Here is a 53,818-nt window from a genome sequence, read left to right as displayed (position 1 = left end):
TGCGACCCTGGGCGAAGTCTCGAACTCCGAGCACAGCCTGCGTTCGCTGGGTAAAGCTGGTGCCAAACGCTGGCGTGGCGTTCGCCCAACCGTTCGTGGTGTTGCCATGAACCCGGTTGACCACCCGCATGGTGGTGGTGAAGGTCGTACCTCCGGTGGTCGTCATCCGGTATCGCCATGGGGCTTCCCGACTAAGGGTGCTAAGACTCGTGGTAATAAGCGTACCGACAAAATGATCGTCCGTCGTCGCAAGTAAATAGAGGGATACGACAGTGCCACGTTCTCTGAAAAAAGGTCCTTTTATTGATCTTCACCTACTGAAGAAGATCGAAGTGGCGGCGGAAAAGAACGATCGCAAACCAGTTAAGACCTGGTCGCGTCGTTCGATGATCCTGCCACAAATGGTCGGTCTGACCATCGCAGTACACAACGGTCGTCAGCACGTCCCAGTTCTCGTGAACGAAGACATGGTCGGCCACAAACTGGGCGAGTTCGCCGGTACCCGCACCTATCGCGGGCACGTGGCTGACAAGAAAGCCAAGCGTTAAGGGGTAAGGAAATGGAAGTAGCCGCTAAGTTGTCGGGCGCTCGAATCTCCGCCCAGAAAGCCCGCTTGGTCGCCGACCAGATCCGCGGGAAGAAGGTGGGCGAAGCGCTCAACCTGCTGGCTTTTAGCAGTAAAAAAGCCGCGGAAATCATGAAGAAAGTGCTGGAGTCGGCCGTAGCCAACGCCGAGCACAACGAAGGCGCAGACGTTGATGACCTGAAGGTCTCCACCGTTTTCGTTAACGAAGGGCGTTCGCTGAAGCGCATCATGCCTCGTGCCAAAGGCCGGGCTGATCGCATCGTCAAGCGGTCTTGCCATATCACTGTCAAGGTTGCTGACAAGTAACGGAGTCGATCAGATGGGTCAGAAAGTACATCCCATTGGCATTCGCCTGGGAATCGTCAAGGAGCACACCTCCGTCTGGTACGCAGACGGTCGGACTTATGCGGACTACTTGTTCGCAGATCTGAAGGTGCGTGAGTATCTCCAAGACAAACTAAAAAGCGCGTCCGTAAGCCGTATCGATATCCATCGTCCGGCTCAAACTGCACGCATCACCATCCACACCGCTCGTCCTGGTATCGTTATCGGGAAGAAAGGTGAAGATGTTGAGAAACTGCGTCAGGACCTGACCAAGCAGATGGGTGTGCCTGTGCACATCAATATCGAAGAAATCCGCAAGCCGGAACTCGACGGTATGCTGGTTGCCCAGAGCGTAGCTCAGCAGCTGGAGCGTCGCGTAATGTTCCGTCGCGCTATGAAGCGCGCCGTACAGAACGCCATGCGCATTGGTGCCAAAGGCATCAAAATCCAAGTGAGCGGTCGTCTCGGCGGTGCTGAAATCGCACGTACTGAATGGTATCGCGAAGGTCGTGTGCCACTGCACACCCTGCGTGCCGATATCGACTATGCCACCTACGAAGCTCACACCACTTACGGTGTGATCGGTGTGAAGGTTTGGATCTTCAAAGGCGAAGTAATTGGTGGTCGCCAAGAAGAACTGAAACCACAAGCACCAGCGCCTCGTAAAAAAGCTGCTAAGTAAGGGGTACGCCAAATGTTGCAACCTAAGCGTACGAAGTTCCGCAAGCAGATGACTGGCCACAACCGTGGTCTGGCACTGCGCGGTAGCAAAGTCAGCTTCGGCGAGTTCGCCTTGAAAGCTGTTGCCCGCGGTCGTCTCACCGCCCGTCAGATCGAGTCGGCACGTCGTGCCCTGACCCGTCACGTAAAACGTGGCGGCAAGATCTGGATCCGTGTATTCCCGGACAAGCCGATCTCCAAGAAGCCTCTCGAAGTGCGGATGGGTAAAGGTAAAGGTTCCGTCGAGTACTGGGTTGCCCAGATTCAGCCAGGCAAAGTCCTGTATGAAATCGAGGGTGTTTCTGAAGAGCTGGCGCGTGAGGCATTCGCCTTGGCAGCTGCAAAGCTGCCTCTCGCCACCTCCTTTGTTAAGCGGACGGTGATGTGATGAAAGCGAATGAACTTCGTGAGAAATCAGCACAGCAACTGAACGAGCAACTGCTCGGCTTGCTGCGCGACCAGTTCAATCTGCGCATGCAGAAAGCAACTGGCCAGTTGGGGCAGTCTCACCTGCTCTCGCAAGTGAAGCGTGACATCGCTCGCGTGAAAACTGTGCTCAACCAGCAGGCAGGTAAGTAATCATGGCTGAAGCCGAAAAAACCGTCCGTACGCTGACTGGCCGTGTCGTCAGCGACAAGATGGACAAGACCATCACCGTATTGATCGAGCGTCGCGTAAAGCACCCGATCTACGGTAAATACGTTAAGCGTTCGACTAAGCTGCACGCGCACGACGAAACCAACCAATGCCACATCGGCGACAAAGTTTCGATTCGTGAAACTCGTCCGCTGGCCAAGACTAAGTCCTGGGCACTGGTTGAAGTTCTCGAACGCGCTGTGGAAGTCTAAGGGCTAGGGGTCGGAGAAATTATATGATTCAGACTCAATCCATGCTCGATGTGGCCGATAACAGCGGCGCTCGTCGCGTTATGTGCATCAAGGTGCTGGGTGGCTCGCATCGTCGTTACGCTGGTATCGGTGACATCATCAAAGTTACCGTCAAGGAAGCAATTCCTCGCGGTAAGGTGAAGAAAGGCCAAGTGATGACTGCTGTCGTAGTCCGCACTCGCCACGGTGTTCGTCGCGCTGACGGCTCCATTATCCGCTTTGATGGCAACGCTGCTGTTCTGCTGAACAACAAGCAAGAGCCGATCGGCACCCGTATCTTTGGGCCAGTGACCCGTGAGCTTCGTTCCGAGAAGTTCATGAAGATCGTCTCGCTCGCCCCAGAAGTGCTGTAAGGAGATCCGACATGCAAAAGATTCGTCGTGACGACGAGATCATCGTGATCGCCGGCAAAGACAAAGGCAAGCGCGGTAAGGTGCTGAAGGTTCTCGCTGACGACCGTCTGGTCGTTGGTGGGATCAACCTGGTGAAGCGTCATACCAAGCCTAACCCGATGTCGGGCGTACAGGGCGGTATCGTCGAGAAAGAAGCGCCTCTGCACGCTTCCAACGTCGCCATCTTCAACGGCGAAACCAACAAGGCTGACCGCGTTGGTTTCAAAGTAGAAGAAGGCAAAAAAATTCGTGTCTTCAAGTCGACCCAAAAAGCGGTTGATGCTTGAACACTGCTAGGTAGAAGACCATGGCACGACTGAAAGAGATTTACCGGAAGGAAATCGCTCCGAAGCTTAAAGAAGAACTTAAGCTGTCGAACGTGATGGAAGTTCCGCGCGTTACCAAAATCACCCTGAACATGGGTCTGGGCGAAGCGATCGGCGACAAGAAAGTCATCGAGCACGCTGTTGCCGACATGGAAAAAATCACCGGCCAGAAGGCTGTCGTCACTTACGCTCGTAAGTCGATTGCAGGCTTCAAGGTCCGTGAGGGCTGGCCGATTGGCGTCAAGGTTACCCTGCGTCGCGATCGTATGTACGAATTCCTGGACCGCCTGCTGGCGATCTCCCTGCCTCGGGTACGCGACTTCCGCGGCCTGAATGCCAAGTCCTTCGACGGTCGTGGCAACTACAGCATGGGCGTGAAAGAGCAGATCATTTTCCCGGAAATCGATTACGACAAGATCGATGCTCTGCGCGGTCTGGACATTACCCTGACCACCACTGCTCGTTCGGATGAAGAAGGCCGCGCTCTGCTGCGTGCTTTCAACTTCCCGTTCCGCAACTGATTGGAGTAGGAAAATGGCCAAGAAGAGCATGAAGAACCGTGAGCTGAAGCGTCAGCTGACGGTAGCAAAATACGCCAAGAAGCGTGCTGAGCTGAAAGCTATCATCGTGAATCTGAACGCAAGTGACGAAGAGCGTTGGAATGCTTCCGTAGCTCTGCAGAAGCAGCCACGTGACGCAAGCGCCTCGCGCATGCGTAACCGCTGCCGCATCACTGGTCGTCCACACGGCGTTTACCGCAAGTTCGGCCTGGGCCGTAACAAGCTGCGTGAAGCAGCAATGCGCGGTGACGTACCAGGTCTGGTTAAAGCCTCCTGGTAAGCCGTACTCCCAAAGTCCTGGCGCGAGGCTGAGCAATCAGCCGACCGCCGGTGACCTTGAGATCGAATCAAGCCCCTCACGGGGCTTGATTCATTTCTGGGGTATGTCTAGAATGACCGGCTCGCCTGAGCCTGGGTTTTCGAACCGCAGTCTGCTCGGCGACGTAGTAGCCGCAAGGCTAAAATTTTTTGTAACAGGAGCGTCTAGCCCATGAGTATGCAGGACCCGTTAGCGGACATGCTAACTCGAATCCGTAATGCCCAGATGGCTGAAAAGTCCGTCGTAAGCATGCCGTCTTCTTCGTTGAAGGTAGCTGTAGCCAAAGTTCTGAAGGACGAAGGTTATATCGCGGGTTATCAGGTAAGCAGCGAAGCAAAACCGTCGCTTTCCATCGAGCTGAAGTACTTCGAAGGCCGTCCAGTCATCGAAGAAGTCAAACGCGTAAGTCGTCCAGGTCTGCGTCAGTACAAGTCCGTCGATGAGCTGCCAAAAGTTCGTGGCGGTCTCGGCGTGTCCATCGTCTCCACCAACAAAGGTGTGATGACGGATCGTGCTGCGCGCGCTGCCGGTGTCGGCGGCGAAGTTCTTTGCACAGTGTTCTAAGGGGGGATAAGCATGTCTCGCGTCGCTAAGAACCCCGTAAAGCTGCCGGCTGGTGTCGAAGTCAAATTCGTCGGCCAACAGCTTTCGGTGAAGGGTGCCAAGGGCACTCTGGAACTGAATGTTCACTCGTCCGTTGAAGTCGTTGAAGAAGCTGGTGAGCTGCGTTTCGCTGCTCGCAACGGCGACCAACAGACTCGTGCAATGGCCGGTACCACTCGTGCTCTGGTAAACAACATGGTCCAAGGCGTAAGCCAAGGCTTCGAGCGCAAGCTCCAGCTGGTCGGTGTTGGTTACAAGGCACAAGCTAAAGGCACAGTGCTGAACCTGGCTCTCGGCTTCTCGCACCCAGTGGACTACGAACTGCCGGAAGGCATCACCGCTGAGACTCCTAGCCAGACCGATATCCTGATCAAGGGCATCGACAAGCAGCTGGTGGGTCAAGTGGCCGCTGAAATCCGCGATTTCCGTCCACCAGAGCCTTACAAAGGTAAGGGTGTGCGTTACGCGGACGAAGTCGTCCGTCGTAAAGAAGCCAAGAAGAAGTAGGGCATAGCAAATGACCGACAAAAAAGTTACTCGACTGCGTCGCGCTCGCAAAGCACGCCTGAAAATGCACGAACTCGAAGTCGTGCGTCTCTGCGTGTTCCGCTCTTCGCAGCACATCTATGCCCAGGTCATCTCGGCCGACGGCAGCAAAGTCCTGGCAAGCGCCTCGACTTTGGACAAAGAACTGCGTGATGGCGCCACTGGCAACATCGACGCGGCCACTAAGGTTGGCCAGCTGGTCGCTTCGCGTGCGAAAGCCGCAGGCGTCTCGCAGGTGGCTTTCGACCGCTCTGGCTTCAAGTACCATGGCCGCGTGAAAGCGCTGGCTGATGCTGCTCGTGAAGCTGGGCTGGAGTTCTAAGTTATGTCAAATAACGACCAAAAGCGCGACGAAGGCTACATTGAGAAGCTGGTTCAAGTTAACCGCGTAGCCAAAACCGTTAAAGGCGGCCGTATCTTCACCTTCACCGCGTTGACCGTGGTTGGTGATGGCAAGGGCCGTGTAGGCTTCGGCCGTGGCAAGTCGCGTGAAGTGCCTGCTGCGATCCAGAAGGCTATGGAAGCTGCTCGTCGCAACATGATTCAAGTGGACCTGAACGGCACCACTCTGCAGTACGCCCTGAAATCCGCCCACGGCGCTTCGAAGGTCTACATGCAGCCTGCTTCGGAAGGTACCGGTATCATCGCCGGCGGCGCCATGCGTGCCGTGCTGGAAGTTGCTGGTGTTCAGAACGTCCTGGCCAAGTGCTACGGTTCGACCAACCCAGTGAACGTGGTACACGCCACCTTCAAGGGTCTGAAAACCATGCAATCCCCGTCGTCCATTGCTGCCAAGCGCGGCAAGAGCGTTGAGGAGATCGTCTGATCATGGCTACCGTTAAAGTTACGCTGATCAAAAGCATGACCGGCCGCATCCCTAACCACAAACTGTGCGTTAAGGGTCTGGGTCTGCGTCGCATCGGTCACACTGTAGAAGTCCAGGATACTCCCGAGAACCGCGGGATGATCAACAAGGCTTACTACATGCTGCGCGTTGAGGGCTAATCGATGAAACTCAATGATCTGAGTCCAGCGCCGGGTTCCCGTCGCGAGAAGCATCGTCCGGGCCGTGGTATCGGTAGCGGTTTGGGTAAGACTGGTGGCCGTGGTCACAAAGGTCAGACCTCGCGCTCCGGTGGCACCATTGCTCCAGGCTTTGAAGGCGGTCAACAGCCGCTGCACCGTCGTCTGCCGAAATTCGGCTTCGTTTCCCTGAAAGCCATGGACCGCGCAGAAGTGCGTCTGTCCGAGCTGGCCAAAGTGGAAGGCGACGTGGTAACCGTTCAGTCCCTGAAGGATGCCAACGTGATTAACCAGAACGTTCAGCGTGTGAAAATCATGCTGTCGGGCGAAGTTACTCGCGCAGTCACCATCAAGGGCATCGCAGCCACCAAAGGTGCGCGTGCGGCTATCGAAGCAGCTGGCGGCAAGTTCGAGGAATAAATGGCTAAGCAAGGTGCTCTCTCAGCGCTAGGCAAAGGCGGGTTGTCCGAACTCTGGGCTCGTCTGCGTTTCCTGTTCCTGGCGATTATCGTCTACCGAATCGGCGCGCACATCCCAGTTCCAGGTATCAACCCGGACCGTCTGGCGGACCTGTTTCGACAGAATGAGGGGACCATTCTTAGCTTGTTCAACATGTTTTCCGGCGGCGCGCTGGAGCGTATGAGCATCTTTGCACTGGGGATCATGCCGTACATCTCGGCATCGATCATCATGCAACTGATGACCGTCGTCAGCCCGCAGCTGGAGCAGTTGAAGAAGGAAGGTGAAGCTGGCCGTCGCAAGATCAGCCAGTACACCCGCTACGGCACCGTCATCCTGGCTTTGGTTCAAGCAACTGGCATGGCCATTGGCTTGGCCAACCAGGGTGTTTCGTTCTCTGCAGGCATTAGCTTCTATTTCGTCGCAGTCGCCACCTTCGTGGCAGGTGCGATGTTCATGATGTGGCTGGGCGAGCAGATTACCGAGCGCGGTGTTGGCAACGGTATCTCGATGTTGATTTTTTCGGGTATCGTCGCCGGTCTTCCGAGAGCAGTCGGGCAGTCTTTCGAGTCTGCGCGTCAGGGTGATATCAACATTTTCGCCTTGGTAGCTGTCGGTGTGCTGGCAGTAGCGATTATCGGTTTCGTGGTGTTCATCGAGCGTGGTCAGCGTCGTATTGCTGTTCACTACGCCAAGCGTCAGCAGGGCCGCAAGGTCTTCGCTGCGCAGACGAGCCACTTGCCGCTGAAAGTGAACATGGCGGGTGTGATTCCTGCTATTTTCGCGAGCAGCATTTTGCTGTTCCCGGCTTCGCTGGGTGCCTGGTTCGGTCAGTCTGCTGGTATGGGCTGGCTGCAGGATCTCTCGCAGTCGATCGCTCCTGGTCAGCCGTTGAATATTCTGCTGTTTAGTGCAGGGATTATTTTCTTCTGCTTCTTCTATACGGCGTTGATGTTCAATCCGAAAGACGTAGCGGAAAACCTGAAGAAGTCCGGTGCCTTTATTCCGGGCATCCGTCCTGGCGAGCAGTCGGCGCGCTACATTGATGGCGTTCTGACCCGTTTGACCATGTTCGGTGCTCTCTACATGACGGCCGTCTGTCTGCTTCCCCAGTTCCTGGTGGTCGCGGCAAACGTACCGTTCTACCTTGGCGGGACCTCGTTGCTGATCGTGGTAGTGGTTGTGATGGACTTCATGTCCCAAGTACAATCGCACCTCGTTTCACACCAGTACGAATCCCTGATGAAGAAAGCCAACCTGAAGGGCTACGGCGGCAGCGGTTTGCTGCGCTGAAGACCCATAAGGTTCGAGGAGTTGGTGATGAAAGTTCGTGCATCGGTGAAAAAGCTGTGCCGCAACTGCAAAATTATTCGCCGCGAAGGTGTCGTTCGAGTAATTTGCAGCGCGGAACCACGTCACAAACAGCGCCAAGGCTGAGTGTGATCTGTGCTACAAGCCCAGCAGCTAGTGCGCTGCTGGGTTGATTATTTGTTATTACAGCGATATTATCTCGCGCCCTATTTCTTGGCTTCCGGGGCGTAGGTAGCTGTCAATTGGAGTCCCACTGAATGGCCCGTATTGCAGGCGTCAACATTCCAGATAACAAGCACACTGTTATCTCGCTGACCTACATCTATGGTGTTGGTCGCACAACTGCACAGAAGATCTGTGCAGACACTGGGGTCAACCCAGCCGCAAAGATCAAGGATCTGAGCGACGAGCAGATTGAACAGCTGCGTGGCGAAGTGGCGAAGTTCACCACTGAAGGTGATCTGCGCCGCGAAATCAACATGAAAATCAAGCGCTTGATGGATCTGGGCTGCTACCGTGGCCTGCGTCATCGTCGTGGTCTTCCAGTACGCGGTCAGCGTACCAAGACCAACGCGCGTACCCGTAAAGGTCCGCGTAAGCCGATCCGCAAGTAATCGCACCAGCGAATCGACAGGAATTTAGTCATGGCAAAACCTGCTGCTCGTCCTCGTAAAAAAGTAAAAAAGACAGTGGTTGATGGCATCGCCCACATCCACGCGTCTTTCAACAACACCATCGTGACCATTACCGATCGTCAAGGTAACGCCCTGTCCTGGGCTACCTCCGGCGGTTCGGGTTTCCGCGGTTCCCGCAAGTCCACCCCGTTCGCTGCTCAAGTAGCTGCTGAGCGTGCTGGTCAAGCTGCGCTGGAATATGGCCTGAAAAACCTCGACGTAAACGTCAAAGGTCCAGGTCCAGGTCGTGAATCCGCTGTCCGTGCTTTGAACGGCTGCGGCTACAAGATCGCCAGCATCACCGACGTGACGCCAATCCCGCATAACGGGTGCCGTCCGCCGAAGAAGCGCCGCGTGTAATTCAGGAGACGATAGATAATGGCTCGTTACATTGGTCCAAAATGCAAACTGGCTCGTCGTGAAGGCACTGACCTGTTCCTGAAAAGTGGCGTTCGCGCTCTGGAATCGAAGTGCAATATCGAAGCAGCCCCAGGTATCCACGGCCAGCGCCGCGGTCGCCAGTCCGACTACGGCACCCAACTGCGTGAAAAGCAGAAGGTCCGTCGTATTTACGGCGTTCTCGAGCGTCAGTTCAGCGGTTACTACAAAGAAGCAGCCGGCAAGAAAGGCGCTACTGGTGAGAACCTGCTGCAACTGCTCGAATGCCGTCTGGACAACGTCGTTTACCGTATGGGCTTCGGTGCTACCCGTGCCGAGTCCCGCCAGCTGGTTTCGCACAAAGCGATCAGCGTTAATGGCAAGACTGTAAACGTCCCGTCCTACCAGGTTCGTCAGGGTGACGTGGTCGCGGTTCGCGAGAAATCGAAGAACCAGCTGCGCATCGTTCAGGCCCTTGAGCTGTGCGCCCAGCGTGGCCGCGTTGAGTGGGTAGACGTTGACACTGAGAAGAAATCGGGCGTTTTCAAGAACGTTCCTGCTCGCAGTGATCTGTCCGCCGACATCAACGAAAGCCTGATTGTCGAGCTCTACTCCAAGTAAGGGCTAGAAAATAGGTGCATCCATGCAGATTTCGGTAAATGAGTTCCTGACGCCCCGCCACATTGATGTGCAGGTCGTCAGTCCAACCCGCGCTAAAATTACGCTCGAGCCTCTCGAGCGTGGTTTCGGCCATACCCTGGGCAACGCGCTGCGCCGCATCCTGTTGTCCTCAATGCCCGGCTGTGCAGTAGTCGAGGCCGAGATTGACGGTGTGCTCCACGAGTACAGCGCCATCGAAGGTGTACAGGAAGACGTAATCGAAATCCTGTTGAACCTGAAAGGTCTGGCTATCAAGCTGCACGGTCGTGACGAAGTTACGCTGACCTTGTCGAAGAAGGGTTCGGGGGTGGTTACCGCTGCCGATATTCAGCTGGATCATGATGTCGAGATCGTTAACCCCGATCACGTAATCGCCAACCTGGCGTCTAACGGCGCCTTGAACATGAAGCTCGTTGTAGCTCGTGGTCGTGGTTATGAACCGGCCGATTCGCGTCAGAGCGATGAAGACGAAAGCCGCAGCATTGGTCGCTTGCAGCTGGACTCCTCGTTCAGCCCGGTTCGCCGTATCGCATACGTGGTGGAAAACGCCCGTGTCGAACAGCGTACCAACCTGGACAAGCTGGTAATTGATCTGGAAACCAACGGTACCCTGGATCCTGAAGAGGCTATCCGTCGCGCCGCAACCATCCTGCAACAGCAGCTGGCTGCGTTCGTGGACCTCAAAGGTGACAGCGAACCTGTTGTAATCGAGCAAGAAGATGAGATCGACCCGATCCTGCTTCGCCCGGTTGACGATCTGGAACTGACTGTACGTTCGGCTAACTGCCTTAAGGCGGAAAACATTTACTACATCGGCGACCTGATTCAGCGTACCGAAGTAGAACTGTTGAAGACTCCGAACCTGGGCAAGAAATCCTTGACTGAAATCAAGGACGTTCTGGCCTCCCGCGGTCTGTCCCTCGGCATGCGCCTCGACAACTGGCCGCCTGCAAGTCTTAAGAAGGACGACAAGGCGACTGCCTGATCGTCGTAATCACCGAACGTAAGTTTGGTAAGGAATGAACCATGCGTCATCGTAAAAGTGGACGTCACCTGAGCCGTACCAGCTCTCACCGCAAGGCTATGTTCCAGAACATGGCGGTGTCGCTGTTCGAGCACGAGCTGATCAAGACTACCCTGCCGAAAGCCAAGGAACTGCGCCGCGTTGCCGAGCCGCTGATCACCCTGGCCAAGGTAGACAGCGTTGCTAACCGCCGTCTGGCTTTCGACCGTACTCGTTCGAAAGAAATGGTTGGCAAACTGTTCAACGACCTGGGCAAGCGCTACGCCACCCGTGAAGGCGGCTACCTGCGCATCCTGAAGTGCGGTTTCCGCGCTGGCGACAACGCTCCTATGGCGTACGTCGAGCTGGTCGATCGTCCTGTCGGCGGCGCTGTAGAAGCTGCTGAGTAAGACGAAAAAGCTGTTCAAGAAAACCGGGCCTAGTGCCCGGTTTTTTTGTGCCCGTCTATTACTCGTTCGCGAGACATTGCGAAAATCTATCGAGCACAAAAGATCTATAAATTAGATGTTGTAACCCCTCTAAATGATACTGACCACCGAAGCCGATTAGCCCGGTCATATCAGGTCTGACAGAGGAAGACACAGCATGAGCCAGAGCAAGATTCTCACCACCGCCAGCGGCGCCCCCGTAGCCGACAACCAGAATTCGCGTTCCGCCGGTCCCCGTGGGCCTTTGCTGCTGGACGACTTCCACCTGATCGAAAAGCTCGCGCACTTCAACCGCGAGAACATCCCTGAGCGCCGAGTGCACGCCAAGGGCTCGGGCGCCTACGGCACCTTCACCGTGACCCGCGACATCACTGACCTGACCTGCGCCAAGCTGTTCTCGGACGTGGGCAAGCAGACTCCGACCTTCCTGCGCTTCTCCACCGTGGGTGGCGAGCGTGGTTCGGCCGACACCGAGCGCGACCCACGCGGCTTCGCCCTCAAGTTCTACACCGAGGAAGGCAACTGGGACATCGTCGGCAACAACACGCCGGTGTTCTTCATCCGTGATCCGCTGAAGTTTCCCGACTTTATCCACACCCAGAAGCGCCTGCCGCAAAGCAACCTGAAAAGCGCCCAGGCCATGTGGGATTTCTGGTCGCACTCGCCGGAAGCGCTGCACCAGGTCACCATTCTGTTCTCCGACCGCGGCATCCCGGACGGCTACCGCTTCATGCACGGCTTCGGCAGCCACACCTACAGCCTGATCAACGCCAAAGGTGAGCGCCACTGGGTCAAGTGGCACTACAAGAGCGTACAGGGCATCAAGAACCTGGCCCCGGCCGACGCTGCGCGCATCGCCGGCACCGACCCGGACTACGCCCAGCGTGACCTGTTCGAAGCCATCGAGCGCGGTGAGTACCCGCAATGGCGCGTGTGCATCCAGGTCATGACCGAGGCCCAGGCCAACGCGCATCGGGAAAACCCCTTCGACGTGACCAAGACCTGGTCGCAGAAGGAGTTCCCGCTGATCGAGGTGGGCCTGCTGGAGCTCAACCGCAACCCGCAGAACTACTTCGCCGAAGTCGAGCAGGCGGCGTTCGGGCCGAGCAACATGGTGCCGGGCGTGGGGTTGTCGCCGGACCGCATGCTGCAAGGCCGCGTTTTTGCCTACGCCGATGCGCACCGCTACCGCGTAGGCACCAACCACCAGCAGTTGCCGGTGAACGCGCCACGCAGCCCGGTGAACTCGTACCAGCGTGATGGCTCCATGGCGTTTGGCAGCAACGGTGGCGCGGCGCCGAACTACGAGCCCAACAGCTACAGCAATGCGCCCAAACAGGCGTCACAATACGCCGAACCGTCGCTGGCCTTGAGCGGCGCAGCAGACCGCTACGATCACCGCACTGACGGCGACTACATCAGCCAGGCCGGCGCGCTGTTCCGTTTGATGAACGAAGCGCAGCAAGCCTTGCTGATCGACAACATCGCTAACGCAATGAGTGGCGTTTCCGGCGACGTGATCGAGCGTCAGTTGCCGTACTTCTACCAGGCTGACCCGGCCTACGGCGAGGGTGTTGCCCGCGCGTTGGAAGCAAAACGCGGCTAAGTCGAAATGCTAAGGAGAACCGCCCTCATTTGGGCGGTTTTTCGCTGCCAATCATCTGGTTTTCTCTGCTTTTTTGCGATTTTTCAGCTTTCTCTCCGTGACGTTCGCTCGGCCTTGGTTCAAACTATCCACTTTCAAGCAAGGAGATGTAGGGCGATGCAAGGGCACCCGGACGTAATCGATTATCTGAACACGCTGCTGACCGGCGAGCTGGCTGCGCGTGATCAGTATTTCATCCACTCGCGGATGTACGAGGACTGGGGTTTCAGCAAGCTTTACGAGCGCATCAACCACGAGATGGAAGAAGAGGCAGGTCATGCCGACGCCTTGATGCGCCGCATCCTGATGCTCGAGGGCACGCCACGCATGCGCCCCGACGACCTGGACATCGGCACCGACGTACCGAGCATGTTCGAAGCTGACCTGCGCCTGGAGTACAAGGTGCGCGCTGCGCTGTGCAAGGGCATCGCCCTGTGCGAGCAGCACAAGGACTACGTCACCCGCGACATCCTGCGGCTGCAGCTGTCCGACACCGAGGAAGATCACACCTACTGGCTGGAGAAGCAGTTGGGCCTGATCAAGTCGATCGGCTTGCAGAACTACCTGCAGTCGCAGTTCTAAGCGACGCAGCATGAAAAAAGCCCCGCCATCTCACGATGGCGGGGCTTTTTCATTCTGTGGCGGGCTTTGACGCGGCCTGCGGCCGCTGCTACGGGATTGTCTTTATGGGAGCTGGGCCGGCCATTCGGTTTCATCCGCGAAAAGGGCACCGCGTGGAATCAATACTACGCGGTGGTCCTTTCGCGATGTAGCAGCGGCCGCAGGCCGCGTCAGCAGGTTTACGCGCGGTCACGCTCAAGCAATGGCTTGAGGTAGTGCCCAGTGTAGGACTGCTTCATCTCCGCCACCTGCTCCGGGGTGCCACAGCCGATGATCATGCCGCCCTTGGAGCCGCCTTCCGGCCCCAGGTCGACGATCCAGTCGGCGGTCTTGATCACGTCCAGGTTGTGCTCGATCACCACCACGGTGTTGCCGTGGTCGCGCAGGCGGTGCAGCACGTCCAGCAGCTGCTGGATGTCGGCGAAGTGCAGGCCCGTGGTGGGTTCGTCGAGGATGTACAGGGTCTTGCCGGTGTCGCGCTTGGATAGCTCGCGGGACAGCTTGACCCGTTGCGCCTCGCCGCCCGACAAGGTCGTCGCCGACTGGCCCAGCTTGATGTAGGAAAGCCCCACGTCCATCAGCGTCTGCAGTTTGCGCGCCAGGGCCGGCACGGCATCGAAGAACTCGCGGGCTTCCTCGATGGTCATTTCCAGCACCTCGTGGATGCTCTTGCCCTTGTACTTGATCTCCAGGGTCTCGCGGTTGTAGCGCTTGCTCTTGCACACGTCGCACGGCACGTAGATGTCGGGCAGGAAGTGCATCTCCACCTTGATCAGGCCGTCGCCCTGGCACGCCTCGCAGCGGCCGCCCTTGACGTTGAACGAGAAGCGCCCCGGGCCGTAGCCGCGCGAGCGCGATTCCGGCACGCCGGCGAACAGCTCGCGGATCGGCGTGAACAGTCCGGTGTAGGTCGCCGGGTTGGAGCGTGGCGTGCGGCCGATGGGGCTCTGGTCGATGTCCACCACCTTGTCCAGGTGCTGCAGGCCGTCGCAGCTGTCATGGGCCGCGGCTTCCAGGGTGGTGGCGCCGTTCAGGGCGGTGGCGCTGAGCGGGAACAGGGTGTTGTTGATCAGCGTCGACTTGCCCGAGCCGGACACACCGGTGACGCAGGTCAGCAAGCCGATGGGGATTTCCAGGTCGACGTTGCGCAGGTTGTTGCCGCGGGCGCCCTTGAGGGTCAGTTGCAGCTTCTTGTTGCGCGGCGTGCGCTCGGCCGGCACCGCGATCTTCACGCGGCCCGACAGGTATTTGCCGGTCAGCGAGTCGGGGTGGTCCATGACCTCCTGGGCGGTGCCCTCGGCGACGATGTTACCGCCGTGCACGCCGGCGCCCGGGCCGATGTCCACCACGTAGTCGGCCAGGCGAATGGCGTCTTCGTCGTGCTCGACCACGATCACCGTGTTGCCGATGTCGCGCAGGTGCTTGAGGGTGCCCAGCAGGCGGTCGTTGTCGCGTTGGTGCAGGCCGATGGACGGCTCGTCGAGGATGTACATCACGCCCACCAGGCCGGCGCCGATCTGGCTGGCCAGGCGGATGCGCTGGGCCTCGCCGCCGGACAGGGTGTCGGCGCTGCGGTCCAGGGTCAGATAGTCCAGCCCCACGTTGACCAGGAACTGCAGGCGCTCGCGGATCTCCTTGAGGATCTTGTCGGCGATCTCGCCACGGCGGCCGGTCAGGCTAAGGCCTTCGAAGTAGTCGGTGGCGTCGCCGATCGGCAGGCCGGTGACGGCCGGCAGGGTCTTCTCGCCCACCCACACGTGCCGCGCTTCACGGCGCAGGCGCGTGCCGCGGCAGTCCGGGCAGGGCTGGGTGCTGAGGAACTTGGCCAGCTCTTCGCGCACGGTGGCCGACTCGGTCTCGCGGTAGCGGCGTTCCAGGTTCGGCACGATGCCTTCGAACGGGTGCGAGCGCTTGACGATGTCGCCGCGGTCGTTGAGGTATTTGAAGTCGACGTTCTGGGTGCCGCTGCCGTGCAGCAGGATCTTCTGTTTGTCGGCGGGCAGGTCGTTGAACGGCTTCTCCAGGCTGAACTTGTAGTGCGAGGCCAGCGAGCCCAGCATCTGGAAGTAGTAGACGTTGCGCCGGTCCCAGCCGCGTATGGCGCCCTCGGCCAGAGTCAACTCGCCGTTCACCAGGCGCTTGGCGTCGAAGAACTGCTTCACGCCCAGGCCGTCGCAGGTCGGGCAGGCGCCGGCCGGGTTGTTGAAGGAGAACAGCTTGGGTTCAAGCTCGCTGATGGCGTGGCCGCAGATGGGGCAGGCGAAGCGCGCCGAGAAGATCATCTCCTCAAACGGCTCCTCGTCCATGGATGCCACCAGGGCGATGCCGTCGGCCAGCTTCAGCGCGGTCTCGAACGACTCGGCCAGGCGCTGTTGCAGGTCTTCGCGGACCTTGAAGCGGTCCACCACCACCTCGATGGTGTGCTTCTTCTGCTTGTCCAGCTTGGGCAGTTCGTCCAGTTCGTGCAGGCGGCCGTTGATGCGCGCGCGGACGAAGCCCTGGGCGCGCAGCTCCTCGAAGATGGCCAGGTGCTCGCCCTTGCGCTCGCGAATCACCGGCGCCAGCAGCATCAGCTTGCTGCCTTCGGGCTGGGCCAGTACCAGGTCGACCATCTGGCTGACGGTCTGGGCTTCCAGGGGGATGTCGTGGTCCGGGCAACGCGGCGTGCCTACGCGTGCATACAGCAGGCGCAGGTAGTCGTAGATCTCGGTGATGGTGCCGACCGTGGAGCGCGGGTTGTGGGAGGTCGACTTCTGCTCGATGGAGATGGCCGGCGACAGGCCTTCGATGGTGTCGACGTCGGGCTTTTCCATCATCGACAGGAACTGCCGCGCGTAGGCCGACAGCGACTCCACGTAGCGGCGCTGGCCTTCGGCGTACAGCGTGTCGAACGCCAGCGATGACTTGCCGGAGCCGGACAGCCCGGTGATGACGATCAGCTTGTCCCGTGGCAGGGTCAGGTCGATGTTCTTCAGGTTGTGGGTTCGAGCCCCACGAATCAGGATCTTGTCCAAGAGTGGCCTCGCACGGCGGGCGTAAACACAGGAGTATAAAGCCAAATACTGGATGGATGCACACTATCGGATGACATCCCTGATGCCATACATGACAACTGCGCGGCAAAGCGTCGCCATATACCCCCTCTATCGTTGGGACTGGTAGAATCGCCGCCGGTTCACACGAGGTTTTTCCATGCACGATCTCCACAGCGAACGCATGAGCGGCAGCGAGACCCGCGCGGCTGGCGGCCTGGCCCTGGTGTTCGCATTCCGCATGCTGGGCATGTTCATGGTGTTGCCAGTACTGGCCACCTACGGCATGGACCTGGCCGGCGCCACCCCGGCCCTGATCGGCTTCGCCATCGGCGCCTACGGCCTGACCCAGGCTTTCCTGCAAATTCCATTTGGCATCATTTCCGACCGCATCGGCCGTCGCCCGGTGATCTACATCGGCCTGGTGATCTTTGCCCTGGGCAGCCTGCTGGCGGCCCATGCCGACTCCATCTGGGGCGTCATCGCCGGTCGGGTGCTGCAAGGCGCCGGGGCGATTTCCGCGGCGGTCATGGCCCTGCTGTCGGACCTGACCCGCGAGCAGCACCGCACCAAGGCCATGGCCACCATCGGCATGAGCATCGGCGTGTCGTTCGCAGTGGCCATGGTGGTGGGCCCGCTGGTGACGCGCGCGTTCGGCTTGTCCGGGCTGTTCATCGTCACCGCGGTGATGGCCCTGGTGGGTATCGCCCTGATCGCCTTCGTGGTGCCCAGCGCCTCCAGCCACTTCACCCACCGTGAGTCGGGCGTGGCCCGGCAGGCGCTGCTGCCGACCCTCAAGCACCCGGACCTGCTGCGCCTGGACGTGGGGATCTTCGTGCTGCACGCCATCCTGATGGCGAGCTTCGTGGCCTTGCCGCTGGCCTTGGTGGAGCGCGCCGGGCTGCCGAAAGAGCAGCACTGGTGGGTTTACCTGACTGCCTTGCTGGTATCTTTTTTCGGGATGATTCCGTTCATCATCTACGGCGAAAAAAAGCGCAAGATGAAGCGCGTGCTGATTGGTGCGGTCGCCACCCTGATGCTCACCGAGCTGTTTTTCTGGGCCTTCGGCAACACGCTGACGGAACTGGTGGTTGGCACCGTGGTGTTCTTCACCGCCTTCAACCTGCTGGAAGCTTCGCTGCCGTCGCTGATCAGCAAGGTGTCGCCGGCCGGTGGCAAGGGCACGGCCATGGGCGTGTACTCCACCAGCCAGTTCCTGGGCGCGGCCCTGGGTGGCATCCTCGGTGGCTGGCTGTTCCAGCACGGCGGCTTGAATGTGGTATTCATCGGCTGCGCCGGGCTGTTGGCGATTTGGTTGGCCATAGCTGTTACTATGCGTGAACCACCGTACGTGACGAGCCTGCGCTTGCCCCTGTCGCCAGAGGCGATACGCGAAGCGGGCCTCACCGAGCGCCTCAAGGCAGTACCGGGTGTAACAGATGCAGTGGTGGTGGCAGAAGAAGCCGCCATCTATATCAAACTGGATACAGAAATTTTGGATCGTGCTTCCCTGGAGCGCCTGGTCAACCCAGGCCCAGAGACGTGCCAAGCCTAGGAGAATGTTATGGCCCGTGGGGTTAACAAAGTCATTTTGGTCGGTACTTGCGGTCAGGATCCTGAAGTCCGCTACCTGCCCAACGGCAACGCTGTCACCAACCTGAGCCTGGCTACCAGCGAGCAGTGGACCGACAAGCAGAGCGGCCAGAAGGTCGAGCGCACCGAATGGCACCGCGTGTCGATGTTCGGCAAGGTTGCCGAGATCGCCGGCGAATACCTGCGCAAGGGTTCGCAGGTTTACATCGAAGGCAAGCTGCAGACCCGCGAGTGGGAAAAAGACGGCATCAAGCGCTACACCACTGAAATCATCGTCGACATGCAGGGCACCATGCAGCTGCTGGGCGGCCGTCCACAACAGGGCGACCAGGGCCAGGGCGGCAACAACTACCAGCAGTCGGCCCCGCGCCAGCAGGCTCCACGTCCTCAGCAGGCCGCGCCACAACAGTCGCGCCCAGCGCCGCAACAGGCTGCCCCGCAACCTGCTGCTGACTTCGACAGCTTCGACGACGATATTCCGTTCTGATTGCTGCCATCAAAAAAGCCCCCGCCTAGCGGGGGTTTTTTTTGACCCAAAAGCCCGTAGCAGCTGCCGCAGGCTGCGTCCCGCAACGCCGAGCTGAGCCTGCAAGCCGGCGGCGCCGATGACGCGGCCTGGCGGCGGATGGCCGCCCCGCCGCTGCTACAACGTCAATGCCCGTACAGGCCAACCACGTTACGCCCCGCCAACGCATGGCCCGCCAGGCGCGCCATCAGCTCTTCGCGGGTCAGCCCTTCAGGCAGCGCGCCAGGCTTGAGGTCGGTGGCAATCACCGTCAGCACATAATGATGCGGCTGATCCCCCGGGGCTGGGCAGAAGCCACGGAAATCGGCGGTCCCGGCAATATTCTTGCCCACGGTGATGCCCGGCACGCTGACCAGCGCTTCACCCTCCTTGATCCCGCCACGCTGGGCTGGAATGTTATAGGTCACCCAGTGGCTGACGCCCAGGCCGTTATGCCCGTCCACGTCGAGAATCAGCACAGCCATCGACTGGGTGCCAGCGGGCAGCTCACTCCATGACACCTGCGGGTTGTGGCGCTTGCCCGAACCGCACTCGGCCGGGGTATCGGCGGCGCTGACATTGACCTTGCCGCCTTCGGCAAAGGCGTCGGTGCTGACCTTCATGGTGGTGGCGCTGGCCAGTTGGGTGCCGGCCAGCAGCAGGGCGGCGGTGCAGGTGGTAAGCAGGTGGCGCAGTTTCATTTTTCAGTTCCATCCGGTTCGCAGTCTCTGCTTCAGACAGGCGAGCAAAGACCACGTCGGATGATAAGGGCAATCAAGTCTCCGAAGATGAAACCGCGGTCATTGAAGGTGCTTCGCGTTCAACCAGCGGCTGCTCAGCTCCTGACATTGTGGCCCCGCCAAACAGGAGTTTTCCCGCCATCGCCAGGCATACGGTGATCAGCAAAGGCCTTACGAGCCCCGGGCCAAACCGCATGGCACAGCGTGCTCCCAACTGGGCGCCGAGGAATGCGCCGACGGCCATGGCAAGCGCAAGTGGCCACAAAATCTTGCCCGTCATGGAGAACACCAGCAGCGCGCCAACATTGCATGAAGCGTTCATCAGCTTGCTGCTTGATAAGGCATGCATCAGTCCTTGGCCCATCAGCGCAACGAAAGCTACCAGGAAAAAAGAACCGGTGCCTGGGCCGAATACTCCGTCGTAGAAACCGATGGCGGGCACCGCCACCGCGCCGAATACCAGTGCAGAGCATCTGGGTGCAGTCCCGGCATTGCCTGGTGTGCGAACGAAGGCAAAGTAGCAGGCCACCATAATCAACAGGGGAGGGATGACCTTTTCCAACAGGTCACCTGGAAGGAGGCCGGCGATGAGCGCGCCTGTGCCACCTGCGATAAATGAAGCGCCGGCCATAGGCAGCGCGCTCCGCCATGCCAAAAGCCCCTTTCGCGCGAAACTTACAGTCGCCGACACGCTGGCGCAAGACGCTTGCAGTTTATTGGTTGCAATGGCGGCGACAGGCTCAATGCCGGCCACCAAAAGGGCGGGGAGGGTGATAAGCCCGCCGCCCCCGGCGATGGCGTCGAGGAACCCGGCAGCCAAGGCCACTGCTGACATGATCAGGATAAGATTGAGATCGGCTTCCAGCATCTTGTTTTCTTGCCCCAGTTCATTGAGCTGGCATTTGCCGGCGTCTTATTGGAATTATTCGTTTGTGACACCGCCACGAACCTATGGCATTAGATCTGCCTGGGCAACTTAGCGCTTACGGGGATTGTGTAAGGCTATATTGCGGTGTGTTCAGGTAGCCGATCTGGAGGTTTGACCCCCAGCCAATTGCCGATTGATCCCCGCAGCACAAATCCGCAAAATGCAATAACATAAGCCTCTTGACCGATCGCCGCGTGGCTCTGGCCCCCGGCAATCCCTGGCTCACAGACTTAACGGACCGGACCTGCTGACTCTATGCGAATGCGCCTTATGCTGTTGGGCGGCGGTAATGCCCTTGGGCAAGCGCTGATTCGTCTCGGGGCGGAGGAAGACATCGGCTTCCTTGCTCCGCGCCCACCTGAAAACGGTTGGGATGCGGCGAGCCTGACCCAGCTGCTCGATGACACCCGCCCCGATGCGCTGATCAACCTTGCCTACTATTTCGACTGGTTCCAGGCCGAGAGCGTCAGCGAAGCCCGGCTGGCCCAGCAGGAGCGCTCGGTAGAGCGCCTGGCGCAGTTGTGCCAGCACCACCAGATCATCCTTGTGCAGCCTTCCAGCTACCGGGTGTTCGACGGCTCGCGCGCCACGGCGTACAGCGAGAAGGACGAGCCCGTGCCCCTGGGGCTGCGCGGCCAGGCCCTGTGGCGCATCGAGCAGAGCGTGCGGGCTACCTGCCCGCAGCATGTGCTGCTGCGTTTCGGCTGGTTGCTGGATGACAGCGTCGACGGCGTGCTGGGGCGTTTCCTCGCCCGTGCCGAACAGCCCCAGGAAATTCACCTGGCCGATGACCGCCGTGGCAACCCGACGCCGGTGGACGACGCCGCGCGGGTGATTATCTCGGTGCTCAAGCAACTCGATTGCGCGGCGCCGCTGTGGGGCACGTATCACTACGCCGGCAACGAGGCCACCACGCCGCTGGCGCTGGGGCAGGCGATCATCAGCGAAGCGGCGAGCCTGCACCCGCTGGCCATCGAGGCGCCCACGGCCCAGGCGCACGCCGCCCGCCCTGACGCCGCCGATGAGCCGCAGCATGCGGTGCTGGCCTGCAAGAAAATCCTTCACACCTTCGGGATCAAGCCGCGCGCCTGGCGCTCGGGCCTCCCAAGCCTATTGGATAGATATTACCGACATGGTTGATGCACCTGTACTGATCACCGGGGGCGCCGGCTTCATCGGCTCGAACCTTGTTGACGCGCTGTTGGAGAAAGGCCATGCGGTGCGGATTCTCGACGACCTCTCCATGGGCAAGCGCAGCAACCTGCCACTGGACAACCCAAGGGTAGAGCTCATCGAAGGCGACGTCGCCGATGCCGCCCTGGTGGCCCGCGCCGCCCAGGGTTGCCAGGCGGTGGTGCACCTGGCCGCTGTGGCTTCGGTGCAGGCCTCGGTGGACGACCCGGTGCGCACGCACCAGGCCAACTTCATCGGCACCTTGAACGTCTGCGAGGCCATGCGCGTCGCGGGTATCAAGCGCGTGGTATTCGCCTCCAGCGCGGCCGTGTATGGCAACAACGGTGAAGGCGAGGCCATCGGCGAGGACACGCCCAAGGCGCCGTTGACCCCCTACGCCTCGGACAAGCTGGCCAGCGAGCACTACCTGGACTTCTACCGCCGCCAGCACGGCCTGGAGCCGGTGATCTTCCGCTTCTTCAACGTCTTCGGGCCGCGCCAGGATCCATCCTCGCCGTACTCCGGGGTCATCAGCATCTTCTGCGAGCGCGCCCAGCAAAAACTGCCCATCAACCTGTATGGCGATGGCGAGCAGACGCGCGACTTCATCTACGTGGGGGACCTGGTAGCGGTGCTGCTGCAGGCGCTGGAAGCGCCGAGCGTCGAGGAAGGGGCGATCAACGTGGGCCTGAACCAGGCCATGAGCCTCAACCAGTTGCTGGCTGAGTTGAAGACCGTGCTGGGCAGCTTGCCCGCGGTCAGCTACGGCGATGCACGCCCTGGCGATATCAAGCACTCCCGGGCGAACAACTCGCGCCTGCTGCAGCGCTTCACCCTGCCGGCAATCACCCCGATGGCCACCGGCCTGCGCAACCTGCTGGGCCTGTGAACCCGTAGCCGCTGCCGCAGGCTGCGCTGGCCCTGGCAGGCGCTGGAGGTCTCCAGCGAGGCAAAGGGCCAGCGCAGCCTGCGGCAGCGGCTACGCGATCGTGGTGTAGCCGTTCACATCAGAACTTGTAACCCACGCCCACCATGTAGACCCACGGGTCCACGTCCACGTTGACCTTGGTGCGGCCCACGCCCAGCGCGGTCGGGCCGTCGACGCTGGCCTGGGTATCGATGTCCACGTACCACACCGCGGCGTTGAGCATGATGTGGTCGGTCAGCATGTAGTCCGCGCCCACCTGGGCTGCCCAGCCCCACGAGTTCTTCAGGTTCAGGTTGCTGAAACCCTCGGCCTTGCGGTCGCTGGTCAGGTCTTCACCGTAGAACCAGGTGTAGTTCAGGCCCACGCCCGCATAAGGCTGGAATTTGGAGCTGGGCTCCATGGGGTAGTACTGCAGCGACAGGGTGGGTGGCAGCTGCTTGATGTCAGCCAGCTTGCCGTCCAGGCCCGCCACGCCGGTGGCGGCGCTCACGCCCTTGACCCCGACCTTGTGCTGGAACGGCGTGGCCGCCAGCAGTTCCACGCCCACGTGGTCGGTGAGCATGTAGGCGAAGGTCAGGCCCAGTTGGGTGTCGTTGCCCAGGGTAGCCTTGGTGCCGGAGACCTTGGCGCCGTCGAGCTTGAGGTTGCCGCTGTCCTCGTTGGGCGCGGTCTCGATCGCGCCCGCGCGGACGATGAAGTCCCCGGCCTGGTGAGCGTGGGCAAGCGGGGTGAACAGGGCGGCGCTGATCAGCGAGGCCCCTAGCAGTTTGGTGTTCATCGGGTCTCCATCGGACAAGGGGAAAAAGCCTTGGCCGATGGTAGGAAAGCTCTGGATCGAGGGTTTTGACCCAGCTCAATAAAACCGTAACTTTTACCTGGCGCGTTATTCCGGCAGCTCGTAGATGTAAATCTTGTCGGCTTCCATCTGGTAGCCGGCGTCGGCCAGCTCGCTGTCCGAACGCTTCACGCGCATCGTGCCCTCCACCCAGAATGCCTGGTACAGGTCGTCGAGCTTGACCCCGACCTGGCTGGTCACGTGGACGATCTGGTTCGAAGGCGGCGGCGGCACGTGGATGCAGGCGCCGTAGTACGGCACCAGCAGGAAGTCGGTGGTGCGCCCGTCATCGCTGACCTCCAGCGGCACGATGAACCCCGGCATCTTCACGTTCTGGCCGTCCAGTGCCTTCACCACCGGGGCGTCGGGCTGTTGCTGCTTGACCGCTGGCGCCGACTCCATGTCCGAGCCCATCTTCGACAGGTCGTGCAGGGGCGTCATCTGCGGGGCGATTTTCGGCGCGTCGGGCGGAATCATCTCCGCCCAGGTCAGCTCGCGCGGCGCCGTGGCCGCCCATAGGCCAGGGGCGGCGATCATCAATACAAACAGCAAGGCAGCTTTCATCGGGCACGGCTCACAGGTGGATGGACAGGCCGTCGGCCAGTGACTGCCGGTAGGCACGCCAGGCCGGTACGGCGCCCATGACCAGGGCTGCGGCGAGGATAATGCCCAGCAGCGACCATTCATAGGCCGTGGGGGCCGACAACGGCAAGTACAGCCCATAATTGGCCTGCACGTAGCCCTGCGCCGCAGCGATGCCGGCATACAGCAGCGCCACCCCGGCGACGATGCCGCACAGCGCCAGGGAGAAGGCTTCCAGTATCAGCAGGCTGGCGATATGCCAGGGGCGCGCGCCCACCGAGCGCAGGATGGCCATCTCGCGCCGGCGCTCGTTGAGGCTGGTGAGGATGGCCGTGAGCATGCCGATCAGCCCGGTCAGCACCACGAACAGCGAGACCACGAACAAGGCTTTCTCCGCCGTGCCCATCAACCCCCACAGCTCTTGCAGGGCCACGCCGGGCAGGATTGCCAGCAGCGGTTCGCCAACAAAATCGTTGATCTCGCGTTGCAGGGCGAAGGTCGAGATCTTGTTGTTCAGGCCCAGCATCACGGCGGTGATGGCGGTAGGCGTGAGGTCCATGTTGCGCGCCTGGTCGGCGCTGATGCGCCCGGCGCCACGGGCCGGCACGCCGTTGTGCCAGTCGATGTGGATGGCTTCCATGCCGCCCAGGCTGATGTGCAGCGTGCGGTCCACCGGGGTGCCGGTGCGCTTGAGGATGCCGACCACGGTGAACGGCTTGTCGTCGTGCTTGACCAGGCTGATGGCGGCGGTGCCGTGGGCCAGCACCAGGGTGTCACCGAGCTTGTAGTGCAGCGCGTCGGCTACCTCTGCGCCGAGCACCACCTCGAACGGGTCGCTGGCGAAGAAACGCCCGGCGGCCATTTCCAGTGGCTGGTGATGGCCGTACTGGTAATGCTCGAAGTACGACTGGTCGGTGCCCAGCACCCGGTAGCCACGGTGCGAGTCGCCCAGGGACATGGGGATGGCCCATTTCACCCGCGGGTCGTGGGCGTAGTGCTGGAAGCTGTCCCAGCGAATGTTGTTGGTGGCGTTGCCGATGCGGAACACCGAATACAGCAGCAGGTTCACCGAGCCCGAGCGGGCGCCGACGATCAGGTCGGTGCCGCTGATGGTGCTGGCAAAGCTGGTGCGGGCTTCGGTGCGCACGCGTTCCACGGCCAGCAGCAGGCACACCGACAGGGCAATGGCGAACGCGGTGAGGAAGGCGGTGAAGCGCCGGTTGGCCAGGCTGGCCACGGCTAGACGGAACAGGTACATCAGACTTCCCCAGGGGCGGCGGGGCGCACGGCCCGGTTGAGTTCGGCCAGCGACAGGCTGCGGTCGAACAGCGGTGCCAGGCTCTGGTCGTGGCTGACGAACAGCAGGCTCGAGCCGGCCTCGCGGCATTCGGCGAACAGCAGGCGAATGAAGGCTTCGCGAGCGTCGTAGTCCAGCGCCGAGGTGGGCTCGTCGGCGATCACCAGTTCCGGCTGGCCGATCAGCGCACGGGCTGCGGCCACGCGTTGCTGCTGGCCGATGGACAAGGTGTCGGCGCGGCGCTGCAGCAGCGCCGGGTCGGTGAGGCCCAGGTGCGCCAGCAGGGTGGCCGCTGCCTGGTCGATACTGCCGTGGCGCTGCCTGGCCCGCTCGGCGCGCTGGCGCGAGAAGTGGCAGGGCAGTTCCACGTTTTCGCGCACCGACAGGAACGGCAGCAGGTTGAACTGTTGGAAGATGTAGCCGGTGTGGTCGACGCGGAAGCGGTCGCGGCGGCCCTGGCTCATGTCACCCAGTTCATGGCCCAGCACCTGCACGCTGCCACTGACGGGCTTCTGCACGCCGCCCAGCAGGCCCAGCAGGGTGGTCTTGCCGCTGCCGCTGGGGCCTTTGAGGAACAGCGTCTCGCCGGCTTCCAGGCGGAACGCGGGTATGTCCAGCAACGCCGGCTGGCGCGGCCAGGCAAAGTGCAGGTCGCGCAGTTCGATAAGGGCTGTACTGGCCATCAGAAACCCAGGGTGCTGTTGTCCGGGGTGGCTTCCAGGCCTTTTTGGCCAGCCGGGCCGATCATCTGTACCACCACCTTGTGGGTGGCGGGGAAGGTCTTGAACACCTGCGACAGGTCCAGGCCCTTGAGCTTGTCCGGGGCGGTGCAGGTGAATTCGTAGCTGGCGTGGATCTCGCTATGGTGGTGCTCGGCGCCGGCGGCGTGCTCGTCGTGATCGTGGTCGTCATCGTCGCCATCCTCGGCGGGCATCACGTCGCCGAACAGCGGGCTCTGCAGGTGCTGGCTGGCCACGCTGCAACCGGCGGCGGCCGGCAGGTTGAACAGCGCCAGGGGCTGTTCCAGCAGGGCGCGGGCCTTGGCCACGGCGGCCTTGTCGGCGTCAGTGGTGGCCAGGTGTTCGAAGCCGACGATGTTCATGGCCGGGCTTTGCAGTTCCAGCGCCAGGGTCTGGTCGTCCAGCGCCGCGTTGACGCGGGCCGTGCCGTGTTCATGCGTGCCCAGGCTGCCGTGTTTTACCGGGGTGTCGTCGGCGTGGGCAATGGCCAGTGGCAGCAGCGCGAAGGGCAGGGCGAGCAGAAGTCGGCGCATGAAAATGTCCTGAGGAAAGATGAATAATTGTAACGTTATAACAACTTTAAAGTGCCAGCACCATAAAGGCCCAGATGAAATTTTTCACCGCGCGTAGCCGCTGCCGCCAGGCTGCGCTGGCCCTCAGCCACACTCCATATCTCTGATGTTCACACCGGCCAGCGCAGCCTTCGGCAGCGGCTACGGTGTTCAGGGTTTGCGCAGGTATGGGAACATGGACCTTCGCAGACGAGGACTCAACATGCTACGAATTCGTGGAAGCATCGGCGCCTGGCCGGTGGACCTGACCATCGAGATGGACGCCGCCGACTGGCAGCACCTGGGGGCGCAGTTGAACGTGCAGGCCCAGGCTCCGGCAGCCCCGGCGGCCAAGCCGGCGGGGCAGGACGACGCCCTGTGGCAGGCCACGCTGCAACTGGTGCAACAGGCAGGGCAGGTCAGCGGCCCCGAACTGCTGGGGCAGCTGGAAGGCCTGGCGGGCAGCGTGGCAGCGGGCAAGCGCCTGTTGGTACGTCTGCGCCATTGCCGGGAAGTGCGGGTGGAAAGCGGCGCCGACGCGCCGCTGTATTGCTGGGTCGAATGACTCAGTAGAGGGCGGCGAACAGCTTGCGGCGGTAGGTGGTGACCAGCGGGTGATCATTGCCCAGCAGCTCGAACACCTGCAGCAGGGTCTTGTGCGCCACGCCTTCGTTGAAGCTGCGGTTGCGCACGAACAGTTTCAGCAGGGCGTCCAGCGCTGCTTCGTACTGCTGGCGCGACAGCTGCTGGATCGCCAGCTGGAATACTGCCTCGTCGTCTCCCGGGTTCTGTGCGACGCGGGTCTTGAGGTCGGCGACGTCGGGCAGGTCGGCGGCCTGGCTCAGGAAGGTCAGCTGCGCCTTGGCGCCGGCCAGGGCGGCCTTGTGCTCGTCGCCCTTGACCGCGTCCAGCACGGCCTGGGCCTCACCCAGTTCATTGCGTTCGGCCAGGCAGCGGGCGTACAGGATCAGTGCCAGGGCGTTGCTGTTATCTTCGCCCAGCAGCACCCGCAGGATCTCCTCGGCCTTGGCGAACTGGCCTTCGTTGAACAGCGCCTGGGCCGCTTCCAGCGGGTCGGCGGCGGCAGCTTCGGGCATGTGCACATGCGGCTCCAGCATGGCGCGGATCTCGGCTTCCGGGCGTGCTTCGGCGAAACCATCCACCGGCTTGCCTTCCTTGAACAGCACCACGGTAGGCAGGCTGCGAATGCCGAAGTGGGCGACGATGTCCTGCTCCACGTCGCAATTGACCTTGGCCAGCAACAGCTCGCCCTGGTAGCTCTCGGCGATCTTTTCCAGCAGCGGCATCAGCACCTTGCAGGGGGCGCACCACTCGGCCCAGAAGTCCACCAGCACGGGCTGCTCGAACGACTTGTCGATCACGTCCTGTTGGAAGGTGGCAGTGGTGACATCGAAAATATACGGCGTGGACTGGCTCATCGTGCATCTCGAAAAAAGCGGTAATACCCGCACTATAAAGGCTGGCGCTGCTGGCCGGAAGCGCCTCAGCCGCGCTGCGCGTGATAGAGGCTGACGTGGCGAAACTCGTGGGGCTCGGCCAGGTCCGGCAAGGTGCAGGCGTGCAACTGGCCCAGCGGCTGGTAGACCGGGTGGCTGAAGTCGCGCACCCGCGAGTCGGCCACCAGCGCCTGGCGCCCGCGGCTGAGGAAATGGTCGAGCAGGGGCAGGTTGGCGCGGTCGTAGAGCACGTCGGCCACCAGGATCAGGTCAAAGCGGTCGGCCTCGGCGAAGAAGTCCGCCGAGTAGCCCAGCGCCACGCCGTTGAGCGCAGCGTTGGCGCGGCAGGCGTCCAGGGCCAGCGGGTCGAGGTCGCAGGCCACCACCTCGGCGGCACCGGCCTTGGCTGCGGCAATGGCGACCACGCCGGAACCGGCGCCGAAATCCAGCACGCGCTTGCCGGCTACCCAGTGCGGCTGCTCGGCCAGGAAGCGCGCCATGGCCAGGCCGCTCGCCCAGCAGAAGCTCCAATACGGCGGCTCGTGGAGGATGCGCCGGGTTTCCTCGGGGCTGAAGGCGCGGTCCATGTTGTCGCCGTCGATCAGCCACAGGCGGATATCGGTGTCAGGCAGCGCGGTGCTGACCAGTTGCGCATCGCCCAGCAGCTCGCTCAAGGCCTGTTGCAGGTGGATCATGGCGCTTGCAGCAGCTGCAGGTTGCCCAAGGCTTGGGTGGCAGGCTGCGCCACTGGTACCGCCGGCAGGTGCAGGATCAGCACCCCCGACTGGCTGGCGCGGCCGCGCAGCTCCACCCGCAGGTTGGTGGGGAAGGCCTCGGGGTTGAAGCGCAGCTGGAAGCCCAGGGGCTTGCCCGTGCCGTTCCACTTGCCGCTGGCCAGCAGTTGCTGCGGGCGGCCGCGCTCATCCACCGCCAGCAGGGCCAGCTCAACCTCGGCGCCGGCCGGGGCGCCGAGCACGGTGCCGGTCAGCTCACGCTGGTAGGCGGGCAGCGGCCCCAGTGGCTGCTGGGCGCCGATGGCGGCTTTCGGGGCGGGCGCAACGGGCGCCACCGGCTTGGGCTTGTCGCTGCCGCAGGCCGCGAGCAACGCGACCAGGCTCAGCAAAATCAGGGGGCGTAGAGGCATCGGCAGATCCATCGCAATAAATAACCTCTGTATACCGTAAAGCCTTTGGCTTGTCTTGCCAGTGGGATGCGCTACCATGGCCCTCCCATTTTTTGTTGCCTGCCACCATGCACTGTCCCTTCTGCGGTGCCAACGACACCAAGGTCATCGACTCGCGACTGGTCGCCGAGGGCGAGCAAGTGCGCCGCCGTCGCGAATGCCTGGCCTGCGGTGAGCGTTTCACCACCTTCGAAACCGCCGAACTGGTTTTGCCGCGCCTGATCAAGCAGGACGGTAGCCGCCAGCCCTTCGACGAAGAAAAACTGCGCGCCGGCATGCAGCGGGCGCTGGAAAAGCGCCCGGTCAGCGTCGAGCGCCTGGAAGCGGCCCTGGCCCACATCAAGCACAAGCTGCGCGCCACCGGCGAGCGCGAGGTCAAGTCGCTGGTCGTCGGCGAGCTGGTGATGGCCGAGCTGCAGAAGCTCGATGAGGTTGCCTACATCCGCTTCGCCTCGGTGTACCGGCGCTTCCAGGACCTGGACGAGTTCCGCGAGGAAATCGACCGCCTGGCCCGCGAACCCGCCAAGGAGTGACCATGCCCAGCGAGCAAGCCGTCCTCGACGCCCATTACATGGCCCGCGCCATCGAACTGGCGCGCCGCGGCCTGTACACCACGCACCCCAACCCGCGGGTAGGCTGCGTGATCGTCCGTGATGGCCAGGTAGTGGGCGAGGGCTGGCACGTGCGCGCCGGCGAGCCCCACGCCGAGGTGCATGCCCTGCGCCAGGCTGGCGAGCTGGCGCGTGGCGCCACCGCCTACGTTACCCTTGAGCCGTGCAGCCACCATGGCCGCACCCCGCCGTGCGCCGAGGCCCTGGTGAATGCCGGGCTGGCGCGGGTGGTGGCGGCCATGCAGGACCCCAACCCGGAAGTCGCAGGCCGTGGCCTGAAGCGCCTGGCTGATGTCGGCATCGAGGTGCTTAGCGGTGTGCTGGAGGCTGAATCCCGGGCCCTGAACCCTGGCTTCCTCAAGCGCATGGAGCACGGCGTGCCCTTCGTGCGGGTCAAGCTGGCCATGAGCCTGGACGGGCGCACGGCCATGGCCAGCGGCGAGAGCCAATGGATTACCGGCCCGGCGGCCCGCTCGGCGGTGCAGCGCCTGCGTGCGCGTTCGAGCATCGTACTGACCGGCGCCGACAGCGTGCTGGCCGATGGCGCGCGCATGACCGTGCGTGCCGAACAGTTGGGCCTGGACGCCGAGACCACGGCGCTGGCGCTCAGCCGCCCGCCGCTGCGCGTGCTGATCGACGGCCGCCTGCGGGTGCCGCTGGATGCACCGTTCTTCCAGGCCGGCCCGGCGTTGGTGGTCAGCTATGCCGAAGGCGCGGACGCCAGCGTGTACCAGCAGCACGGCCATGAACTGTTGCTGGTGGGCGCCGTCGACGGCCACGTCGACCTGGCGCAGTTGCTGACGCTGCTGGCCGCCCGTGGCGCCAGCGAAATTCTCGTGGAAGCCGGCCCCACCCTGGCTGGCGCCTTCGCCCGCCAGGGGTTGGTGGACGAGTTCCAGTTGTTCGTCGCTGGCCAGTTCCTCGGCTCCAGCGCGCGGCCGTTGCTGGACTGGCCGTTGGCGCGCATGAGCGAGGCGCCCCGGCTGAAAATCATTGAAATGCGCGCAGTGGGGGATGACTGGCGAGTCATCGCAATACCTGCCCCGGCGGCAAGCGTATAATTTGCGCCTCGCGCCCAGCGCAGGCCCGGTTCCGTAGGAGGATCCATGTTCACCGGCATTATCGAATCCATCGGCAGCATCCGTTCGTTGACCCCCAAGGGCGGTGACGTGCGCGTTTACGTAGAAACCGGCAAGCTGGACCTTGCCGACGTCAAGCTGGGCGACAGCATCGCGGTCAACGGCGTGTGCCTGACCGCCGTGGAACTGCCGGGCGACGGCTTCTGGGCCGACGTCAGCCGCGAGACCCTGGACTGCACCGCCTTCCACGAACTCAAGGCTGGCAGCCGGGTGAACCTGGAAAAGGCCCTGACCCCAAGCTCGCGCCTGGGCGGCCACCTGGTCAGCGGCCACGTCGACGGTGTCGGCGAAATCGTTTCCCGCGAGGAAAACGCCCGTGCCATCCAGTTCCGCGTGCGCGCACCGAAGGAGCTGGCCAAGTACATCGCCCACAAGGGCTCGATCACCGTCGACGGCACCAGCCTGACCGTGAACGCCGTGGACGGCGCCGAGTTCGAGCTGACCATCGTCCCGCACACCCTGGCCGAAACCATCATGGCCGACTACCGTGCCGGCCGTAAGGTCAACCTGGAAGTGGACCTGCTGGCCCGTTACCTGGAGCGCCTGCTGCTGGGTGACAAGGCCGCCGAGCCGTCTGCCGGTGGCATCACCGAGAGCTTCCTGGCCGCCAACGGCTACCTCAAGTCCTGATATAGGGGGTGCCGCGTGGCGCTCAACACAATCGAAGAACTGGTGGAAGACATCCGCCAGGGCAAGATGGTCATCCTGATGGATGACGAAGACCGCGAGAACGAAGGCGACCTGATCATGGCCGCCGAATGCTGCCAGGCCGAACACATCAACTTCATGGCCAAGCACGCCCGCGGCCTGATCTGCATGCCCATGACCCGCGAGCGCTGCGAGCTGCTGAAGCTGCCGCTGATGGCGCCACGCAACGGCTCGGGCTTCGGCACCAAGTTCACCGTGTCCATCGAGGCCGCCGAAGGCGTGACCACCGGCATCTCTGCCGCCGACCGCGCGCGCACCGTGCAGGCTGCCGCTGCCAAGGACGCCAAGGCCGAGGACATCGTCAGCCCTGGCCACATCTTCCCGCTGATGGCCCAGGCCGGTGGCACCCTGGCCCGTGCCGGGCACACCGAAGCTGCCTGCGACCTGGCGCGCATGGCGGGGTTTGAGCCCAGCGGCGTGATCTGCGAAGTGATGAACGACGACGGCACCATGTCCCGCCGTGCGGAACTGGAAACCTTCGCTGCCGAACACAACATCAAGATCGGCACCATCGCCGACCTGATCCACTACCGCATGATCCACGAACGTACCGTTCAGCGGATTGCCGAGCAGCCGCTGGACAGCGAACTGGGCCAGTTCAACCTGGTGACCTACCGCGACGCGGTGGAAGGCGACGTGCACATGGCGCTGACCCTGGGCACCATCTGCGCCGAGGAACCGACCCTGGTACGGGTGCACAACATGGACCCGCTGCGCGACCTGCTGATGGTCAAGCAGCCCGGCCGCTGGAGCCTGCGGGCCGCCATGAGCGCGGTTTCCGAGGCGGGCAGCGGCGTGGTGCTGCTACTCGGCAACCCGGTGGACGGCGACGTGCTGCTGGCGCATATCCGCGAGACCGCGGAGAGTGCGCCGGTGAAAAAACCGACCACCTACAGCATCGTCGGTGCCGGTTCGCAGATCCTTCGCGACCTGGGCGTGCGCAAAATGCGCCTGATGAGTTCGCCAATGAAGTTCAATGCGATATCCGGATTCGACCTGGAAGTAGTAGAATACGTGCCCTCCGAATAAACACGGTTCCAGGGTCGCCAGATTGCCAGGCCAGCGCTATGGTTTTCAGTGACCCCGCACGTTCTTGTTCGTGGCCCATTACCCCCATGGGGCGCCGCTGGCGCCCCTGCTCTTTAAGACGAGACACACCCGAATGACCCTGAAGACCATCGAAGGTACCTTCATCGCCCCCAAAGGTCGCTATGCCCTGGTGGTTGGCCGATTCAACAGCTTCGTCGTCGAAAGCCTGGTCAGCGGCGCCGTCGACGCCCTGGTTCGCCACGGTATCAGCGAAAGCGACATCACCATCATCCGCGCCCCTGGCGCCTTCGAAATCCCGCTGGTGGCGCAGAAAGTCGCCCAGCAGGGCGAGTACGACGCGATCATCGCGCTGGGCGCGGTCATTCGTGGCGGCACTCCGCACTTCGAATACGTGGCCGGTGAATGCACCAAGGGCCTGTCCCAGGTTTCCATGGAATTCGGTGTGCCGGTCGCCTTTGGCGTGCTGACCGTCGACTCCATCGAACAGGCCATCGAGCGTTCCGGCACCAAGGCTGGCAACAAGGGCGCCGAAGCTGCCCTGTCCGCCCTGGAAATGGTTAGCCTGCTGTCGCAGTTGGAGGCCAAGTGATTTCCGACGAAAGCGATCGTTTCAACCCGCGCGATCCAAAACCTGCGGATGCTGGCAAACCTTCCAAGAGCATGAAGCGTCGCGAAGCCCGCAAGCTGGCCACCCAAGCCCTGTACCAATGGCACATGGCTAGCCACTCGCTGAACGAGATCGAAGCGCAGTTCCGGGTCGACAACGACTTCACTGACGTCGACGGTGCCTACTTCCGCGAGATCCTCCACGGCGTGCCGGCCAGCAAGACCGAGATCGATGCCGTGCTCAAGCCGTGCATGGACCTGGCCCTGGAAGAGCTGGACCCTGTGGAACTGGCCGTGCTGCGCCTGTCCACCTGGGAACTGCTCAAGCGCGTCGACGTGCCGTACCGCGTGGTGATCAACGAAGGTATCGAGCTGGCCAAGGTGTTCGGTTCCACCGACGGCCACAAGTTCGTCAACGGCGTGCTCGACAAGGTTGCGCCGAACGTGCGTGCCGCCGAAGTGAAGGCATTCAAGCGCTGATCCACGCGCTTGCATACCATGGGCGAGTTTGAGCTGATACGACACTACTTCGCCGCCGCGCCCTGTGCGCAGGCCGGCGACGGGGTGGCGCTCGGCATCGGTGATGACTGCGCCCTGCTGGCCCTGCCAGCCGGCCAGCAGTTGGCCGTGTCGACCGATACCCTGGTGGCGGGGGTGCATTTCCCTGACGCCGCCGACCCCTTCCTGCTCGGCCAGCGCGCGCTGGCGGTGGCGGCCAGTGACCTGGCGGCCATGGGCGCCGACCCCATAGGCTTTACCCTTGCGCTGACCTTGCCCTCGGTGGCCGAAGGCTGGCTGCAGGCGTTTGCCGAAGGCCTGAACCGCATGGCCACGCAGTGCCGCCTGAGCCTGATCGGCGGCGACACCACCCGCGGGCCGCTGAGCCTGACCATGACCGTGTTCGGCAGCGTGCCTGCCGGCCAGGCGCTGCTGCGCTCGGGCGCACGTGCTGGCGACCTGCTGTGCGTGGGCGGCGTGCTGGGGGATGCCGCTGGCGCCTTGCCGCTGGTGCTGGGGCAGGCGCAGGCCGACGCGGCCATTGCCGAGCCACTGCTGGCGCATTACTGGTCGCCACCACCGCAGTTCGGCCTGGGCCAGGCGTTGCGCGGCAGGGCTACGGCCGCCATGGATATTTCCGACGGCCTCCTGGCCGATTGCGGGCATATCGCGTCGGCGTCCGGCGTGGCCCTGGCGCTTGAACTGGACGCCTTGCCGCTGTCGAATGCACTGGTCGGCCTGCTGGGCCGGGACGCGGCTCAAACCGCTGCCCTTACCGGTGGCGACGACTACGTGCTGGTGTTCAGCCTGCCTGCGGCGCACCTGCCCGGCCTTCGTGCCGAAGGCTGGCCGATCCACGTGCTGGGCCAGGTCCGCGAAGGCCAGGGCGTCAGCCTGCACGATGGCAAGGGCTGCGACATCACCCCGGCTGTTCGGGGTTATCAACATTTTCGGGAGACACCGTGACAGACCACCCCAACCAGGTACCGGCAGAGAACGTGCCGCCGTCCGTCTGGCGCAACCCCTGGCACTTCCTGGCATTCGGCTTCGGCTCCGGCACCCTGCCCAAGGCGCCGGGCACCTGGGGCTCGCTGGTCGCCATCCCATTCATCCCGTTGTGGCAGATGCTGCCCGACTGGGGTTACTGGCTGATGCTGGGCGTGACCATGCTGTTCGGCTTCTGGCTGTGCGGCAAGGTCGCCAACGACCTGGGCGTGCACGACCACGAAGGCATCGTCTGGGACGAAATGGTCGGCATGTGGATAACCCTGTGGCTGGTGCCCGATGGCTGGGAATGGATACTGGTCGGGTTCCTGATGTTCCGTTTCTTCGACATACTCAAGCCATGGCCGATCCGCTGGATCGACCGGCATGTGCATGGCGGCGTCGGGATCATGCTCGATGACGTGCTGGCCGGCGTGTTCGCCTGGCTGGCGATGCAGGTGGTGGTGTGGGGGTGGCACTTCGTTTAAGGCTGGGTAGGGCACGACGACAGGAGGCGGCTCATGATCGCAAGGATGCTGATGGTGTTCGGCCTGCTGGCCCTCTGCACGGCGGCAGTCGCCGAGCCGCTGCCGGCGCACATCCAGGTGGCCAGCGAGGAGTGGAGCGACTACACCAACGCCGACGGCAGCGGCCTGGCCTGGGACATCCTGCGCAAGGTGTTCGAGCCGGCGGGCGTCAAGCTGGAAACCCGCAGCACGCCCTACATGCGCTCGGTCGGCCTGGTGCAACGCGGTGAAGCCGATGCCTGGGTCGGCTCCTATCACGACGAAATCGCCAACACCCTTTACCCCCGCTGGCATTACGACACCGATCACATCTATGCCCTGGGCCTGGCCGACAAGCCGGCGCCTACCCTGAACACGATCGGCCACTTCCGCCTGGCCTGGGTGCGTGGCTACGGCTTCGAGCGCTACCTGCCCGGCATCCACCAGTTCAATGAAGTGCAGCGCCGTACCGGCATCCTGCCGATGCTGCTCCACGATCGTGCCGACTATTACATCGACGCCCAGACCGAAATCCTCGGCGTGCTCAAGCAGGCCGACCAGCCGGGGCGCTTCAAGCTCACCCACATCGCCGAACTGCCGCTGTTCCTCGGCTTTGCCGACACCCCCAACGGGCGGGCGCTGCTGGCGCTGTTCGACCGGCGCATGGACCAACTGGTGCCCAGCGGCGAACTGCGCCCGCTGTTCGACCGTTGGCAGCAGCCTTATCCCTTTACGCCATAAGCGATCAAACTTCCTGATCTTTATGCTGCGAAATTCAGCCTAAGCGTCGTCAGTAAGCTGCTGTTACAATGCAGACCTTGGTCAATATTCATGTCAGATATTTGATAGGAGCACCCGGTGCCCGTCGTTTTCGTCGCCGCTTCCAAGCTGCCAACGCCTTTTGCGCAATTCACCATGCACGGTTTCCTCGATGAGGCCACCGGCCGCGAGCACGTCGTGCTGAGCCTGGGCGATGTCGCCGATGGCGAACCCGTGCTGGGCCGCCTGCACTCCGAGTGCCTGACCGGCGATGCCCTGTTCAGCCAGCGTTGCGACTGCGGTTCGCAGCTCGAAGCCGCCCTGCAAGCCATCGCCCGTGAAGGCCGTGGCGTGCTGCTGTACCTGCGTCAGGAAGGCCGCGGCATTGGCCTGCTGAACAAGATCCGTGCCTATGAGCTGCAGGATGGTGGCGCCGACACCGTCGAAGCCAACGAGCGCCTGGGCTTTGCCGCCGACCAGCGCGACTACGCCATGTGCCAGCCAATGCTGGAGCACCTGGGCGTGAAATCGCTGCGCCTGATGACCAACAACCCGCGCAAGGTCAAGGCGCTGACCAACATGAACATCGTGGTCGCCGAGCGCGTGCCGCTGCACACCGGCCACAACCCGCACAACAAGCACTACCTGGCCACCAAGGCCGGCAAGCTGGGGCACATGATGGGCAATGAACACCAAAGCGAGGCCGATCGGGCGTGACCCGTTCGCAGGTGCGCCGCCGTTTGGCGGTAGCCTGGTGGCAGCAGCTGGCGCTGACCCTGCTGCCCTTGTTCGTCATGAGCTGGGCCTTTGGCCAGAGTGACGACCTCATGCCTGTGTTGGCGATGCCCATGTTCATCGCCGGCATCGCTTCGATGTTCCTCAGCCTGCCACGCTTCGGCGCCTACAAGCGCAGGCTGATCGCTACCCAGCAAGCCCTCGACACCGCCCAGGAACCCGCGGCCTGGATCGCCCTGGCTGCCACCCGGCGCATGGCGTTCCTGTTCGCTGGCCTGCCCGCCTGGATTGCCGCTTTGGCGGTGCTGTTCGGGCTGGAAGCGCTGCCATTGTGCCTGCTGGCGCTGTCCAGCGTGCTGTTGCTCTGCCTCTACCGCATTCCGCGCCAGCTGGGCTGATGCGCCAACTGCTCGCCTGCCTGCTGCTGGTGCTATGTGCCCAGGCCGGCGCGGCGCAGCGGGTAGTCAGCCTGGCGCCATCCTTGACTGAAATTGCCGTGGAAGTCGGTGGCCAAGGCCGTCTGGTCGGCGTACTGGACGCCGGGCCGCGGCCCCCCGGGCTTGAACACCTGCAGTCAGTGGGGCATTACGGGCAGTTGGACATGGAGCAGCTGCTGGCGCTCAAGCCTGACCTGATCCTGCTGTGGCCAGGCAGCGTCGGCCCCGCCCAGCGCGAGCAGCTGCGGCGCCTGGGCATTCAGCTGATGACCGCCGAACCCCATTCCCTGGAGGACCTGGCCACCGAGCTTGCACAGATTGCCGTGCCCCTGGGCCAGGCCGAACGCGGCCGCCAGTTGGCCGATGCCTTCCGCCTGCGCGTGGCGGCGTTGCGCGAACGCTACCGGCGCAGCGTGCCGTTGCGGGTGTTCTATCAGGTGTGGGATGCGCCGCTGTCCACCGTGGGCGGCGGGCAGATCATCAGTGATGGCTTGAGTGTCTGTGGTGGGCGCAATGTGTTCGACGACCTGGCGTTGCCGGCACCCCAGGTAAGCCTGGAGGCGGTGCTACAGCGGGACCCGCAGGTAATCGTGGTGCCCAATCAAGCCCAGGCCGATGCCTGGCGCAAGTGGCCGGTCAAGGGCAGGGTGGTGGTGGGGGATCCGGGAGTGGAGCGCCCCAGTGGGCAGATGGTGGAGGCGCTGGCACGCCTCTGCGAACGCATGAACTCACCGTAGCAGCTGCCGCCAGGCGGCGTCCGGGCCCACAATCGGAGGTGGGGCCGGACGCCGCCTGGCGGCAGCTGCTACGGGCTGGGATTAACCCAGGGCGGCCAGGCGCTTGACGATCGCCGCTTCGATGCCGGCCTCGTCCAGCCCGCATTCTGCCAGCATCTGCGCCGGCTTGGCGTGCTCCACGTACATATCCGGCAAGCCCAGGTGCAGCATCGGCTTGAGCAGGTTTTCGGCGGCCAGGAATTCACCCACCGCAGCACCGGCGCCGCCCATGATGCTGTTTTCCTCGAGGGTGACCAGCAGCTCGTGGCGCGCCGCGATGTTGCGCACCAGCGCTTCATCCAGCGGCTTCACGAAGCGCATGTCGACCACGGTGGCGTCCAGCTTCTCGGCCACCTTCAGGGCCTCGGCCAGTTGCACGCCGAACACCAGCAAGGCGGTCTTGCTGCCTTCGCGGCGAACCACGCCCTTGCCGATTTCCAGCGGTTCAAGGCCCGCCTCGATGGTCGCGTTCGGGCCGGTGCCACGTGGGTAGCGCACGGCCGCCGGACCTTGGTACAGGTGGCCGGTGGTGAGCATCTTGCGCAGTTCGTTCTCGTCGCTCGGGGTCATGATCACCATCCCCGGGATGCAGCGCAGGTACGACAGGTCGAAGCTGCCGGCGTGGGTCGGGCCGTCTTCGCCCACCAGGCCGGCACGGTCGATGGCGAACAGCACGTCGAGGTTCTGCACCGCCACGTCATGGATCAGCTGGTCGTAGGCACGCTGCAGGAAGGTGGAGTAGATCGCCACCACCGGCTTGGCGCCTTCGCAGGCCATGCCCGCGGCCAGGGTCACCGCGTGTTGCTCGGCGATGGCCACGTCGAAATAGCGCTCGGGGTAACGCTCGCTGAAATCGACCAGGTCCGAGCCTTCCTTCATCGCCGGGGTGATGCCCACCAGGCGTTGGTCGGCCGCCGCCATGTCGCACAGCCACTGGCCGAACACCGCGGAGTACTTCGGCCCCGTGGGTTTTTTCGGCGCGACAGGCGCGTTCAGCGGTTCCAGCTTGGTGATGGCGTGGTAGCCGATCGGGTCGACCTCGGCCGGCGCGAAGCCCTTGCCCTTCTTGGTGACCACGTGCAGGAACTGCGGGCCCTTGAGGTCACGCATGTTGCGCAGCGTGGCGACCAGGGTGGGCAGGTCGTGGCCGTCGATGGGGCCGATGTAGTTCCAGCCCAGCTCCTCGAACAGGGTGCCGGGTACCAGCATGCCCTTGGCGTACTCTTCGGTACGACGGGCGATCTCCCAGGCGCCGGGCAGGCGCGACAGCACTTTCTTGCTGCCTTCGCGCATGCTCGCGTAGGTACGGCTGGAGAGAATCTTGGCCAGGTAATTGGACAGGCCGCCGACGTTGCGCGAGATCGACATGTCGTTGTCGTTGAGGATCACCAGCATGTCGGCGTTCACCTCGGGCGCATGGTTCAGCGCCTCGAAGGCCATGCCGGCGGTCAGCGCGCCATCGCCGATCACGGCAATGGCCTTGCGCCCGCTGTTCTGCAGGCGCGCGGCGATGGCCATGCCCAGGGCGGCACTGATCGAGGTGCTGGAGTGGCCGACGCCAAAGGTGTCGTACTCGCTCTCGCTGCGCCGCGGGAAGGCGGCCAGGCCGTCTTTCTGGCGCAGGCTGGCCATGCGCTCGCGGCGCCCGGTCAGAATCTTGTGCGGGTAGGCCTGGTGGCCCACGTCCCACACCAGGCGGTCGTCCGGCGTGTCGAAGACGTAATGCAACGCAATCGTCAGTTCGATGACGCCCAGGCCGGCACCGAAGTGCCCGCCGGTCTGGCCAACGGTATAGAGCAACTCCTGGCGCAATTCATCGGCCAGGGTTTCCAGCTCGGCTTCACCCAGTCGGCGCAGGCCTGCCGGCGTGTCGGCACGGTCCAGCAGGGGCGTCAGCGGGCGTTCGCGGGGAATCTCTTGAAACGTCGTGGGCATCAGGCGAATCGTTATAAATATGAAGTGGCGGCAGTTTAACCTATGCAGCGCCGACTGCCCACGCGATGACGCGTCGGGGAGTCAGCGCCGCTGTTCAACTGCGACGTTCGACAATGTAGCGGGCCAGTTCGCGCAGCGGCTCGGCCGCCTCGTCGAATGGCTGCAAAGCCTCCAGGGCCTGGTCGCGCAACTGCAGCGCATAAGCCTTGGCCATGCCCAGGCCCAGCAGGGCCGGGTAGGTCGGTTTGTCGCGGGCGATGTCGGCGCCCTGGCGCTTGCCCAGGGTGGCGGTGTCGCTTTCCACGTCGAGGATATCGTCCTGGACCTGGAACGCCAGGCCGATTGCCTGTGCATAAGTCTTCAGCGCCTGGCGCTGCGCCGGGTTGGCGCGGCCACTGGCCAGGGCGCCCAGCTGCACGCTGGCTTCGATCAACGCGCCGGTCTTGTGCCGGTGCATCAGCTCCAGCGCGCCCTGGTCGAGCTTCTTGCCTACCGAGCCGAGGTCGATGGCCTGGCCACCGACCATGCCGCCGGGGCCTGCGGCCTGGGCCAGGGCCATGGCCATCTGCAGGCGCACGGCTTCACCCTGTGGGCTCAGGCGCTCGTCCAGCAGGGCTTCGAAGGCCAGGCTCTGCAAGCCGTCGCCGGCCAGGATCGCGCAGGCTTCGTCGAAGGCCTTGTGGGTGGTGGGCTGGCCGCGGCGCAGGTCGTCGTCGTCCATGGCCGGCAGGTCGTCGTGCACCAGCGAGTAGGCGTGAATCAGCTCCACCGCGCAGGCCGCACCGTTAGCCTGTTCGGCCGGTGCGCCCAGCGCTTCGCAGGCGGCGTACACCAGCAGCGGGCGCACGCGCTTGCCGCCGTTCATCACGCTGTAGCGCATGGCTTGGTAGAGGCGCGCCATCTCGGGCACGGGGGCATCGAACAGGCTGTTCAGGGCGCTATCGACGCGCGCCTGGCAGCTGGCCTGGTAAGTGCTGATCATTCGGGTTGTTCCGCATCAAAGGGCTCTTGCGTCAGCTCGCCGTCGCGCTCCAGCAGGATCTGCACCTTCTGCTCGGCCTGGGCCAGGGCGGCCTGGCAGTCGCGGGTCAGGCCGATGCCTTGCTCGAAGGCGGCCAGGGAATCTTCCAGCGACAATTCGCCGGTTTCCAGGCGTTCGACCAGCGTTTGCAGATCGGCCAGCGATTGCTCGAAATCCACGGAAGCTTTCTTACGGGCCATGGCGGCTCTCTCGACAGGAGTTGAAACCGCGCGACACTAGCAGAGCCGGGCGGCATGGGCAAATCAGCGGGTGCAAAACACTGTTGCGTTTCCCTTTACCCGGCTGTCGCAACGGGCTTGTGAACAGGCGGCTCTCGTTTTACTGTATATAAAACCAGTGCAGAGAAAAAGCCCCATGCAGCTGATCGAGAAACTCAGCATCCTCGCCGACGCCGCCAAGTATGACGCGTCCTGCGCCAGCAGCGCTGCGCCCAAGCGCAGCTCCGAAGGCAAGGCCGGGCTGGGCGCCACCGACGGCATGGGCATCTGCCACAGCTACACGCCCGATGGCCGCTGCGTGTCGCTGCTGAAAATCCTGCTGACCAACTTCTGCCTGTTCGACTGCCAGTATTGCGTCAACCGCCGCTCCAGCGACGTGCCCCGCGCACGCTTCACGCCGGAGGAGGTGGTGACCCTGACCCTGGACTTCTACAAACGCAATTGCATCAGCGGGCTGTTCCTGAGCTCGGGCATCATCCGTTCGGCGGACTACACCATGGAACAGCTGATCCGCGTGGCCAAGCTGCTGCGCGAGGAGCACCAGTTCCGTGGCTACATCCACCTCAAGACCATTCCCGAGGCCGACCCGCTGCTGATCGAGGAGGCCGGGCGCTACGCCGACCGCCTCAGCGTCAATATCGAACTGCCTACCGACGCCAGCCTGCAGACCCTGGCGCCGGAGAAACAGGTGGTCTCCATTCGCCAGGCCATGAATACCATCCACGTGGGCCGCGAAGCCGTGGCCAACGAGCCCAAGGCGCCCAGCTTCGCGCCGGCAGGGCAGAGCACGCAGATGATCGTCGGCGCCGACGACACCGACGACAGCACCATCCTGCACAGTGCCGAAAGCCTGTACGGCAACTTCAAGCTCAAGCGCGTCTACTACTCCGCGTTCAGCCCCATCCCCAACAGCCCCAAGAGCGTGCCGCTGGCGGCGCCGCCACTGATGCGCGAGCACCGCCTGTACCAGGCCGACTTCCTCCTGCGCGGCTACGGCTTCAAGGCCGGGGAACTGTTCCAGGGGCCGGGCCACCTGGCGCTGGACATCGACCCCAAGCTGGCCTGGGCGCTGGAGCACCGCGATGTGTTCCCGCTGGACCTCAACCGCGCAGAGCCTGCGCTGATCGCGCGCATTCCCGGCATCGGCATTCGCACCACCCAGCGGCTGGTGGAGCTTCGCCGGCAACGGCGCATTCGCTATGAAGACCTGACGCGCCTGCGCTGCGTGCTGGCCAAGGCCAAGCCGTTCCTGATCACCAGTGACTACCACCCGCACCAGGCGGAAAGCAGCAGCCTGGCCCTGCGCGAACAACTGCGCGACCGGCCGGCGCCGCAGCAGATGGGGTTGTGGGGATGATCACCCTCGACTGCGACGACCTGTTCGCCACCTGGCGCCAGCAGGCGCGCTGGCTGCTGAGCCATCAGGTAGACCCCAGCGAGGTCAGCTGGGAGGTCGCGGACCTGTTTGCCTCTGATCGGGAGCTGCCGGCATCGCCCGGCCCATTCCAGGCGCGGGTGCCGCTGGCCCTGGCCGAACAGTTGGAAACCGCCGCGCGCTACCGTGGCGAGCAGCGCTGGAGCCTGTTGTACGAGGTGTTGTGGCGGGTCAGCCATGGCGACCGCACGGCCATGCTGCCGGGGGACAGGCTGGGCAGTGAGTTGCACCGGCGCATCAAGCAGGTCTCGCGCGAAGCGCATCACCTGCATGCCTTCGTGCGCTTCGTGGCGCTGCCCGCTGCAACCGAGAATGCCGGCCAACCCGAATACGTGGCGTGGCACGAGCCGGCCCATGACATCCTGGAAAGCGCCAGCGCGCACTTCATCGGCCGCATGGGGCGCCACCGCTGGTTGATCGCCACGCCGCGCGACGGCGTGTACTACGATGGAGAGGCTTTGCATTACCAGCGCCAGTGCCCGCCAGCCTGGCAACAGCTGGCGCAGCAGGTGGAAGACCCCCACGGTGAGTTGTGGCTGACCTATTACAGCCACATCTTCAACCCGGCGCGGCTCAACACCCGCGCCATGCAGGGGCACCTGCCCAGCCGGTTCTGGAAGCACTTGCCTGAAGGGGTATTGATACCAGGGCTGATCAGCGAGGCGCGTACCGGCAAGCAGCGGGACGGGCAGGCCAGTGCCATCGGCAGCCGCCAGGGCAAGCGGATACTGCCAGGCCGGTGAGCACTGGTCGACATTTCCACGCTGTGGCCGATTGTTAAACCAGGGGCGAGCCGCTACTCTTCGCGCGCCCTGAAAACGGGCCATAAAAAGTGTCGCCGGACCTGACACCCACCACCACGCATTGCAGGAAGCACACATGCGATTTCTTATCGGGCTGAGCGCCGTGTTCTGGGCGTCCGCCACCCTGGCTGACACCTCGGCCACGCTTGATGGCCCCACGGGAGGCTGGCGTTACTTCGGCCTGCTCGACCGCACCGAGAACCCGCGCGTGGCGTATCCCACGCCGCCCATCGACCGTGGCATCCAGCGCAACCGCAGCATGATCGAGGGCCAGATCAAGGCCACCTCGGCGCAGCGCCAGCCTCACACGCTGGCGGTGAATGGCAACGCCCTGAGCCTGTACACCGACGACGATGGTCGCTTCGCCCGGCCCTACGCCTTCGGCGCCGGTTCCAACAGCGTCGAGGTACGCAGCAGCGAAGGCAAGTCGCTCAAGCGCGTGCAATTCTACGAAGCCAACGACCAGCGCACTCCAGCACGCATTCGCATCTTCCTGGCCTGGGACGACCCCAAGGCCGAGCTCGACCTGCACATCATCACCCCCGACGGCCAGCATGCCTTCTACGCCAACCCGGTGCTCAGCAACGGTGGTGGCCTGGACACCGACAGCGTCGACGGCCCGGGGCCGGAAATGTTCACCATGACCGCGCCGATGCACGGCACCTATCTGGTCTACGTCAACTACTGGGGCAACTACAGTAATGGTGGCTATAACTTTGAGGAGCACGCCAACCAGAACGAGGTCATCACCTCGGAGATCAACCTGGTGCTCAACGAAAACACCGTCAACGAAAAGCGCGAGAGCTTCATCGTGCCCTTGCGTGCCATCGGCGACCTGCTGCTGGTCAAGACCTTCACTTATTGAACCCTGCACCGCATGGATGAATCGGGCTTTGCGAACATGAGCGAAACGACAGCTGTACCAGCCGCCACCCCGGCACCCTCCACCGGCAAGCGCCGCAACCTGTTGCTTGCCGTCGGCCTGTGCCTGGTGGCCGCCGTCGCGGGCGGCCTGGGCTGGTACCTGCACAAGCCCAAGCTGCCGGCCATGGCGCTGGCCATGGACCAGTTCGGCCTCAGCCGCCCGGACGCGCTGCTGGAAACCCGCTCGCTCAGCCAGTTGCCCCGCGACCTGCTCAGCGTGCCGTTCCTGCGCGAAACACTGACCGAGGACTTCGTCTTCTATTACGAGACCCATGGCGACCGCCTGGGCTTGATCGGCAGCCTGCGGCGCATCATCTACGAGCATGACCTTAAGCTGCAGGACAACCTTATCGAGGCCCTGTTCGACCAGCCGGCCGACGTCGCCTTGTGGCGCGGCGCCGATGGCCGGCTCAAGGACTTCCTGTTGGTGATGGACCGTGGTGGCCTGGCCAAGGTGCTCGAACCGCTGGCCCACGTGGCCCTGGATGACCAGCAGTTGAGCAAGGCCGGCGAGCTCAAGGTGGGCGGCGAAACAGTGCCGCTCTATCGCCTGGCCTACAACGCCAGCAAGTCGCTGTTGTTCGCCTCCCGTGGCGACAAGCTGGTGGTGCTGTCCAATCCGGACAAGCTCTATGACCATGACGCCAATGGCGACGTCGCCCCGGGGGCGGTGTCCAGCCAGGCCCTGGCGGCGTTGCTCAGCGGCAACCAGCTGTTCCCCGAGGCGTTTGGCCTGCAACCCATGGAGGCCGGGCTCAAGCAGCGCATCGCGATCAACTCCAGCGTGCTTGCCATGGGCTACCAGCGCTTTATCCCCACGTTTGCCGGCATTCGCCTGGAGATGGACGACAAGGGCTGGCACAGCTACCTGGCTTTGGACGAGACCGACAACGCCCCGGACCTCGACTTCAACCCCATCTGGCAAGCCATGCCCGTGGGCGCCAGTGCTTGCGTGGCGTTGCCCCTGGCCGCCGAAGCCCAGCAGCCGTTGCTGGTGAAACTGGGGGCTGACGAGCAGACCGCCAAGGCACTGACCGGGCACATGACCGGCGCGGCCGGCCTGTGCTGGTACCCCGACTCGCACCTGTACACGCCGTTGCTGGTCGCCGGCCTCGACACGGCGGACGGCAGCAAGCTCGACGCCAACCTGGGCACCCTGTTCGGCGGCATGGTGGGCGCCTGGGAAAGCAAGGTGCCCGGTGGCCAGTTCCCGGTCAGCGAGCAGACGCCGCCGCAGGGGCATCAGTGGCAGCGCCAGGTCAGCTCCAACTTCGGCCAGTACCGCAACCGTGATGCCGAAAAGCCTGACAGCATCACCGGCAAGGGCTTCTTCAAGGTCAGCCTGGCACGGCATGGTTCGACGCTGCTGTTCTCCCTCGACGACCAGCTGGTGGAGAAGGCCATGGGTGCCCTGGACAAGCACGTCGCGCCGCTGGCCGACATCGCCCCCAAGGATGCGCTGATGTCCGTCTACCTGGGCCCCGATTCCCTGGCGCAGCTGATGCAGCAGGAGACCTTCGACAGCCTGCCCCAGGACATGGAGCCGGTGTTCCGCAACGCCGCCCAGACCCATCTGGTGCCCAAGCTGCAGAAGCTCGCTGGCTACGGCAAATATGCCCTGACCCTGCCCAAGGGCAGCGAGCCCGACGGCCATTGGCAATGGCTGCCCCTGCAATGGCGCGCCCTGTGAAAACCATCGGCCTGGCCCTGCTGGCGCTGTTGTTCAGCACCCGGTTGCTGGCCGCGCCCACGCCTGGGCTGGATGCCCAGCAGAGCCAGGTGTTTCGCGCCTGGTTCGTGCGCATTGCCCAGGAACAACTGGTCCAGGGCCCCAGCCCGCGTTGGTACCAGCAGGACTGTGCCGGCCTGGTGCGCTTCGCCGCCAACGAGGCGCTGAAGGTCCATGACGACAAGTGGCTGCGCGCCAACGGCCTGTCCAACCGCTACCTGCCGCCCGAGCTGGCGCTCACCGACGCCCAGCGCGCTTTGGCGCAGCAGTGGCAGCAGGGCGGCGGCAAGGTCGGGCCCTACGTCAACGCCATCAAGCTGATCCAGTTCAACAGCCACCTGGTAGGGCGCGACCTGAATCAGGCGCGTCCCGGCGACCTGATGTTCTTCGACCAGGGTGACGACCAGCACCTGATGATCTGGATGGGCCGCAACATCGCCTATCACACCGGCACCACCACCCCCACCGACAACGGCATGCGCTCGACAAGCGTGCAGCAACTCATGACATGGAAGGACACCCGATGGATACCCGACGCAGCCAACCCGAATTTCATCGGTGTGTATCGGCTCAATTTCCTCCGATGAGGGCTGCCCTGGTGGTGCGCCTGTGCCTCTGGCTGTTGTGCCTGCTGGCGCCCGTTGGCCTGGTGCAGGCCGACGACTCGGTGCCGGCCAGCGACTACGCGCCGCTGGCCGGTGAAAGCTTCTTCCTGCTGGCCGACAGCAGCTTTGCCACCGACGAGCAGGCCATGGTCCGCCTCGAAGCCCCCGGCCGCGACTACCGCCGGTTTCGCATGGAGCCCTACGGCGGCGCCGACATCCGTGTGTACCGTATCGACCAGCCGCTGGAGTTTCTCAAGCGCCAGAAGAATCTGCACCGGGTTGCCAGCGAGGGCCAATTCAAAGGGGAGGGCCTGTCCAACACCCTGGCCTACCTGTGGGACAACTGGTACCGCAAGTCGCGGCGGGTGATGCAGCGTGCCTTCACCTACGAGTCGCGCAAGGAAGTCACCGACCAGGTGCCGGAACTGAAGATGGGCAACGCGATCGCTGCGCCCACCCAATACGATGCCCAACCGCAGTACGCGCCAATTCCCGGCCTGCCGCTGGTCACCCAGTTCCGCTATCCGCTGTGGCAGGCCAAGCCGATCCAGCCGCCCAAGGGTGTCGACCTGGCTGGCTCGTCCAGCGAGTTCATCAGCGTCGCCCCGGGCAACGTCTATATTCCGCTGGGCAAGCTGAAGCCGGGGCTGTACCTGGTGGAGGCGCTAATCGGTAAATACCGCGCCACCACCGTGGTGTTTGTCTCCAACACCGTTGCGGTCAGCAAGATCGCCGGTGATGAGCTGCTGGTGTGGGCCGCGCGCAAGCACGAAGGCAACTCGGTGCCCAAGGTCAAGGTGCTGTGGACTGACGGCTTGGGCGTAATGAGCAGTGGCGAGACCGATGCCGATGGCCTGCTGCGGCTCAAGCACGCCAGCCCCGAGCGTTCCTACGTGATCGGCGAGGATGCCGAGGGCGGGGTGTTCGTCTCCGAGAACTTCTATTACGACAGCGAGATCTACGACACCAAGCTGTATGCCTTCACCGACCGGCCGCTGTACCGGCCGGGTGATTGGGTGTCGATGAAAATCGTTGGCCGCGAATTCAAGAACGCTCGCGATTCGGTATCGCCGGCCGCCGGGGCGGTGCATGTCAGCGTGATCGACGCCGCTGGCACCACCCTGCAAGGCATGGACTTGAACCTGGATGGCAAGGCCGGCACCCAGGGCCGTTTCCAACTGCCGGACAATGCCGTCGCCGGCGGCTACGAGCTGCGGTTCACCTACCGCGACCAGACTTACAGCAGCGCCTTCCGGGTCGCCGAGTACATCAAGCCGCACTTCGAGATTTCCCTCGACCTGGCCAAGCAGGACTTCCGCACCAACGAACCCGTGAAAGGCAAGCTGCTGTTGATGTACCCCGACGGCAAGCCGGTGGCCAACGCACGCCTGACCCTCAGCCTACGGGCCCAGCAGTTGTCCATGGTGGAAAACGAACTGCAGTACCTGGGCCAGTTCCCGGTGGAGCTGACCAGCACCGAACTGACCACCGACGCCAAGGGCTACGCCAGCATTGAGTTACCTGCGGCCGAGAAGCCCAGCCGCTACATGCTCACCGTGTTCGCCAGCGACGGTGCCGCCTACCGGGTCAAGACCACCAAGGAAATCCTCATCGAGCGTGGCGCGGCCCAGTACCAGCTTGCCGCGCCCGAGCGGTTCAGCGCGGTGGGCGACAAGGTTGCCTTCAGCTACCAGAGCGAACAGCCTACACCGATCAAACCTTCGGCCTACACCTGGGTGCGCCTGGAAGACCAGACTACCGGCGGCGGCAAGCTGGCGGCGGGTGACAATGGCTTCAGCCTGGCCTTCGACCGCCCGGGCACCTACAACCTCAGCCTGGTCGACGAGCACCAGCGCATCCTCGGCGCCACTGGCCATTCGGTGACCGGCGACGGCGTCAAGGCCGTGCCGGGCACTGTGGAGATCGTTCTCGACAAGGCCGAGTACAAGGCAGGCGACGAAGCGCTGGCGCTGGTCACCTTCCCCGAGCCGGTCAGCGATGCCCTGCTGTCGCTGGAGCGCGACAAGGTCGAGGCCACGGCGTTGCTTACCAAGGGCGGCGACTGGCTGAAGGTCGACACCATCAGCCCCACCCAGTACCGCGTGCACATCCCTGTGAAGGATACCTTCGCCCCCAACCTGACGTTCTCGGTGCTCTACACCAAAGGTGGCGAATACAGCTTCCAGAACGCCGGCATCAAGGTGGTGGCGCCGCAGATCGACATCGCCATTGCCACCGACAAGGAACAGTACCAGCCGGGCGACACCGTGACGGTCGACCTGGGCACCCAGTACGTTGGCAAGCCGATTCCCGCGCACCTGACGGTCAGCGTCGTGGATGAAATGGTCTATGCGCTGCAACCGGAGATCGCCCCCGGCATCGACCAGTTCTTCTACCACCCGCGGCGCAACAATGTACGCACCAGTGCCAGCCTGTCCTTTATAAGCTACGACGTCGCCTTGCCCGGCAGCCCGGCAGCGCCCGGCAAGGCCAACCGCAGCGAGCGCGGCGTGAAGGTGCTGGAACGACCCCGTCGCGAAGACGTCGACACGGCTGCCTGGCAGCCGGAACTGGTCACCGACGCCAACGGCCACGCGCGCTTCACCTTCCGCATGCCTGACTCGCTGACCCGCTGGCGCATCACCGCGCGGGCGATTGCCGACGATGGCCAGGTGGGGCAACGGCAGCAGTTCGTGCGCTCGGAAAAACCGCTGTACCTGAAATGGAGCGGGCCAACCCGTTTTCGCGCCGGCGACCATCCCGACCTGGGCCTGTTTGCCTTCAGCGCGGCTGAGCAGCCGGTGAAGGCTGACTTGCTGGTGCACGCCTTCGGCCAGGAGCAGCGCCTGCCGCTTACGCTCAACAAAGGCATCAACTACATCCCGCTACCCGCCTTGGGCAACACCGGCCAAGCCGGCAGCGCCGATTTGAGCGCTGAACTGCAGCAGGAGGGCAAGACCCAGGATGCCCAGGCAGTGCGCATCGATACCGTCGCCGACGGTTGGCAGACCGTGCACACCCAGGCACTGGACGTCAGCGCCGGGGATATCCCGCTGACCCTGCCACTGGATGCCAGCAACCTGCGCCTGCGCCTGGATGACAGCCCGCAGGCGCTGTTCCGCGCCAGCCTCGACGACCTGCTCGAATACCCGTGGGGTGGGGTAGAGCAAACGGCCAGCCAGCTGTTGCCGTTGAGCATCGCCTATCCATCGTTGACTGCTGACACCAGCGTGCGTGACCGCTTGCGCCTGATCCTGCAGAACAGCCGCCTGCGCCTGATCCAGATGGCCGGCCCGGAAGCGGCGTTCACCTGGTGGGGCGAGGACCTGGCACCGGACGCCTTCCTCACGGCCTACGCCTACTATGCCGACTGGCACGCCAGCAAGGCGTTGGGCCTGAGCCTGCCGCCAGACCACTGGCAGCGGGTGATGGACGTGTATGGCAAGCAGGCTGCGACCACGCCGCTGCTGCAACGGGCGCTGATCCTGTCGTTCGCCCGGGAAATGCAGATGCCGGTCAACACCTTGGTCAGCGGCCTGATGGACGAGTTGGCCAAGGCCGGCCCGGGGGCCAATGCCAGCCTGCTCGATGACGGTGAGGACAGCATCGTCATGGGCGCGCCCGACTCGGCCCTGGGCCTGGCCAGCGCGCGCGTGCTGACCGCCGCCCTGGCGCAGCAGAACAAGGTCAGCCAACCTGAAACCTTCACTCGCCAACTGGAGGATGCCCGCCAGCGCGTGGCCACCAGCAGCCAGCCGTTCGCCGCGGCACTCGACCTGTCGCTGAAACCGATCAATGCCGACCAGGCACGTGACTTGCTGCAGCGCCTGCTGCCGCAGCAGTCCACCCTGGAGCGCGCGCTGGCGCTGACCTGGCTGCAGAATGCCCTGGCCCAGGCGCCCAAGGGCAGCTCGCTGGCGCCCGGTGCGGACTGGCACGCAGGGCAGGGCACCACCGGCAGCGCATTCTGGCAGTGGCAGGGCAAGGCGGTGCCGACCGCGCTCAGCTTGAGCGGCACCAGTGAGCGGCCCGTGCGTGCGCTGTTGACCTACAACAGCAAGCAGGCCACGCCTGACGACCTGCCCGTGGTGGTCAAGCGTCGTCTGCTGCGGCTGGTGCCGGGTGACGAAGCGTTCACCTTCAAGCTGGAAACCGTTGGCGACAAACCGTTGGCCAGCGACAGCCTGTACCTGGACGAGATTACCATCAGCACCAAGGGCCAGCCGCTGCGCTACGGCATGCTCGAAGTGCCGCTGCCGCCGGGGGCTGACGTCGAGCGCACCACCTGGGGTATCAAGCTGACGGGGCAGGGCGCTGTCGATGCCGCGCCGCTGGAAAAGGCGCGCTTCGAGCCGGGGCAACTGGCCTACGGTATTGCCGTGGATAGCCTCAGCGGTGAGCTGCGTTTCCGCCACCTGGTGCGCTTCTCGCAGAAGGGCCAGTTCAATCTGCCGCCGGTGCGCTACACCCAGTTGTACGCACCCCAGCACAAGGCTGAAGAGAAGAAAGCGGCGCTTGGGCAGGTCACGGTCAAGTGATGCGCTTCTATATAGGGATGCTGCTGTGCCTGTGCTCGCTGATGTCGCAGGCAGGAGAGGCACCGTTGCGCCTGGCCTGGTTGAATGGGCAGGGCTATGAACTGGTGCAGTTCAACCGTACCCAGCTCGTCAGCCGCGAGCCGTTGGCCGGCGACCTGCAGACCCCGCTGGGCAGCCTGTGGAAACTGTTTGTCTACGCCTGGCTGGTGGACACCGACCGGCACGAGGCGGCCTACGACTGCCAAGGCCAGGATCGCGACGAGGTCTATTGCTGCACGCCAGGCGGGAGCATCGCGCGGGACCAGGCGTTGGTGCACTCCTGTGGGCTGTACTTCGCCCCCGCGCGGTTGCACATAGACCCGTCCCAATGGCGCAGCTACTGGCAGGCGCGCAACGCACCCGCCTGGCTGGCCGACATCGCCCAGCTGCAACCGCAGACCCGGGTGCCGGTCGCCCAGTTGCTCGACAGCCTGCGCGCGTTGCCGGCCCAGCAGCAGGCCAGGCAGTTGTTGCTGGATGTGGTGCTCGATGCTGGCGATGGCCAGGCAGTGGGCAGCCTCGGTGGGCGCTTGCGGGTCAAGACCTGGAGCTGGCTGGCCGATGGCGACGCCAAGGCGCGGCAGGGTGGCTTTGCCGGGTGGTTGCAGGATGGCACGCCTGTGTGGGGCGGGGGGCCGGGCACCAGCCAGATGGTCCTTCGCCATTACGCCGATGTGCTCGGTGGCTTCCTGCCCGCGCCTTGGCCCCTGGATGCTGGGCGTTGCGTGGAGGTTGAGCTGTTTGCCCGTTACCCCCTCAAAAGCGTGCTTGCCGCTAGCGGCAGTCCAGCCCCTGACGGAGTGCTGCAGGGGCATTACCGTGCCGTCTTCAGCAACGGCAATGACCTGGACATCGACAGCAGCGGCGACCTCTACCTGCAACATGGCAATGGCGAACCACGGCTGGTCGCCCGGCTGGATCGCGAAGAGTACGTAGCCCGGGTGCTACAGCGCGAAGCGAAGAGCCAGCCAACGGAAGCCGCAAAAGCGTTGGCGGTGGCGATTCGTACCTACCTCTTGCAGAACGCCGGGCGCACTGGCGACTGCCTAAGCATCGAGGACAGCAGCAGTCGCCAGCGGGTAGCGCCGCGCGCGGCCAGTGAAGATGCTCGTCGTATGGTCGCCTGGACCAGCGACCTGGTGCTGGCCGGCAGCCCGGTCACCTATCACTCCGACACGCCGGGGCCGGACAAGCTGTCCTGGGCCCAGGCGGTGCAGCAGGCTGATAGCGGCCTGCGCTACGACACTATCCTGCAACGTGCTTACCCCCGTGCGAGCCTCAGTCGTTGGGACAATCCCGTGGCATCCTGCGAAACGCTGCCCGCAGCCAAAACCTGGCTGATGAACCAGCGCCGTCAGTGGCGGCCTACGCTGGATAGCGAAGTGGGCTACAACGAAATCAGCACTTTCGCCGTATGCCGCCTGGGGTACGGACGCCCGTACGTGGACCGTGAGCGCCAGCGCATCTATGTGCGCGGCGTGCTCACCCTGCAGGATCGGCTCGACCTGACTCATGAATACCTGCACCTTGCGTTCGAAGCCCACCCCAACGGCCAAGACGAACACTACATTGAAGGGCTTGCCCGCCACTTGCTCCTGGACTAGGCCATGACACCGCGTATCTCAACTATCGCCCTGTTCCTTGGCGCCGTGCTGGCGCTACCGGCGGCCCGTGCCGACAACCCCGTCAGCTTGAGCACGCCGGTAGGCGGCTGGCGCAGTGGCAGTCCCGAAGGCGAGCACTTCCGCCAGACCGTCAACTACCCGGCCTCGTCGGTCAACACGCCGTCGGACCAGGCGGACACCGCGCGCATCATGGGCGACATCAAGGGCATGCCGAAAAGCGCCGACCAACCAGGCAAGGTCATCGTCAATGGCGTGGCCATGCCGTTGAAGCTGGATGGCAACGGGCACTTCGACCGACCGTTCTCGTTCCCCAGTGGCACCAACAGCATCGAAGTGCGCAGCCCCGACGGCCAGCAGAAACGTCGCGTGCAGTTCCTCAACACGGGCAGCGCCAGCCCGGCGAAGCTGCGCATCCTGTTGTCATGGGACAGCGATAACACCGACCTCGACCTGCACGTCATCACGCCGGACGGCGCACACATCTGGTACGGCGACCGCACCGCACCCAACGGTGGCTCGCTGGACGTTGACGTCACCACCGGCTACGGCCCGGAGATCTTCGCCATGCCGGCGCCTGAGCGAGGCCAGTACCTTATATATGTAAACTACTTCGGCGGCGGCTACCGCGCCGACGATGACGAGGAAGGCGGACAGGAGAACGCGGTCAAGCCGCTGACCACCGCACAGATCACCGTCATCACCGAGGAGGGCACCCCAAGCGAGAAGATGGAAACCTTCATCGTCCCCATGCGCGCCCCTGGCGAACTCACCCTGGTCCACAAGCTCAACTACCCCTGACCGCAACCCCACCGCGTGCCATGCACCAAAGCGCCCCCGGGAGATGCCACTGACATAACTGGCCCGAAACAAACGTAGGAGCCGGCCTTGGCCGCGATGCGCCGCGCGGGCGGCGCTCGATGCCATGAGGCATGAATCTCTCCAGACAGGCACCTGGTGGCCCTGACGCGTTGGCCCGCAGGGATGCTTTTGATCTATATGGCATTTGTGTGAAATTAACCCTTGACCCGCCCCCAAATCTCTCTATAATTCGCCCCACTTCCGGCGCAACCGAAACGGAAAACTCCT

Annotated in this window: 65 protein-coding genes (1 of these 65 cut by a window edge); 51 read left to right on the top strand and 14 right to left on the bottom strand. The window is 63.4% G+C overall.

From position 1 onward, the window contains the following. From rplB to bfr, 26 genes are all read left to right on the top strand, one after another. Positions 1–256, top strand: partial view of a 50S ribosomal protein L2 gene (gene rplB, locus ACWKWX_RS28575; protein ID WP_416427122.1) — the end only. It extends 569 nt beyond the left edge of the window; only the last 256 of its 825 coding nucleotides appear in the window; its start codon lies beyond the left edge, outside the window; the stop codon is at positions 254–256. Between the two features lie 16 nt (positions 257–272). Next, on the top strand, positions 273–548 hold the full coding sequence (gene rpsS / locus ACWKWX_RS28570; RefSeq protein ID WP_002555486.1) for a 30S ribosomal protein S19: 276 nt from the start codon (positions 273–275) through the stop codon (positions 546–548). A gap of 11 nt (positions 549–559) precedes the next feature. Beyond that, positions 560–892 carry a 50S ribosomal protein L22 gene (gene rplV, locus ACWKWX_RS28565; RefSeq protein WP_003103908.1) on the top strand — a complete coding sequence of 111 codons (333 nt, stop codon included), beginning with the start codon at positions 560–562 and terminating at the stop codon, positions 890–892. A 13-nt stretch (positions 893–905) separates the two neighbouring features. Further along, positions 906–1,592: a 30S ribosomal protein S3 gene (rpsC, locus tag ACWKWX_RS28560; protein WP_027982006.1), complete on the top strand. Its 687-nt coding sequence runs from the start codon at positions 906–908 to the stop codon at positions 1,590–1,592. A 12-nt stretch (positions 1,593–1,604) separates the two neighbouring features. Beyond that, a complete protein-coding gene (gene rplP / locus ACWKWX_RS28555) occupies positions 1,605–2,018 on the top strand; it encodes a 50S ribosomal protein L16 (protein WP_003255479.1) in 414 nt (137 codons plus the stop codon). Beyond that, positions 2,018–2,209: a 50S ribosomal protein L29 gene (gene rpmC, locus ACWKWX_RS28550; protein WP_002555481.1), complete on the top strand. Its 192-nt coding sequence runs from the start codon at positions 2,018–2,020 to the stop codon at positions 2,207–2,209. The genes rplP and rpmC overlap by 1 nt, the downstream gene beginning before the upstream one ends. 2 nt (positions 2,210–2,211) lie before the next feature. Beyond that, on the top strand, positions 2,212–2,478 hold the full coding sequence (rpsQ, locus tag ACWKWX_RS28545) for a 30S ribosomal protein S17 (protein WP_008374160.1): 267 nt from the start codon (positions 2,212–2,214) through the stop codon (positions 2,476–2,478). Positions 2,479–2,501: 23 nt separating this feature from the next. Beyond that, complete coding sequence (gene rplN, locus ACWKWX_RS28540; protein ID WP_003243907.1) at positions 2,502–2,870, top strand: 50S ribosomal protein L14; 369 nt, start codon at positions 2,502–2,504, stop codon at positions 2,868–2,870. Between the two features lie 11 nt (positions 2,871–2,881). Then, positions 2,882–3,196 carry a 50S ribosomal protein L24 gene (gene rplX, locus ACWKWX_RS28535; RefSeq protein ID WP_008374158.1) on the top strand — a complete coding sequence of 105 codons (315 nt, stop codon included), beginning with the start codon at positions 2,882–2,884 and terminating at the stop codon, positions 3,194–3,196. Between the two features lie 20 nt (positions 3,197–3,216). After that, a complete protein-coding gene (gene rplE, locus ACWKWX_RS28530) occupies positions 3,217–3,756 on the top strand; it encodes a 50S ribosomal protein L5 (RefSeq protein ID WP_416427121.1) in 540 nt (179 codons plus the stop codon). Between the two features lie 13 nt (positions 3,757–3,769). Continuing rightward, positions 3,770–4,075 carry a 30S ribosomal protein S14 gene (rpsN, locus tag ACWKWX_RS28525; protein ID WP_416427120.1) on the top strand — a complete coding sequence of 102 codons (306 nt, stop codon included), beginning with the start codon at positions 3,770–3,772 and terminating at the stop codon, positions 4,073–4,075. A gap of 210 nt (positions 4,076–4,285) precedes the next feature. Further along, positions 4,286–4,678, top strand: a complete 393-nt coding sequence (rpsH, locus tag ACWKWX_RS28520) for a 30S ribosomal protein S8 (protein ID WP_416427119.1) — start codon at positions 4,286–4,288, stop codon at positions 4,676–4,678. Positions 4,679–4,690: 12 nt separating this feature from the next. Then, a complete protein-coding gene (rplF, locus tag ACWKWX_RS28515) occupies positions 4,691–5,224 on the top strand; it encodes a 50S ribosomal protein L6 (protein ID WP_043861928.1) in 534 nt (177 codons plus the stop codon). Between the two features lie 10 nt (positions 5,225–5,234). Further along, positions 5,235–5,585 carry a 50S ribosomal protein L18 gene (gene rplR / locus ACWKWX_RS28510; protein ID WP_008374147.1) on the top strand — a complete coding sequence of 117 codons (351 nt, stop codon included), beginning with the start codon at positions 5,235–5,237 and terminating at the stop codon, positions 5,583–5,585. Positions 5,586–5,588: 3 nt separating this feature from the next. Then, the gene (gene rpsE / locus ACWKWX_RS28505; protein ID WP_416427118.1) at positions 5,589–6,089 is read left to right on the top strand and encodes a 30S ribosomal protein S5; all 501 of its coding nucleotides are present in this window, start codon (positions 5,589–5,591) and stop codon (positions 6,087–6,089) included. A gap of 2 nt (positions 6,090–6,091) precedes the next feature. After that, positions 6,092–6,268 (top strand): 50S ribosomal protein L30, encoded by a 177-nt coding sequence (gene rpmD, locus ACWKWX_RS28500; RefSeq protein WP_003176408.1) that lies wholly within the window; start codon positions 6,092–6,094, stop codon positions 6,266–6,268. Between the two features lie 3 nt (positions 6,269–6,271). Then, positions 6,272–6,706: a 50S ribosomal protein L15 gene (gene rplO, locus ACWKWX_RS28495; RefSeq protein ID WP_010220318.1), complete on the top strand. Its 435-nt coding sequence runs from the start codon at positions 6,272–6,274 to the stop codon at positions 6,704–6,706. Next, on the top strand, positions 6,707–8,038 hold the full coding sequence (gene secY, locus ACWKWX_RS28490) for a preprotein translocase subunit SecY (protein WP_416427117.1): 1,332 nt from the start codon (positions 6,707–6,709) through the stop codon (positions 8,036–8,038). It abuts the gene before it with no gap. Positions 8,039–8,065: 27 nt separating this feature from the next. Then, positions 8,066–8,182, top strand: a complete 117-nt coding sequence (gene rpmJ, locus ACWKWX_RS28485) for a 50S ribosomal protein L36 (protein ID WP_002555468.1) — start codon at positions 8,066–8,068, stop codon at positions 8,180–8,182. A gap of 131 nt (positions 8,183–8,313) precedes the next feature. Beyond that, positions 8,314–8,670 carry a 30S ribosomal protein S13 gene (gene rpsM / locus ACWKWX_RS28480; RefSeq protein ID WP_008374135.1) on the top strand — a complete coding sequence of 119 codons (357 nt, stop codon included), beginning with the start codon at positions 8,314–8,316 and terminating at the stop codon, positions 8,668–8,670. 30 nt (positions 8,671–8,700) lie between these two features. Beyond that, positions 8,701–9,090, top strand: coding sequence for a 30S ribosomal protein S11 (gene rpsK / locus ACWKWX_RS28475; protein ID WP_002555466.1), 390 nt, complete (start codon positions 8,701–8,703; stop codon positions 9,088–9,090). Between the two features lie 18 nt (positions 9,091–9,108). Next, positions 9,109–9,729 carry a 30S ribosomal protein S4 gene (gene rpsD, locus ACWKWX_RS28470; RefSeq protein ID WP_008374133.1) on the top strand — a complete coding sequence of 207 codons (621 nt, stop codon included), beginning with the start codon at positions 9,109–9,111 and terminating at the stop codon, positions 9,727–9,729. A gap of 22 nt (positions 9,730–9,751) precedes the next feature. Next, positions 9,752–10,753: a DNA-directed RNA polymerase subunit alpha gene (locus ACWKWX_RS28465; protein WP_007924176.1), complete on the top strand. Its 1,002-nt coding sequence runs from the start codon at positions 9,752–9,754 to the stop codon at positions 10,751–10,753. A gap of 41 nt (positions 10,754–10,794) precedes the next feature. Next, a complete protein-coding gene (gene rplQ / locus ACWKWX_RS28460) occupies positions 10,795–11,181 on the top strand; it encodes a 50S ribosomal protein L17 (protein ID WP_158154260.1) in 387 nt (128 codons plus the stop codon). A gap of 196 nt (positions 11,182–11,377) precedes the next feature. Continuing rightward, the gene (locus tag ACWKWX_RS28455; protein ID WP_483829512.1) at positions 11,378–12,826 is read left to right on the top strand and encodes a catalase; all 1,449 of its coding nucleotides are present in this window, start codon (positions 11,378–11,380) and stop codon (positions 12,824–12,826) included. A 156-nt stretch (positions 12,827–12,982) separates the two neighbouring features. After that, on the top strand, positions 12,983–13,447 hold the full coding sequence (bfr, locus tag ACWKWX_RS28450; RefSeq protein WP_416427115.1) for a bacterioferritin: 465 nt from the start codon (positions 12,983–12,985) through the stop codon (positions 13,445–13,447). A 218-nt stretch (positions 13,448–13,665) separates the two neighbouring features. Here bfr and uvrA read toward each other — a convergent pair whose 3' ends face one another. Continuing rightward, entirely contained in the window at positions 13,666–16,500 is a 2,835-nt protein-coding gene (gene uvrA, locus ACWKWX_RS28445; protein ID WP_473004642.1) for an excinuclease ABC subunit UvrA, read from the bottom strand. A gap of 178 nt (positions 16,501–16,678) precedes the next feature. Between uvrA and ACWKWX_RS28440 the strand changes: the two genes are divergently transcribed. Next, positions 16,679–18,073: an MFS transporter gene (locus ACWKWX_RS28440; protein ID WP_416427113.1), complete on the top strand. Its 1,395-nt coding sequence runs from the start codon at positions 16,679–16,681 to the stop codon at positions 18,071–18,073. A gap of 9 nt (positions 18,074–18,082) precedes the next feature. Further along, on the top strand, positions 18,083–18,598 hold the full coding sequence (locus ACWKWX_RS28435) for a single-stranded DNA-binding protein (protein WP_416427112.1): 516 nt from the start codon (positions 18,083–18,085) through the stop codon (positions 18,596–18,598). Positions 18,599–18,762: 164 nt separating this feature from the next. Here the strand turns inward: ACWKWX_RS28435 and ACWKWX_RS28430 are convergent, their stop codons facing one another. Together ACWKWX_RS28430 and ACWKWX_RS28425 are read right to left on the bottom strand one after the other, a co-directional pair. Then, entirely contained in the window at positions 18,763–19,317 is a 555-nt protein-coding gene (locus ACWKWX_RS28430) for a YbhB/YbcL family Raf kinase inhibitor-like protein (RefSeq protein WP_416427111.1), read from the bottom strand. Positions 19,318–19,390: 73 nt separating this feature from the next. After that, positions 19,391–20,224 carry a TSUP family transporter gene (locus ACWKWX_RS28425; RefSeq protein WP_483829511.1) on the bottom strand — a complete coding sequence of 278 codons (834 nt, stop codon included), beginning with the start codon at positions 20,222–20,224 and terminating at the stop codon, positions 19,391–19,393. A 315-nt stretch (positions 20,225–20,539) separates the two neighbouring features. On the opposite strand from ACWKWX_RS28425, the gene ACWKWX_RS28420 reads away from it, so the two are divergent. Beyond that, a complete protein-coding gene (locus tag ACWKWX_RS28420; protein WP_483829510.1) occupies positions 20,540–21,424 on the top strand; it encodes a sugar nucleotide-binding protein in 885 nt (294 codons plus the stop codon). Further along, positions 21,417–22,346, top strand: a complete 930-nt coding sequence (locus ACWKWX_RS28415) for an NAD-dependent epimerase/dehydratase family protein (protein ID WP_483829509.1) — start codon at positions 21,417–21,419, stop codon at positions 22,344–22,346. Before ACWKWX_RS28420 ends, ACWKWX_RS28415 begins: the two co-directional genes overlap by 8 nt. A 118-nt stretch (positions 22,347–22,464) precedes the next feature. On the opposite strand, the gene ACWKWX_RS28410 is transcribed toward ACWKWX_RS28415, so the two are convergent. From ACWKWX_RS28410 to ACWKWX_RS28390, 5 genes are all read right to left on the bottom strand, one after another. Beyond that, a complete protein-coding gene (locus ACWKWX_RS28410; protein ID WP_416427108.1) occupies positions 22,465–23,163 on the bottom strand; it encodes an OmpW/AlkL family protein in 699 nt (232 codons plus the stop codon). Between the two features lie 105 nt (positions 23,164–23,268). Further along, positions 23,269–23,784, bottom strand: coding sequence for a DUF3299 domain-containing protein (locus ACWKWX_RS28405; RefSeq protein WP_416427107.1), 516 nt, complete (start codon positions 23,782–23,784; stop codon positions 23,269–23,271). A gap of 10 nt (positions 23,785–23,794) precedes the next feature. Then, the gene (locus tag ACWKWX_RS28400; RefSeq protein WP_473004636.1) at positions 23,795–25,060 is read right to left on the bottom strand and encodes an ABC transporter permease; all 1,266 of its coding nucleotides are present in this window, start codon (positions 25,058–25,060) and stop codon (positions 23,795–23,797) included. Further along, on the bottom strand, positions 25,060–25,782 hold the full coding sequence (locus ACWKWX_RS28395) for an ABC transporter ATP-binding protein (RefSeq protein ID WP_483829508.1): 723 nt from the start codon (positions 25,780–25,782) through the stop codon (positions 25,060–25,062). The genes ACWKWX_RS28400 and ACWKWX_RS28395 overlap by 1 nt, the downstream gene beginning before the upstream one ends. Further along, positions 25,782–26,372, bottom strand: coding sequence for a DUF2796 domain-containing protein (locus tag ACWKWX_RS28390; protein WP_483829507.1), 591 nt, complete (start codon positions 26,370–26,372; stop codon positions 25,782–25,784). Before ACWKWX_RS28390 ends, ACWKWX_RS28395 begins: the two co-directional genes overlap by 1 nt. Before the next feature lie 241 nt (positions 26,373–26,613). Here ACWKWX_RS28390 and ACWKWX_RS28385 point away from each other — a divergent pair, with 241 nt between their 5' ends. Beyond that, positions 26,614–26,955, top strand: coding sequence for a hypothetical protein (locus tag ACWKWX_RS28385; protein ID WP_416427103.1), 342 nt, complete (start codon positions 26,614–26,616; stop codon positions 26,953–26,955). A gap of 1 nt (position 26,956) precedes the next feature. Here ACWKWX_RS28385 and trxA read toward each other — a convergent pair whose 3' ends face one another. The 3 genes from trxA to ACWKWX_RS28370 form a co-directional block, all read right to left on the bottom strand. Further along, a complete protein-coding gene (gene trxA, locus ACWKWX_RS28380) occupies positions 26,957–27,829 on the bottom strand; it encodes a thioredoxin (RefSeq protein WP_483829506.1) in 873 nt (290 codons plus the stop codon). A gap of 65 nt (positions 27,830–27,894) precedes the next feature. Further along, the gene (locus ACWKWX_RS28375; protein ID WP_473004631.1) at positions 27,895–28,542 is read right to left on the bottom strand and encodes a class I SAM-dependent methyltransferase; all 648 of its coding nucleotides are present in this window, start codon (positions 28,540–28,542) and stop codon (positions 27,895–27,897) included. Then, positions 28,539–28,991 carry a YbaY family lipoprotein gene (locus tag ACWKWX_RS28370; RefSeq protein ID WP_416427100.1) on the bottom strand — a complete coding sequence of 151 codons (453 nt, stop codon included), beginning with the start codon at positions 28,989–28,991 and terminating at the stop codon, positions 28,539–28,541. The genes ACWKWX_RS28375 and ACWKWX_RS28370 overlap by 4 nt, the downstream gene beginning before the upstream one ends. Before the next feature lie 107 nt (positions 28,992–29,098). Between ACWKWX_RS28370 and nrdR the strand changes: the two genes are divergently transcribed. From nrdR to ACWKWX_RS28310, 12 genes are all read left to right on the top strand, one after another. Next, positions 29,099–29,563 (top strand): transcriptional regulator NrdR, encoded by a 465-nt coding sequence (nrdR, locus tag ACWKWX_RS28365; protein ID WP_166363187.1) that lies wholly within the window; start codon positions 29,099–29,101, stop codon positions 29,561–29,563. A 2-nt stretch (positions 29,564–29,565) separates the two neighbouring features. Further along, a complete protein-coding gene (ribD, locus tag ACWKWX_RS28360) occupies positions 29,566–30,702 on the top strand; it encodes a bifunctional diaminohydroxyphosphoribosylaminopyrimidine deaminase/5-amino-6-(5-phosphoribosylamino)uracil reductase RibD (protein ID WP_483829505.1) in 1,137 nt (378 codons plus the stop codon). A gap of 45 nt (positions 30,703–30,747) precedes the next feature. Continuing rightward, the gene (locus ACWKWX_RS28355) at positions 30,748–31,410 is read left to right on the top strand and encodes a riboflavin synthase (protein WP_027982036.1); all 663 of its coding nucleotides are present in this window, start codon (positions 30,748–30,750) and stop codon (positions 31,408–31,410) included. Between the two features lie 15 nt (positions 31,411–31,425). Beyond that, positions 31,426–32,517, top strand: coding sequence for a bifunctional 3,4-dihydroxy-2-butanone-4-phosphate synthase/GTP cyclohydrolase II (gene ribBA / locus ACWKWX_RS28350; RefSeq protein WP_027982037.1), 1,092 nt, complete (start codon positions 31,426–31,428; stop codon positions 32,515–32,517). Positions 32,518–32,650: 133 nt separating this feature from the next. Then, positions 32,651–33,127, top strand: coding sequence for a 6,7-dimethyl-8-ribityllumazine synthase (gene ribH, locus ACWKWX_RS28345; protein WP_008374078.1), 477 nt, complete (start codon positions 32,651–32,653; stop codon positions 33,125–33,127). Beyond that, positions 33,124–33,624, top strand: a complete 501-nt coding sequence (nusB, locus tag ACWKWX_RS28340; protein ID WP_027982038.1) for a transcription antitermination factor NusB — start codon at positions 33,124–33,126, stop codon at positions 33,622–33,624. The genes ribH and nusB overlap by 4 nt, the downstream gene beginning before the upstream one ends. Positions 33,625–33,642: 18 nt before the next feature. Then, a complete protein-coding gene (thiL, locus tag ACWKWX_RS28335; protein WP_483829504.1) occupies positions 33,643–34,608 on the top strand; it encodes a thiamine-phosphate kinase in 966 nt (321 codons plus the stop codon). Continuing rightward, positions 34,605–35,114: a phosphatidylglycerophosphatase A family protein gene (locus tag ACWKWX_RS28330; RefSeq protein WP_416427097.1), complete on the top strand. Its 510-nt coding sequence runs from the start codon at positions 34,605–34,607 to the stop codon at positions 35,112–35,114. The genes thiL and ACWKWX_RS28330 overlap by 4 nt, the downstream gene beginning before the upstream one ends. 33 nt (positions 35,115–35,147) lie before the next feature. Next, on the top strand, positions 35,148–35,873 hold the full coding sequence (locus tag ACWKWX_RS28325; RefSeq protein WP_416427096.1) for a substrate-binding periplasmic protein: 726 nt from the start codon (positions 35,148–35,150) through the stop codon (positions 35,871–35,873). A gap of 117 nt (positions 35,874–35,990) precedes the next feature. Next, on the top strand, positions 35,991–36,608 hold the full coding sequence (gene ribA / locus ACWKWX_RS28320; RefSeq protein ID WP_416427095.1) for a GTP cyclohydrolase II: 618 nt from the start codon (positions 35,991–35,993) through the stop codon (positions 36,606–36,608). Then, complete coding sequence (locus ACWKWX_RS28315) at positions 36,605–37,024, top strand: MFS transporter (protein WP_473004626.1); 420 nt, start codon at positions 36,605–36,607, stop codon at positions 37,022–37,024. The genes ribA and ACWKWX_RS28315 overlap by 4 nt, the downstream gene beginning before the upstream one ends. Continuing rightward, positions 37,024–37,800 carry a cobalamin-binding protein gene (locus ACWKWX_RS28310; protein ID WP_483829503.1) on the top strand — a complete coding sequence of 259 codons (777 nt, stop codon included), beginning with the start codon at positions 37,024–37,026 and terminating at the stop codon, positions 37,798–37,800. Before ACWKWX_RS28315 ends, ACWKWX_RS28310 begins: the two co-directional genes overlap by 1 nt. Before the next feature lie 81 nt (positions 37,801–37,881). Here ACWKWX_RS28310 and dxs read toward each other — a convergent pair whose 3' ends face one another. The 3 genes from dxs to ACWKWX_RS28295 all read right to left on the bottom strand — a co-directional run bounded on the left by dxs (position 37,882) and on the right by ACWKWX_RS28295 (position 40,995). Beyond that, positions 37,882–39,774: a 1-deoxy-D-xylulose-5-phosphate synthase gene (gene dxs, locus ACWKWX_RS28305; protein WP_483829502.1), complete on the bottom strand. Its 1,893-nt coding sequence runs from the start codon at positions 39,772–39,774 to the stop codon at positions 37,882–37,884. Positions 39,775–39,868: 94 nt separating this feature from the next. Next, positions 39,869–40,756, bottom strand: a complete 888-nt coding sequence (locus tag ACWKWX_RS28300; RefSeq protein ID WP_416427091.1) for a polyprenyl synthetase family protein — start codon at positions 40,754–40,756, stop codon at positions 39,869–39,871. Beyond that, complete coding sequence (locus tag ACWKWX_RS28295; protein WP_027982047.1) at positions 40,753–40,995, bottom strand: exodeoxyribonuclease VII small subunit; 243 nt, start codon at positions 40,993–40,995, stop codon at positions 40,753–40,755. Before ACWKWX_RS28295 ends, ACWKWX_RS28300 begins: the two co-directional genes overlap by 4 nt. Before the next feature lie 175 nt (positions 40,996–41,170). On the opposite strand from ACWKWX_RS28295, the gene ACWKWX_RS28290 reads away from it, so the two are divergent. The 8 genes from ACWKWX_RS28290 to ACWKWX_RS28255 all read left to right on the top strand — a co-directional run bounded on the left by ACWKWX_RS28290 (position 41,171) and on the right by ACWKWX_RS28255 (position 53,530). Continuing rightward, the gene (locus ACWKWX_RS28290) at positions 41,171–42,391 is read left to right on the top strand and encodes a putative DNA modification/repair radical SAM protein (protein WP_416427090.1); all 1,221 of its coding nucleotides are present in this window, start codon (positions 41,171–41,173) and stop codon (positions 42,389–42,391) included. Continuing rightward, complete coding sequence (locus tag ACWKWX_RS28285) at positions 42,388–43,212, top strand: TIGR03915 family putative DNA repair protein (RefSeq protein WP_483829501.1); 825 nt, start codon at positions 42,388–42,390, stop codon at positions 43,210–43,212. Before ACWKWX_RS28290 ends, ACWKWX_RS28285 begins: the two co-directional genes overlap by 4 nt. A 136-nt stretch (positions 43,213–43,348) precedes the next feature. Next, a complete protein-coding gene (locus ACWKWX_RS28280; protein ID WP_416427088.1) occupies positions 43,349–44,137 on the top strand; it encodes a YfaP family protein in 789 nt (262 codons plus the stop codon). Between the two features lie 36 nt (positions 44,138–44,173). Beyond that, on the top strand, positions 44,174–45,886 hold the full coding sequence (locus tag ACWKWX_RS28275) for a DUF2138 domain-containing protein (RefSeq protein ID WP_416427087.1): 1,713 nt from the start codon (positions 44,174–44,176) through the stop codon (positions 45,884–45,886). Next, positions 45,871–46,512: a DUF1175 domain-containing protein gene (locus ACWKWX_RS28270; RefSeq protein WP_483829514.1), complete on the top strand. Its 642-nt coding sequence runs from the start codon at positions 45,871–45,873 to the stop codon at positions 46,510–46,512. The genes ACWKWX_RS28275 and ACWKWX_RS28270 overlap by 16 nt, the downstream gene beginning before the upstream one ends. Then, positions 46,509–51,068, top strand: a complete 4,560-nt coding sequence (locus ACWKWX_RS28265; RefSeq protein WP_483829500.1) for an alpha-2-macroglobulin family protein — start codon at positions 46,509–46,511, stop codon at positions 51,066–51,068. The genes ACWKWX_RS28270 and ACWKWX_RS28265 overlap by 4 nt, the downstream gene beginning before the upstream one ends. Further along, on the top strand, positions 51,068–52,711 hold the full coding sequence (locus tag ACWKWX_RS28260; RefSeq protein WP_483829499.1) for a DUF2300 domain-containing protein: 1,644 nt from the start codon (positions 51,068–51,070) through the stop codon (positions 52,709–52,711). The genes ACWKWX_RS28265 and ACWKWX_RS28260 overlap by 1 nt, the downstream gene beginning before the upstream one ends. Positions 52,712–52,714: 3 nt before the next feature. Beyond that, positions 52,715–53,530 carry a YfaP family protein gene (locus ACWKWX_RS28255; RefSeq protein WP_416427084.1) on the top strand — a complete coding sequence of 272 codons (816 nt, stop codon included), beginning with the start codon at positions 52,715–52,717 and terminating at the stop codon, positions 53,528–53,530. The last annotated feature ends 288 nt before the right edge of the window (positions 53,531–53,818 follow it).

Source organism: Pseudomonas imperatae (genome assembly GCF_057128625.1).
This window is presented reverse-complemented; position numbering and strand designations above follow the sequence as displayed.

Bases quoted from the DNA above. Each gene is read 5' to 3' on its own strand.
- ACWKWX_RS28440 (WP_416427113.1), top strand. From the start codon at position 16,679: ATGCACGATCTCCACAGCGAACGCATGAGCGGCAGCGAGACCCGCGCG.
- ACWKWX_RS28260 (WP_483829499.1), top strand. From the start codon at position 51,068: ATGCGCTTCTATATAGGGATGCTGCTGTGCCTGTGCTCGCTGATGTCG.
- ACWKWX_RS28265 (WP_483829500.1), top strand. From the start codon at position 46,509: ATGAGGGCTGCCCTGGTGGTGCGCCTGTGCCTCTGGCTGTTGTGCCTG.
- rpsH (WP_416427119.1), top strand. From the start codon at position 4,286: ATGAGTATGCAGGACCCGTTAGCGGACATGCTAACTCGAATCCGTAAT.
- secY (WP_416427117.1), top strand. From the start codon at position 6,707: ATGGCTAAGCAAGGTGCTCTCTCAGCGCTAGGCAAAGGCGGGTTGTCC.
- rplN (WP_003243907.1), top strand. From the start codon at position 2,502: ATGATTCAGACTCAATCCATGCTCGATGTGGCCGATAACAGCGGCGCT.
- ACWKWX_RS28355 (WP_027982036.1), top strand. From the start codon at position 30,748: ATGTTCACCGGCATTATCGAATCCATCGGCAGCATCCGTTCGTTGACC.
- rplQ (WP_158154260.1), top strand. From the start codon at position 10,795: ATGCGTCATCGTAAAAGTGGACGTCACCTGAGCCGTACCAGCTCTCAC.
- ACWKWX_RS28415 (WP_483829509.1), top strand. From the start codon at position 21,417: ATGGTTGATGCACCTGTACTGATCACCGGGGGCGCCGGCTTCATCGGC.
- rplP (WP_003255479.1), top strand. From the start codon at position 1,605: ATGTTGCAACCTAAGCGTACGAAGTTCCGCAAGCAGATGACTGGCCAC.
- ACWKWX_RS28285 (WP_483829501.1), top strand. From the start codon at position 42,388: ATGATCACCCTCGACTGCGACGACCTGTTCGCCACCTGGCGCCAGCAG.
- ACWKWX_RS28405 (WP_416427107.1), bottom strand. From the start codon at position 23,784: ATGAAAGCTGCCTTGCTGTTTGTATTGATGATCGCCGCCCCTGGCCTA.
- ACWKWX_RS28425 (WP_483829511.1), bottom strand. From the start codon at position 20,224: ATGCTGGAAGCCGATCTCAATCTTATCCTGATCATGTCAGCAGTGGCC.
- ACWKWX_RS28325 (WP_416427096.1), top strand. From the start codon at position 35,148: ATGATCGCAAGGATGCTGATGGTGTTCGGCCTGCTGGCCCTCTGCACG.
- ribD (WP_483829505.1), top strand. From the start codon at position 29,566: ATGCCCAGCGAGCAAGCCGTCCTCGACGCCCATTACATGGCCCGCGCC.
- thiL (WP_483829504.1), top strand. From the start codon at position 33,643: ATGGGCGAGTTTGAGCTGATACGACACTACTTCGCCGCCGCGCCCTGT.
- ACWKWX_RS28430 (WP_416427111.1), bottom strand. From the start codon at position 19,317: ATGAAACTGCGCCACCTGCTTACCACCTGCACCGCCGCCCTGCTGCTG.
- dxs (WP_483829502.1), bottom strand. From the start codon at position 39,774: ATGCCCACGACGTTTCAAGAGATTCCCCGCGAACGCCCGCTGACGCCC.
- rpsN (WP_416427120.1), top strand. From the start codon at position 3,770: ATGGCCAAGAAGAGCATGAAGAACCGTGAGCTGAAGCGTCAGCTGACG.
- rpmJ (WP_002555468.1), top strand. From the start codon at position 8,066: ATGAAAGTTCGTGCATCGGTGAAAAAGCTGTGCCGCAACTGCAAAATT.
- rplF (WP_043861928.1), top strand. From the start codon at position 4,691: ATGTCTCGCGTCGCTAAGAACCCCGTAAAGCTGCCGGCTGGTGTCGAA.
- ACWKWX_RS28300 (WP_416427091.1), bottom strand. From the start codon at position 40,756: ATGATCAGCACTTACCAGGCCAGCTGCCAGGCGCGCGTCGATAGCGCC.
- ACWKWX_RS28310 (WP_483829503.1), top strand. From the start codon at position 37,024: ATGCGCCAACTGCTCGCCTGCCTGCTGCTGGTGCTATGTGCCCAGGCC.
- ribH (WP_008374078.1), top strand. From the start codon at position 32,651: ATGACCCTGAAGACCATCGAAGGTACCTTCATCGCCCCCAAAGGTCGC.
- rplX (WP_008374158.1), top strand. From the start codon at position 2,882: ATGCAAAAGATTCGTCGTGACGACGAGATCATCGTGATCGCCGGCAAA.
- ACWKWX_RS28420 (WP_483829510.1), top strand. From the start codon at position 20,540: ATGCGAATGCGCCTTATGCTGTTGGGCGGCGGTAATGCCCTTGGGCAA.
- rpmC (WP_002555481.1), top strand. From the start codon at position 2,018: ATGAAAGCGAATGAACTTCGTGAGAAATCAGCACAGCAACTGAACGAG.
- ACWKWX_RS28410 (WP_416427108.1), bottom strand. From the start codon at position 23,163: ATGAACACCAAACTGCTAGGGGCCTCGCTGATCAGCGCCGCCCTGTTC.
- rplV (WP_003103908.1), top strand. From the start codon at position 560: ATGGAAGTAGCCGCTAAGTTGTCGGGCGCTCGAATCTCCGCCCAGAAA.
- ACWKWX_RS28370 (WP_416427100.1), bottom strand. From the start codon at position 28,991: ATGCCTCTACGCCCCCTGATTTTGCTGAGCCTGGTCGCGTTGCTCGCG.
- ACWKWX_RS28435 (WP_416427112.1), top strand. From the start codon at position 18,083: ATGGCCCGTGGGGTTAACAAAGTCATTTTGGTCGGTACTTGCGGTCAG.
- ACWKWX_RS28275 (WP_416427087.1), top strand. From the start codon at position 44,174: ATGAGCGAAACGACAGCTGTACCAGCCGCCACCCCGGCACCCTCCACC.
- rpsC (WP_027982006.1), top strand. From the start codon at position 906: ATGGGTCAGAAAGTACATCCCATTGGCATTCGCCTGGGAATCGTCAAG.
- trxA (WP_483829506.1), bottom strand. From the start codon at position 27,829: ATGAGCCAGTCCACGCCGTATATTTTCGATGTCACCACTGCCACCTTC.
- ACWKWX_RS28270 (WP_483829514.1), top strand. From the start codon at position 45,871: ATGGCGCGCCCTGTGAAAACCATCGGCCTGGCCCTGCTGGCGCTGTTG.
- ACWKWX_RS28465 (WP_007924176.1), top strand. From the start codon at position 9,752: ATGCAGATTTCGGTAAATGAGTTCCTGACGCCCCGCCACATTGATGTG.
- rplO (WP_010220318.1), top strand. From the start codon at position 6,272: ATGAAACTCAATGATCTGAGTCCAGCGCCGGGTTCCCGTCGCGAGAAG.
- ACWKWX_RS28255 (WP_416427084.1), top strand. From the start codon at position 52,715: ATGACACCGCGTATCTCAACTATCGCCCTGTTCCTTGGCGCCGTGCTG.
- rpsK (WP_002555466.1), top strand. From the start codon at position 8,701: ATGGCAAAACCTGCTGCTCGTCCTCGTAAAAAAGTAAAAAAGACAGTG.
- nrdR (WP_166363187.1), top strand. From the start codon at position 29,099: ATGCACTGTCCCTTCTGCGGTGCCAACGACACCAAGGTCATCGACTCG.
- rpsD (WP_008374133.1), top strand. From the start codon at position 9,109: ATGGCTCGTTACATTGGTCCAAAATGCAAACTGGCTCGTCGTGAAGGC.
- rpsQ (WP_008374160.1), top strand. From the start codon at position 2,212: ATGGCTGAAGCCGAAAAAACCGTCCGTACGCTGACTGGCCGTGTCGTC.
- rpsM (WP_008374135.1), top strand. From the start codon at position 8,314: ATGGCCCGTATTGCAGGCGTCAACATTCCAGATAACAAGCACACTGTT.
- ACWKWX_RS28295 (WP_027982047.1), bottom strand. From the start codon at position 40,995: ATGGCCCGTAAGAAAGCTTCCGTGGATTTCGAGCAATCGCTGGCCGAT.
- ACWKWX_RS28280 (WP_416427088.1), top strand. From the start codon at position 43,349: ATGCGATTTCTTATCGGGCTGAGCGCCGTGTTCTGGGCGTCCGCCACC.
- ACWKWX_RS28375 (WP_473004631.1), bottom strand. From the start codon at position 28,542: ATGATCCACCTGCAACAGGCCTTGAGCGAGCTGCTGGGCGATGCGCAA.
- ACWKWX_RS28290 (WP_416427090.1), top strand. From the start codon at position 41,171: ATGCAGCTGATCGAGAAACTCAGCATCCTCGCCGACGCCGCCAAGTAT.
- rplE (WP_416427121.1), top strand. From the start codon at position 3,217: ATGGCACGACTGAAAGAGATTTACCGGAAGGAAATCGCTCCGAAGCTT.
- ACWKWX_RS28385 (WP_416427103.1), top strand. From the start codon at position 26,614: ATGCTACGAATTCGTGGAAGCATCGGCGCCTGGCCGGTGGACCTGACC.
- bfr (WP_416427115.1), top strand. From the start codon at position 12,983: ATGCAAGGGCACCCGGACGTAATCGATTATCTGAACACGCTGCTGACC.
- rpmD (WP_003176408.1), top strand. From the start codon at position 6,092: ATGGCTACCGTTAAAGTTACGCTGATCAAAAGCATGACCGGCCGCATC.
- ACWKWX_RS28390 (WP_483829507.1), bottom strand. From the start codon at position 26,372: ATGCGCCGACTTCTGCTCGCCCTGCCCTTCGCGCTGCTGCCACTGGCC.
- ACWKWX_RS28455 (WP_483829512.1), top strand. From the start codon at position 11,378: ATGAGCCAGAGCAAGATTCTCACCACCGCCAGCGGCGCCCCCGTAGCC.
- rplR (WP_008374147.1), top strand. From the start codon at position 5,235: ATGACCGACAAAAAAGTTACTCGACTGCGTCGCGCTCGCAAAGCACGC.
- ACWKWX_RS28400 (WP_473004636.1), bottom strand. From the start codon at position 25,060: ATGTACCTGTTCCGTCTAGCCGTGGCCAGCCTGGCCAACCGGCGCTTC.
- rpsE (WP_416427118.1), top strand. From the start codon at position 5,589: ATGTCAAATAACGACCAAAAGCGCGACGAAGGCTACATTGAGAAGCTG.
- ACWKWX_RS28395 (WP_483829508.1), bottom strand. From the start codon at position 25,782: ATGGCCAGTACAGCCCTTATCGAACTGCGCGACCTGCACTTTGCCTGG.